General features: G+C 64.1%; 47 protein-coding genes and 3 pseudogenes (1 of these 50 running past the window's edge). 31 read left to right on the top strand and 19 right to left on the bottom strand.

Annotation, left to right across the window (positions count from 1 at the left end; all coding sequences use genetic code 11):
* Window positions 1-698, top strand: the 3' portion of a protein-coding gene (locus tag BLQ10_RS20645) for a carbon-nitrogen hydrolase family protein (RefSeq protein ID WP_091564868.1). It extends 187 nt beyond the left edge of the window; 698 of the gene's 885 nt are visible here — the last part of the coding sequence; its start codon lies beyond the left edge, outside the window; it ends in the stop codon at window positions 696-698.
* 116 nt (window positions 699-814) lie between these two features.
* Here the strand turns inward: BLQ10_RS20645 and BLQ10_RS20640 are convergent, their stop codons facing one another.
* On the bottom strand, window positions 815-1,639 hold the full coding sequence (locus tag BLQ10_RS20640; protein ID WP_217635846.1) for a class I SAM-dependent methyltransferase: 825 nt from the start codon (window positions 1,637-1,639) through the stop codon (window positions 815-817).
* A gap of 233 nt (window positions 1,640-1,872) precedes the next feature.
* The gene (gene ggt, locus BLQ10_RS20635) at window positions 1,873-3,702 is read right to left on the bottom strand and encodes a gamma-glutamyltransferase (protein ID WP_091564866.1); all 1,830 of its coding nucleotides are present in this window, start codon (window positions 3,700-3,702) and stop codon (window positions 1,873-1,875) included.
* Between the two features lie 241 nt (window positions 3,703-3,943).
* Here ggt and BLQ10_RS20630 point away from each other — a divergent pair, with 241 nt between their 5' ends.
* The 4 genes from BLQ10_RS20630 (at window position 3,944) to BLQ10_RS20615 (ending at window position 6,912) form a co-directional block, all read left to right on the top strand.
* Window positions 3,944-4,468, top strand: a complete 525-nt coding sequence (locus BLQ10_RS20630; protein WP_254785697.1) for a DUF2087 domain-containing protein — start codon at window positions 3,944-3,946, stop codon at window positions 4,466-4,468.
* Between the two features lie 282 nt (window positions 4,469-4,750).
* The gene (locus tag BLQ10_RS20625; RefSeq protein WP_091564864.1) at window positions 4,751-5,719 is read left to right on the top strand and encodes a GNAT family N-acetyltransferase; all 969 of its coding nucleotides are present in this window, start codon (window positions 4,751-4,753) and stop codon (window positions 5,717-5,719) included.
* 165 nt (window positions 5,720-5,884) lie between these two features.
* Window positions 5,885-6,166 carry a hypothetical protein gene (locus BLQ10_RS20620; protein ID WP_091564863.1) on the top strand — a complete coding sequence of 94 codons (282 nt, stop codon included), beginning with the start codon at window positions 5,885-5,887 and terminating at the stop codon, window positions 6,164-6,166.
* 350 nt (window positions 6,167-6,516) lie between these two features.
* A complete protein-coding gene (locus tag BLQ10_RS20615) occupies window positions 6,517-6,912 on the top strand; it encodes a nuclear transport factor 2 family protein (protein WP_254785696.1) in 396 nt (131 codons plus the stop codon).
* Window positions 6,913-7,274: 362 nt separating this feature from the next.
* On the opposite strand, the pseudogene BLQ10_RS20610 reads toward BLQ10_RS20615, so the two are convergent.
* The 5 genes and pseudogenes from BLQ10_RS20610 to BLQ10_RS20590 all read right to left on the bottom strand — a co-directional run.
* Window positions 7,275-8,126, bottom strand: a pseudogene (locus BLQ10_RS20610) (aldo/keto reductase family oxidoreductase); the annotation flags it as partial.
* Window positions 8,127-8,357: 231 nt separating this feature from the next.
* Window positions 8,358-8,630 carry a hypothetical protein gene (locus tag BLQ10_RS20605; protein ID WP_091564860.1) on the bottom strand — a complete coding sequence of 91 codons (273 nt, stop codon included), beginning with the start codon at window positions 8,628-8,630 and terminating at the stop codon, window positions 8,358-8,360.
* Window positions 8,631-8,956: 326 nt separating this feature from the next.
* Window positions 8,957-11,329 carry an alpha-amylase family glycosyl hydrolase gene (locus BLQ10_RS20600; protein ID WP_091564877.1) on the bottom strand — a complete coding sequence of 791 codons (2,373 nt, stop codon included), beginning with the start codon at window positions 11,327-11,329 and terminating at the stop codon, window positions 8,957-8,959.
* A gap of 555 nt (window positions 11,330-11,884) precedes the next feature.
* A complete protein-coding gene (locus tag BLQ10_RS20595; protein ID WP_091564876.1) occupies window positions 11,885-12,463 on the bottom strand; it encodes a GNAT family N-acetyltransferase in 579 nt (192 codons plus the stop codon).
* A 136-nt stretch (window positions 12,464-12,599) separates the two neighbouring features.
* Window positions 12,600-13,217 carry a TetR/AcrR family transcriptional regulator gene (locus tag BLQ10_RS20590; RefSeq protein WP_091564859.1) on the bottom strand — a complete coding sequence of 206 codons (618 nt, stop codon included), beginning with the start codon at window positions 13,215-13,217 and terminating at the stop codon, window positions 12,600-12,602.
* A 241-nt stretch (window positions 13,218-13,458) separates the two neighbouring features.
* Here BLQ10_RS20590 and BLQ10_RS20585 point away from each other — a divergent pair, with 241 nt between their 5' ends.
* The 3 genes from BLQ10_RS20585 (at window position 13,459) to BLQ10_RS20575 (ending at window position 18,252) form a co-directional block, all read left to right on the top strand.
* On the top strand, window positions 13,459-16,680 hold the full coding sequence (locus BLQ10_RS20585) for a bifunctional cytochrome P450/NADPH--P450 reductase (RefSeq protein ID WP_091564858.1): 3,222 nt from the start codon (window positions 13,459-13,461) through the stop codon (window positions 16,678-16,680).
* Window positions 16,681-16,736: 56 nt separating this feature from the next.
* Complete coding sequence (locus tag BLQ10_RS20580) at window positions 16,737-17,045, top strand: hypothetical protein (RefSeq protein WP_091564857.1); 309 nt, start codon at window positions 16,737-16,739, stop codon at window positions 17,043-17,045.
* A 160-nt stretch (window positions 17,046-17,205) separates the two neighbouring features.
* Window positions 17,206-18,252, top strand: a complete 1,047-nt coding sequence (locus BLQ10_RS20575) for a zinc-binding dehydrogenase (protein WP_091564856.1) — start codon at window positions 17,206-17,208, stop codon at window positions 18,250-18,252.
* Between the two features lie 100 nt (window positions 18,253-18,352).
* Here the strand turns inward: BLQ10_RS20575 and BLQ10_RS20570 are convergent, their stop codons facing one another.
* A complete protein-coding gene (locus BLQ10_RS20570; RefSeq protein ID WP_091564855.1) occupies window positions 18,353-19,051 on the bottom strand; it encodes a TetR/AcrR family transcriptional regulator in 699 nt (232 codons plus the stop codon).
* 129 nt (window positions 19,052-19,180) lie between these two features.
* Here BLQ10_RS20570 and BLQ10_RS20565 point away from each other — a divergent pair, with 129 nt between their 5' ends.
* The 5 genes from BLQ10_RS20565 to BLQ10_RS20545 all read left to right on the top strand — a co-directional run bounded on the left by BLQ10_RS20565 (window position 19,181) and on the right by BLQ10_RS20545 (window position 25,431).
* On the top strand, window positions 19,181-20,323 hold the full coding sequence (locus BLQ10_RS20565; protein ID WP_091564854.1) for a VOC family protein: 1,143 nt from the start codon (window positions 19,181-19,183) through the stop codon (window positions 20,321-20,323).
* Complete coding sequence (locus tag BLQ10_RS20560) at window positions 20,320-21,258, top strand: fumarylacetoacetate hydrolase family protein (protein ID WP_091564853.1); 939 nt, start codon at window positions 20,320-20,322, stop codon at window positions 21,256-21,258. Before BLQ10_RS20565 ends, BLQ10_RS20560 begins: the two co-directional genes overlap by 4 nt.
* Window positions 21,259-21,263: 5 nt before the next feature.
* Window positions 21,264-23,153, top strand: coding sequence for an acyl-CoA synthetase (locus BLQ10_RS20555; RefSeq protein WP_091564875.1), 1,890 nt, complete (start codon window positions 21,264-21,266; stop codon window positions 23,151-23,153).
* Window positions 23,154-23,214: 61 nt separating this feature from the next.
* Window positions 23,215-24,741 carry a bifunctional 3-(3-hydroxy-phenyl)propionate/3-hydroxycinnamic acid hydroxylase MhpA gene (locus BLQ10_RS20550; protein ID WP_091564852.1) on the top strand — a complete coding sequence of 509 codons (1,527 nt, stop codon included), beginning with the start codon at window positions 23,215-23,217 and terminating at the stop codon, window positions 24,739-24,741.
* Between the two features lie 63 nt (window positions 24,742-24,804).
* Window positions 24,805-25,431 (top strand): malonic semialdehyde reductase, encoded by a 627-nt coding sequence (locus BLQ10_RS20545; RefSeq protein ID WP_254785695.1) that lies wholly within the window; start codon window positions 24,805-24,807, stop codon window positions 25,429-25,431.
* Window positions 25,432-25,748: 317 nt separating this feature from the next.
* On the opposite strand, the gene BLQ10_RS20540 is transcribed toward BLQ10_RS20545, so the two are convergent.
* Window positions 25,749-26,378: a TetR/AcrR family transcriptional regulator gene (locus BLQ10_RS20540; protein ID WP_217635844.1), complete on the bottom strand. Its 630-nt coding sequence runs from the start codon at window positions 26,376-26,378 to the stop codon at window positions 25,749-25,751.
* 245 nt (window positions 26,379-26,623) lie between these two features.
* Between BLQ10_RS20540 and BLQ10_RS20535 the strand changes: the two genes are divergently transcribed.
* Window positions 26,624-28,585, top strand: coding sequence for an ABC transporter ATP-binding protein (locus tag BLQ10_RS20535; protein ID WP_091564849.1), 1,962 nt, complete (start codon window positions 26,624-26,626; stop codon window positions 28,583-28,585).
* Window positions 28,585-29,604 carry a CHAD domain-containing protein gene (locus tag BLQ10_RS20530; protein WP_091564848.1) on the top strand — a complete coding sequence of 340 codons (1,020 nt, stop codon included), beginning with the start codon at window positions 28,585-28,587 and terminating at the stop codon, window positions 29,602-29,604. Before BLQ10_RS20535 ends, BLQ10_RS20530 begins: the two co-directional genes overlap by 1 nt.
* A 191-nt stretch (window positions 29,605-29,795) precedes the next feature.
* Here BLQ10_RS20530 and BLQ10_RS20525 read toward each other — a convergent pair whose 3' ends face one another.
* A complete protein-coding gene (locus BLQ10_RS20525) occupies window positions 29,796-30,080 on the bottom strand; it encodes a hypothetical protein (protein WP_091564847.1) in 285 nt (94 codons plus the stop codon).
* Window positions 30,081-30,376: 296 nt separating this feature from the next.
* Here BLQ10_RS20525 and BLQ10_RS20520 point away from each other — a divergent pair, with 296 nt between their 5' ends.
* Complete coding sequence (locus BLQ10_RS20520) at window positions 30,377-30,991, top strand: hypothetical protein (RefSeq protein WP_091564846.1); 615 nt, start codon at window positions 30,377-30,379, stop codon at window positions 30,989-30,991.
* 410 nt (window positions 30,992-31,401) lie between these two features.
* On the opposite strand, the gene BLQ10_RS20515 is transcribed toward BLQ10_RS20520, so the two are convergent.
* From BLQ10_RS20515 to BLQ10_RS23165, 4 genes are all read right to left on the bottom strand, one after another.
* Window positions 31,402-31,722: a DUF6804 family protein gene (locus tag BLQ10_RS20515; protein WP_091564845.1), complete on the bottom strand. Its 321-nt coding sequence runs from the start codon at window positions 31,720-31,722 to the stop codon at window positions 31,402-31,404.
* Between the two features lie 30 nt (window positions 31,723-31,752).
* A complete protein-coding gene (locus BLQ10_RS20510; protein ID WP_091564844.1) occupies window positions 31,753-32,007 on the bottom strand; it encodes a hypothetical protein in 255 nt (84 codons plus the stop codon).
* Between the two features lie 272 nt (window positions 32,008-32,279).
* Entirely contained in the window at window positions 32,280-32,480 is a 201-nt protein-coding gene (locus BLQ10_RS22210) for a hypothetical protein (protein ID WP_139164307.1), read from the bottom strand.
* A 464-nt stretch (window positions 32,481-32,944) separates the two neighbouring features.
* Window positions 32,945-33,130, bottom strand: coding sequence for a DUF4236 domain-containing protein (locus BLQ10_RS23165; protein WP_091564843.1), 186 nt, complete (start codon window positions 33,128-33,130; stop codon window positions 32,945-32,947).
* Between the two features lie 264 nt (window positions 33,131-33,394).
* Here BLQ10_RS23165 and BLQ10_RS20500 point away from each other — a divergent pair, with 264 nt between their 5' ends.
* The 3 genes and pseudogenes from BLQ10_RS20500 to BLQ10_RS22880 all read left to right on the top strand — a co-directional run.
* Window positions 33,395-33,964 carry a hypothetical protein gene (locus tag BLQ10_RS20500; RefSeq protein WP_139164306.1) on the top strand — a complete coding sequence of 190 codons (570 nt, stop codon included), beginning with the start codon at window positions 33,395-33,397 and terminating at the stop codon, window positions 33,962-33,964.
* 422 nt (window positions 33,965-34,386) lie between these two features.
* Window positions 34,387-35,319 (top strand): DUF4429 domain-containing protein, encoded by a 933-nt coding sequence (locus tag BLQ10_RS20495; protein ID WP_091564841.1) that lies wholly within the window; start codon window positions 34,387-34,389, stop codon window positions 35,317-35,319.
* A 367-nt stretch (window positions 35,320-35,686) separates the two neighbouring features.
* Window positions 35,687-35,880, top strand: a pseudogene (locus tag BLQ10_RS22880) (IS3 family transposase); the annotation flags it as partial.
* Between the two features lie 162 nt (window positions 35,881-36,042).
* Here BLQ10_RS22880 and BLQ10_RS20490 read toward each other — a convergent pair.
* Complete coding sequence (locus BLQ10_RS20490; protein WP_091564840.1) at window positions 36,043-37,470, bottom strand: hypothetical protein; 1,428 nt, start codon at window positions 37,468-37,470, stop codon at window positions 36,043-36,045.
* Between the two features lie 372 nt (window positions 37,471-37,842).
* Window positions 37,843-39,012: an MBL fold metallo-hydrolase gene (locus BLQ10_RS20485; protein ID WP_091564839.1), complete on the bottom strand. Its 1,170-nt coding sequence runs from the start codon at window positions 39,010-39,012 to the stop codon at window positions 37,843-37,845.
* A gap of 601 nt (window positions 39,013-39,613) precedes the next feature.
* Between BLQ10_RS20485 and BLQ10_RS20480 the strand changes: the two genes are divergently transcribed.
* Together BLQ10_RS20480 and BLQ10_RS20475 are read left to right on the top strand one after the other, a co-directional pair.
* The gene (locus BLQ10_RS20480; RefSeq protein ID WP_175558713.1) at window positions 39,614-40,102 is read left to right on the top strand and encodes a helix-turn-helix domain-containing protein; all 489 of its coding nucleotides are present in this window, start codon (window positions 39,614-39,616) and stop codon (window positions 40,100-40,102) included.
* A 38-nt stretch (window positions 40,103-40,140) separates the two neighbouring features.
* Window positions 40,141-40,953, top strand: coding sequence for an IS3 family transposase (locus tag BLQ10_RS20475; protein ID WP_175558712.1), 813 nt, complete (start codon window positions 40,141-40,143; stop codon window positions 40,951-40,953).
* A gap of 31 nt (window positions 40,954-40,984) precedes the next feature.
* On the opposite strand, the gene BLQ10_RS20470 is transcribed toward BLQ10_RS20475, so the two are convergent.
* Entirely contained in the window at window positions 40,985-41,482 is a 498-nt protein-coding gene (locus BLQ10_RS20470) for a hypothetical protein (protein ID WP_139164305.1), read from the bottom strand.
* Between the two features lie 698 nt (window positions 41,483-42,180).
* Between BLQ10_RS20470 and BLQ10_RS20465 the strand changes: the two genes are divergently transcribed.
* The 10 genes from BLQ10_RS20465 (at window position 42,181) to BLQ10_RS20420 (ending at window position 55,373) form a co-directional block, all read left to right on the top strand.
* Window positions 42,181-44,232, top strand: a complete 2,052-nt coding sequence (locus BLQ10_RS20465; RefSeq protein ID WP_091564835.1) for a hydantoinase/oxoprolinase family protein — start codon at window positions 42,181-42,183, stop codon at window positions 44,230-44,232.
* A 10-nt stretch (window positions 44,233-44,242) separates the two neighbouring features.
* Window positions 44,243-45,916: a hydantoinase B/oxoprolinase family protein gene (locus tag BLQ10_RS20460; protein WP_091564834.1), complete on the top strand. Its 1,674-nt coding sequence runs from the start codon at window positions 44,243-44,245 to the stop codon at window positions 45,914-45,916.
* Between the two features lie 37 nt (window positions 45,917-45,953).
* Complete coding sequence (locus BLQ10_RS20455) at window positions 45,954-46,976, top strand: sugar ABC transporter substrate-binding protein (RefSeq protein ID WP_091564833.1); 1,023 nt, start codon at window positions 45,954-45,956, stop codon at window positions 46,974-46,976.
* A 98-nt stretch (window positions 46,977-47,074) separates the two neighbouring features.
* A complete protein-coding gene (locus BLQ10_RS20450; RefSeq protein WP_091564832.1) occupies window positions 47,075-48,598 on the top strand; it encodes a sugar ABC transporter ATP-binding protein in 1,524 nt (507 codons plus the stop codon).
* A gap of 8 nt (window positions 48,599-48,606) precedes the next feature.
* A complete protein-coding gene (locus BLQ10_RS20445) occupies window positions 48,607-49,590 on the top strand; it encodes an ABC transporter permease (protein ID WP_091564831.1) in 984 nt (327 codons plus the stop codon).
* A 74-nt stretch (window positions 49,591-49,664) separates the two neighbouring features.
* A complete protein-coding gene (locus BLQ10_RS20440; protein ID WP_091564830.1) occupies window positions 49,665-50,984 on the top strand; it encodes a hydantoinase/oxoprolinase family protein in 1,320 nt (439 codons plus the stop codon).
* Entirely contained in the window at window positions 50,981-52,063 is a 1,083-nt protein-coding gene (locus BLQ10_RS20435) for a DUF917 domain-containing protein (RefSeq protein WP_091564829.1), read from the top strand. The genes BLQ10_RS20440 and BLQ10_RS20435 overlap by 4 nt, the downstream gene beginning before the upstream one ends.
* Window positions 52,056-53,570: a PucR family transcriptional regulator gene (locus BLQ10_RS20430; protein WP_091564828.1), complete on the top strand. Its 1,515-nt coding sequence runs from the start codon at window positions 52,056-52,058 to the stop codon at window positions 53,568-53,570. Before BLQ10_RS20435 ends, BLQ10_RS20430 begins: the two co-directional genes overlap by 8 nt.
* Window positions 53,571-53,589: 19 nt before the next feature.
* Window positions 53,590-54,045: a hypothetical protein gene (locus BLQ10_RS20425; RefSeq protein ID WP_091564827.1), complete on the top strand. Its 456-nt coding sequence runs from the start codon at window positions 53,590-53,592 to the stop codon at window positions 54,043-54,045.
* Between the two features lie 65 nt (window positions 54,046-54,110).
* Window positions 54,111-55,373, top strand: coding sequence for a metal-dependent hydrolase family protein (locus tag BLQ10_RS20420; protein WP_254785694.1), 1,263 nt, complete (start codon window positions 54,111-54,113; stop codon window positions 55,371-55,373).
* Window positions 55,374-55,549: 176 nt separating this feature from the next.
* Here BLQ10_RS20420 and BLQ10_RS20415 read toward each other — a convergent pair.
* Together BLQ10_RS20415 and BLQ10_RS20410 are read right to left on the bottom strand one after the other, a co-directional pair.
* Window positions 55,550-55,932: pseudogene (locus BLQ10_RS20415) on the bottom strand (Glu/Leu/Phe/Val dehydrogenase dimerization domain-containing protein); the annotation flags it as partial.
* A 302-nt stretch (window positions 55,933-56,234) separates the two neighbouring features.
* Window positions 56,235-57,671, bottom strand: a 1,437-nt coding sequence (locus tag BLQ10_RS20410) for an NAD-dependent succinate-semialdehyde dehydrogenase (protein ID WP_139164304.1), incomplete at its 5' end; no start/stop codon positions are given.

The raw sequence follows: 57,671 nt of genomic DNA, 5'->3' as shown, positions 1-57,671 counted from the left end.
AAGCCGCGCAGCCTCTCGACGGGCCGCTCGTAAAGGAGTTGAGGCAACTCGCCGGGGACCTCAGGCTCTGGCTGGTCCCCGGGAGTATCTGCGAACGCGGCCCACAGGGCCAGCTGTTCAACTCCTCCCTGGTCCTCTCCCCCGACGGCGCGCTGGCGGCCAGCTACCGGAAGATCTTCCCTTGGCGCCCGTTCGAACCCTACGACCCCGGGGACAAATTTGTAACGGTCGATCTAGCCGGATTCGGCAGGGCCGGCCTGACAATCTGCTACGACGCATGGTTCCCCGAGGTCACCCGGCAACTTGCCTGGATGGGGGCCGACGTCATCATCAATGTCGTCAAGACCACAACCCCGGACCGCGCCCAGGAACTTGTCCTGGCCCGCGCAAATGCCATCGTCAACCAGGTATTCATGATCAGCGTCAACTGCGCCGGACCTACCGGACAGGGCCGGAGCATCGTCGTCGACCCCGAGGGCGCCGTTCTCTCCGAAGCCCCGGACGACTCCCCCTCCGTGCTGTCCATCGAGCTTGACATGGACCATCCGGGCCGGGTCCGTTCCGGCGGTACCGCCGGACTGAACCGGATGTGGTCCCAGTTCAGGGCCGACGAGCCCCCCATTGAACTCCCCATTTACGGCGGCCGGATCACCCCGGCCAACTGGACACCCGAAGCCCACACAACAAGCCGCCCGTAGCCCGGTCAAGTATATGCTCGGTGAACTTTTGGACTGTCGAGTCCGGCCATCGACGGGGCAAAGGGGTGCGAGTAAGTGCCCGTCCCGTCGATCGGGTGAGCACACAGGAGGCGGGGCTAGAAGCTGTAGCGCAGGATTCGCGCCTTGCGGGCCATGCTCGGGATGCGCCCGGCGAGGTGAGTCGCCATGCGCAGCCAAGTCGGGAAAAGCTCCACCTCCGGGGCGTGGGCCAGGCTGGTCTCCTCGATCAGCTGCAACCGAGGGTTCCATACCTCTGGCCGGTGCGCGTCCTTGAATCCGGGGTAACCGCTCCATTGGCCGGAGACGGCCTTGAACATCCGCTGCGGGGCCAGCTTCACCGCGAACCTACTCACCCAGCCGATGCGGCCGTAATCGTTGAAGGCCAGTTCACCCGACCGAAAGTGGCCGGTCACTCGCCTCAACAGCGAGACAATTTCCTGCTCGTTAAGGAAGGCCAGCAACCCATTGGCGATCAGCATCGTCGGGCGCTCTGCCGGGATCGCCTCCAGCCAACGTTCGTCGGTCAGCGAACGAGGCACGGAGTGGGCCCGCGGATTCCCGTGAAGAACGCTGTCGCGCAGCGCGATCACCGCCGGGAGGTCAACGCTGTACCAGTCGACGGTCGGCGGCCCGTCCAGGCGGGACATGCCGTCGTCCAAACCAGCTCCGAGATCCACCACGACGGCGTTCGGATGGGCCGCAGTGAACATGCGCACCCTGTCATCGAGCATCTTCGTGCGCAGCGCTGCCTGGCATACGACGCTGGTCACCAGACCCAGGCCAGTGAAATCGTAGTCAATGCTGGCGGCGATCCGGTCTGCGTCACTGTCGCCCAGGATCGGTCGGGGCAAACGGCTGTCCAGCGCTCGGGCGTACAGTGTCAACAACGCGGTCTCCTCCAGCGGAGTAAACCTGCTCACGTCAATCCCCACGTTCCGGCCTTCCCGAGCTCACGGTCTGAGACCGGGTGGAGTTGCCGAACGTGCGTTTCCAAGGCCCGGAACCCAGTAGTTTCTAAATCGGTTCAGTGCTTGTGTCCTGTCCACGTCGGGCTCGATGAGCTCATCGTCCTGCGTCTTCATGCTCCTCGCAAGAGCCCTAGCTGCCTAGCTACGTGACAGGCAAGCGTCCGCCCACTTTTTCCCCCGGGGCCCTACCTAGGCGACGGCTTGAGTGCCATCGCGGATCCGCCGCCGCGTCTCACGGGCTCGGCGGCCGCGACCATGCCGCCGTCGGGCAGGAATTCGATGGCGGTCGCGGCGCCGATCTCCGCTGCCGAGGTGAACGCATCCCCCGACGGCGTGAACTGATGGCCAAAGGGTGTCAATTGGCTGCCGTAGGCGGCGATGAACTCCGGCTCGGCCGTGACCTTGGCCGTGTTGCGTTGCGAGGCACGCGGTGCAGCGATCGCCTCGGAGATGGTCATGCCCAGGTCCACCCGGTTCAGGATCGTCTGCAGGACGGTTGTGATGATGGTCGATCCGCCGGGCGAGCCGAGAGCGAGGAACGGCTTGCCCTCCTTGAGGATGATGGTCGGCGCCATAGACGAGCGCGGGCGCTTCCCCGGCTCGATCCGGTTCGGGTCGGTCTGGTTGTACACGGTCGAGAAGTCGGTCAGCTCGTTGTTGAGCAGGAAGCCGCGGCCGGGGACCACCATGCCGGACCCGCCGGTCTGCTCGATCGTGAGCGTGTAGTCGACCACGTTCCCCCACCTGTCCGCGACCGTCAGGTTGGTCGTCGAGATGTTCTCCGTGTCCTTCTCGTCGTCGGACGCCACGGCGGCAGCCGGGCACGCGCCGTTGTACGAGGTCACGTCCCCCGGCGCAACGGGCTTCGCCGCCGCGTGCAGCGGGTCGATCTGGCAGGCGCGCTCCTTGCCGAATATCGGGTCAGTAAGCGCGGCGGTCGGGACGCCGACAAACACCGGGTCGCCCACGTACTTGCCGCGGTCCGCGAAGGCAAGCGCGCTCGCCTCGAGGTAGTGATGCAGGGCGTCGGGCCTGGACATCCCGGACAGGTTGGACGGCTCCAGGATATTCAGCGCCTCGCCAACCGTGGTGCCGCCGCTGCTGGACGGCGCCATGCCGTAGACGTCCAGGTCGCGGTAGTCCACGTGTGTGGGCGCCTGATCCAGGGCGCGGTATGCGGCGAGATCCGCCGTCGTCAGGTGGCCGACCGGAACGGGCAGCGTTGTGCCGGCCCTCTTGGGCGGAGCCTGCACCGTGGCCGCGATCTCGGCCGCGAGCGGGCCGCCGTAGAAGCCGCTCGTGCCCTTTTTGGCGAGGAGCCGGTAGGTCGCGGCGAGGTCGTGGTTCTGGAAGACACTTCCGACGGCGGGGGCGTCGCCGCCCGGGAGGAAGAGGCTGCTGGTCGAGGGGAACGCCTCGAACCGGAGCTTGTTGTCGAGGGTCTGCTGGCGGAACGTCTTGTCGACCACGAACCCACGGGTCGCCACGTTGATGGCAGGCTTGAGGGCATCCCCGAGGCTCAACGTGCCCCAACGGTCAAGGGCACGCTCCCAGGTGGCCGGAGTGCCGGGGACGCCAACGGAGACGCCGCTTGTGACGAGTTCGGGCGTGAAATTGTAGGGCTTGCCGGTCGCCGGGTCGATGAACGCGTCGCGCGGCATTCCTGCCGGTGCGGTCTCTCGCCCGTCGATCGTGCCCACCTTGCCGGTCTTCGCGTTGTAGAACACGAAGTAGCCTCCGCCGCCGATTCCGGCGCTGTACGGCTCGGTGACGCCAAGGGTCGCGGCTGCGGCGACGGCGGCGTCCGCCGCGTTGCCGCCCTTGCGGAGGACGTCGATCGCCGCTGCGGAGGCCTCCGGATCCACGGTGCTCACCGCGCCGCCGTAGCCGGTGGCGGTCGACGTCTTTGCAGTTTCCCGCGGATCGGCCACCGCAGGGGCGGCGACGACGCCGCCCGTCACGCCCAATGCCAGAGCCGCCGTGACGGCCACCAGCCCACGTGTCATATATGCCATGATCGCTCCCGAGTCCGTGTGATGCGTGTTGACAGTGTTTGTCACGCTACTACGCCGGTCTGCGACACTCAACACTTGCGCCAACGGCATTGGATGTCATTTCGGGAGCCCTAGCGGTGCACCGGGTGAGGTGCCCACGAGCGGCCCCTGTCCGTCACACTCGCGCAGGACTACGATTTGGCCTGTTGACCAAGCACACCGTGACCAGCTCAGGGGGCAGATGCAGAGTGAGGAAAACACTGTGACCGCAGGGGCGAGGCTGAGCGGACCGCACTGGCGGCGAGTGGTTGCCGCCCTCGCCAACAACGACGCCCGGACCGCCTACGCCCAAATAGTGCTCGGCGCCAAGTTCCCCGAAGTGGTTGCTGAACTGAATGACCGACGGCGGAACCGGGCCATCGCCGCTCTGCTTGAGTCCGGGCTCGTCGAACGGAATGCCGACAACGAGCTGGAGGTGTCTGAGGCGATCTTCCGCGACCTGCTCACGCAGCAACCCCGGCGACAGGCGCAGAGAGGATTGGCTCGTTTCATGCGCCTAGGCAGGATCGAGAGGTACCCAGCCAACATGGCGGAACGGCGGGAGCTCCTGGCCTGGATTGTCAGCGAAGCCATCGAGCCGGACGAACACCTAACGGAAAAGCAGGTAAATGAACGGCTCCTCAGCTATAGCGATGATGTCGTTATGCTGCGCCGCTACATGATCGACTTCGGACTGTTGGAACGGACGCCCTCCGGATCCTCCTACTCGCGGCACGACGAAACATAGGCTTGGAACTCGGCGTTCTCCTCGAGCGCGGGAACCTCACCGGCGTCTCGGACAGCGTCCTCGATGCGATCGCGCGCGCACTGGAATTCGAACGCGCCGAACATAACTAGGGTGTCTGGACGGAACACTCCAACCCACGGCATAATGCACACCACCGCAAAGCAACGTGCACGACGATTTACACCATTCCACGGGACTCTATCGCCGCGCTGTCGGATTCGCCTCGCGATGGCTTTGCGTCGGGTGGTCGGATGCAAGAAGACGTCGTGGAGGGAGAGGCTCATGACCGCACAGGAAACCGGGCGAAAGGGTGCCGGCGGCCCGGTATCGGTCCGTCCGCTGCAGGAGGCGGACCTCGATCGTGCTGACGAGATTTGCAGGGTGGCGTTCGGGACGTTCCTCGGGGTCCCTGATGTGTTCGGGACCGCCGACTATGTCCGTACCCGCTTTGCCGCCGATCCGCACGCCGCCTTCGCCGCGACGGTCGACGGCGAACTCGCCGGATCGAACTTCGCCGCCAACTGGGGCAGCGTCGGGTTCTTCGGACCGTTGACCGTCCGTCCGGACCTGTGGGACAACGGCGTCGGCAAAAGCCTGATGGAGCCGATCATGGGCTGCCTCGAGACCTGGGGAAATAGCCACCTCGGCCTGTTTACCTTCTCGCACAGTCCTAAACACCTCGAGCTCTACCGCCGCTACGGCTTCTGGCCCCGATTCCTCACCGCCGTCATGCGTAAGCAGGTCGCGGCCCGTGGCGCGGTGCCCGGCCGGGTGACTTTTGCCGAGCTATCCGCCGCCGAGCGGCCCGACTACCTCAATGCCTGCCGCGCACTGACCGACGCTGTGTACGGGGGTCTGGATCTGGAACGCGAGATCACGGCCGCGCACGCACAGGGACTCGGCGACACCGTGCTGCTGCCGGGCGAGTCAGGGCTCGACGGGCTGGCCGTGTGTCACTGCGGACCGGGATCGGAGGCCGGGACGGATGTGTGCCTCATCAAGTTCGGCGCCGTGCGCCCCGGCCGGCAGGCCGGTGACAGATTCGAACGACTACTCGACGCCTGCGAGCAACTGGCAGCCGAGCGCGGACTGGGTCAGCTCGACGCCGGGATGAACTTGGGCCGCCCGGATGCCTATCAGCGCATGGTCGCCCGCGGTTTCCGTACCGGGTTGCAGGGCGTGACCATGCACCGGCCCAACGAGCCCGGCTACAGCCACGCCGACGCCTACGTGATCGACGACTGGCGCTGAAGCGTATTCCACGGACCCGCCTCAACCCCATCACCCCTTCAATAGGCCCCCACGGCTTCAGGAGAAGAGCACGCAAAGCCGCTGGCTGTCTGCAGCCAGATCGGCAGCGCAAACATGCCGGAAGACAGGGCCACACTACTGACCCGTGAAGCTAAGGTGGGTCCTATGACTAAGCAGTTCGATGTTGAGCCGGTAACCGAACACCAGTATTTGGTGCGTGCCCATACTGACAGCGGAATTATCGAGTCCTGGTTCCGCGCCGACCCCGAGACACTTGAACAGCTGGGACTGACGAACGCCGACGAGCTCCAGGTAGTTGAACAGACCGCGGTTTACCTTGCCGGACGCCAGCCCGTCGAGGACTTCCCACCAATGCTTGACCTTCTCGATGTGATGGCCAGCTACGAGGACTACCCCGAACACATTCGACGCCAGCTCGGTGCCTAGCGGCGCCACCGCTCCCCCGCCTTCTGCCTCACGAGCGCACGATGCACCGCCGACGTCTCCTCCAACGGGCTGCGGTGCGCCGGCCGTGCCCGACGGTCAGGACCCAGCGGCACCACACCAGTGCAGCAGAGCATTCCCATACGAAAGGGCCGCGTAGGCCTTTTTGATGCCCTGGCGGATCCGTCCCTCTGGACACAATGGGTCCGGGGGACGGGGGACTTTGGGCACTGGCCGCCGTCAGCTGCTCCTCCGACCATTAAGACGACAAGATTCTTACAGGGGCCTCATCCGCCCCTCCAGACTCGAGCCCGATGCAGAATCAGATACTCCCCAGAAATCAGGTCAGGACTGTGGATGAAAAGACTGTGGATGAAACCACTGCAAACGAGAAGGTAGTCAACCGGCTGATCGCTTGTATCAATGACCGTCAGGTTGCCATCATGGACGAGTTGTTTCATGACGACGCGATCATGCACTGGCCACAATCCGGAGAGCTCGTGCGCGGCGCCGAGAACCGGAGGGGAATCTACAACGCCTTCCCACAACTGCCAACCATCACCCCGCGCCGGCTGACCAGCGGCGGGGAGCTGGTCGTCGCCGAGGCGTTGTTGGATTACGGCGGCCCAAAGTACGAAACGGTGTTCATCTTTGAATTTCGCGAGGGCAAAATCGCCAGGGAGACGGCCTACTGGAGCGAAGCATTCGACGCACCACAGTGGCGTGCCCAATGGGTTGAAAAAATCTAGTCAGACGATCCGTGGCCGGTGTCGAGAATCTGTCCGCCGCGGCACCGCGGAACCTCGCGGCTACCGGAAGCTGGCTCCATCGGTTGGAGGCCATGGAGCCAGCCTTGCGAGGTTAAGCGTCCACAATGGACGCGGTGCGGCCACCCCCAATATCGTTGCCCACGGCCACTTCCTAGACAGCACGTTAGCCGCGCTTCGTTGTCCCGGCAATGGGTTTGACTCGCAATTCCTCCGGTCCTAGGTTTGCTGAGTCCGGCCGCATCCCCCAAAATCCGGCACCGAACCCGTCAGACCGACCGGGGACTGTTGAAGGGGATGCCGTCGTCCTGATTCGCGGGGGTGATTGGTCAGTTCAGACGTCGCTATTCGGCAATTGCGTTCAGTGCCTGGATCGCGTCGGCCGGCAGCTCGAGGGCGGCAGCCGAAACGTTGTCTCGGAGATGCGCGAGTGAGGACGTACCGGGGATGAGCAGGATGTTCGGTGAGCGCTGCAACAGCCAGGCCAGGGCGACACTCATCGGGGTTGCCTGCAGGCGTTCGGCGACATCCCTGAGGGTGTCGGACTGAAGCGGCGTGAATCCGCCTAAGGGGAAGTACGGCACGTAGGCGATGCCCTGCTCCGCGAGTGAGTCCACGAGTTGATCGTCCTGCCGTTTGGCGATGTTGTAGAAGTTCTGCACTGAGACGATAGGGGCGATCTGCTGTGCCTCGGCGATTTGCCCGGCGTTGACGGTGCTGAGGCCGAGATGTTTGATCAGCCCCTCCTGCTGGAGTTCGGCCAGGGCGGTGAAGGGTTCGGCGAGTGAACCGGGGGTGGGACTTTCGAACCCGCCGACTCGCAGATGCACCAAGTCGAGGACGTCAAGCCCGAGGTTCGTGAGGTTGTGGTGAATGGCCTGCTGGAGCTCGTCGCGTGAGAGGGCCTGCGGCCAGTTCCCGTCCGCATCGCGACGCGCACCGACCTTCGTCACGATATGAAGGTCCTCCGCATAGGGGTGAAGAGCTTCCTTGATGATTTCGTTGGTGATGTGGGGCCCGTAGTAGTCGGCCGTATCAATATGATTGATGCCCAGACTCACGGCCTCGTTCAGAACGGCAAGGGCGCCGTCGCGGTCAGCGGGCGGCCCGAACACGTGCGGGCCAGCGAGCTGCATCGCCCCGTATCCCATACGGGTCAGCGTGAGATCCTCCGAGAGTGAGAAGGTGCCCCCGGGAAACCGGTCCGGATGCCATGTCGGTCCTTTCGACGGGGTACAGCTCGGGCCTTGTTCCCCTGCTGTTCAACTCTGCTTCGGCGGGCCGGCCGGAGCCGCGGCGTTCGTGCGCCGGCCAAGCGCCCGCCCGCACGACCGGCGGGGCTAGCCATACGCACCGCCCACCGGCGGCAGACTGCAGGTATGAGCGGCTAAACGCCTCAGAAGACCCGCCAGCACTACGTCCCGGGGTCAGGTGCTGGGCTCGGGTTCGACCAGCGTCAGGATCGTGTCCCGGCGTACGCCGTCGAATTCCATGGCGTCGGCCGCGGCCTCGGACTCCATCATTCGCTGGAACGTGTCCATGTCCGGGACATCGACGATCAGGCCGACGCGGTTGGTTTTCTCCGGGTCGACAAAGGTTCGAACAGTCATGCCCATGGGTCCGAAGAGTTCCTGGCGTCGCGGCGAGCTGAGCCAGTGGTTAACGTCGTCGACCTCATGGAAGATCAATAGAGTTGCCATCGTTGCCTCTGCTTTCGAAAGCGGTATCAGGAGCTGGATTGGAAGGCAATCGCATGAGGAACTCCTAATCCAAGCAGAAATTACCACGGCCGCCGTATCTTCGATAGGCAGCCAGAAAAAGCGACCAGGATCGCTCTCGGCCACGGAGGACCGTGCCGGGATCGGGCAGCCAAGTATGCCAACGGTTCTTCCCGCCTCCGCGGCAATTCTGCCCGCGCAGATGTCACCCGAGTTGGCTTCGTCGGTGGCTACATCACCATCAGAGGCTGTCCAAAAGCGCCGTACGGTACTGCGCCCCGGACCGCCGAACGAGAAGTTACCCGGCGTCACAGCATGCTCAGCACGACCAATGCGTTGGCCGGCAAGCGCACCTCAATCTGGCCGTCCTGGCTGGGCAGGGCGGCACCGAAGTTCCCCAGGTCCGATCCACCATAGAACCGCGAGTCGCTGTTGAAGACCTCCTGCCACTGACCAGGGCTCAGCCGGTCCACCGAACTCTGGATGATGTAGCCTCCATCGAACGGCCGGTTGTTCAGGGACGCGATAACGAGTTCACGGGTGGGTCCTTCGTTCCGTGTGAAGGCGATGACCCGGTTGCCATCGGAGGCATGAATGATGTCGATGTTTCGTGACCGGAAGCCCCGGCGGGTACGGCGGAGCCTGATCAGGTCCTGATAGTAGCGGAACAGGTTCGCTCCCAGGCCGTGGCTTTCTCTCAGGATGTCTTCCCGGCCTTCCAGGATTTGGTTGTGCTTGAAAGGTGCCCGGGCGCCGATCTCCTCGCCCATGAGAAACATCGGCGTGCCGGCCGACAGGATGCCGATCCCGGCGACCAGCCTTGCCCGGGCCTCCGCAGCGTCCCGAGTCGGCCCGAACAGTGCGGCGTCATTGACGGCCACGCGGATTGTGCGCAAAGTGCCGTCGGAGTTTCCGGCCTCATCGTGGGACTCGTGGTAAGCGATCCGCGCATCCCCGGTCCGGGCAAGTGATCCGGAGAGCTGGCTCAACGGCACCGGGTCGTCCGTCCCGAACCCGGCGCGGTGGAGCACCCTGGCCTTGTCCAGTTGATTGTCCGCATCACCGATCAGGTCGTGATAGAACGCGGCGTACCAGGTCGCGTTGAATCCCATCCCCGCCATGTCGGTGGGCTGTGTCACCGCGAACCAATCTGAATGGTCTTCGGCTATGCGCATGACGGCAGGCCGGATGAGATTCAGAGTCCGGCTCCACTCCCGCAGCAGCTTCTGGCCGAAGATCCTGGCGGAGTCCACTGGCGATCCGTCGATTTCGTGCCAATGGTCGCGGTGGATGGCCTGGGTGAGGTCCACGCGGAAGCCGTCAACGTGGAATTCCTCGGCAAACTCCGCGGCGCTGCTCGTGAACAGCTTTCGCACATTCTCCTCCCACAGGCGAGGAGTAAACCCCGACGACCCGTTCCGCAGGTACCCGTTTTTCGGGTTGGCATAATCGGTGGAGCGCCCCTCGTACCAGTAGTAAATGTTTTCCTCAGGCAGGTCCGAGTCGTACTGCCATTCCGCCCTGTCGGCGTCGTTGTCGAAGTGGTTGTAGACGACGTCCTGAATGACGGCGATCCCGTTGCGGTGGCACTCCCGCACGAAGTGCTTGTACTTGTCGCGTCCGCCGGCGCTGGACTCAATGACGAAATGGTGCGTGTCCCCGTAGCCCCAGCCGACGTTTCCGTGGAATTCGGACACAGGTAGCAGCTCGACTGCGTTGACGCCGAGGGACACCAGATGAGGGATGAAGTCCATGGCGTCCTGCAGGTTGCCCGGGCCAATTTTGCCGAATCCCAGCGACCCGATGTGGAGTTCATAGATCACCAGCTCAGGGAGTCGCGACGGCACCGGCAATCCGGCGGTGAACTCCCTGGACCAGAACTCCTCGTCGGTGATCTGCTTCGGTGGGTTGGTGATCGGTTCGAACTCTTCGCGCACCACGTCCTGGTCGACGACGACGCTGCAGCTGACGCCGCCGTCGAGAGTAGCCGGGCTCTTGTCCCACGCGTCATACAGTGGGTTTTTGTCGCCGCGCCCGATCTGCCAGCGGGAGTGGACATCGGTGTGCATCCTCGTGACGCCTTGGGCGTTTTGGATGCGGTACATGTAAGGCAATCCCACGTAGGACTGGAAGTCCGACAGCGGGTCGCTGGCCCAGATACCGCCACCGATTTTCTTGAGCAGCACAACGGGACGGTTCGGGTCGATGCCGGTGCCATCGTCGAAGATGTAGCCGTTGTCCGTTGTTCCGAAGACAACCTCAACCCTTTGGGCGTGCGGTGCCCAGACCGCGAACTTGAGGAGCTCCGCGCCGCCCTGGTAGAACTTCTGGGCGCCAAGGAACCGGCTGAGTGTCAGATAGTAGCGGGCCGTCGCCAGCCCTCCGGCCGCCGGAAGGATGGTCCGGCATTCCGGCCTGATCACACCCAGGTCCGGGTCCTCGGTCGGAATCCCCCACTGGTTCGCTCCTGCCCGTCCGTCCAGTCGGACACCCCACCGGATCTCCTGGCCGGCCAGAGCGTCATCGAAGTCCACGGCCACTTCGAAAGCCGGGCAGCCGTCATCAGCTACGGTCTCCCGCATCGGTATGTCGCCCCAGCTGTTCCAGGTGCCGGACAGGCGGGCGCTGTGGAAAAGGCCCCGCTTAATGCCTGTCATGTAAATGAACCGGACAGTAATCATGGGGTCCCCCATCGTCGATGATTCTGCAGCGCCTCAGCCCAACAGGCCCTAGGGTGCTCCGTCACCATCCGGACTGTCAATGCGCTGAAGGCATTGAGCGCCCAATCAAGCCGGAGGCCGACCAGGTGATAAAGGACCTCCGCGGGCCCGCTCGTCGTCGTCGTGGTCCTGGCGGTGATGCTCTGGCAGACCCGCACCCTTGGTGCCGGCCAAGGTGATTTCCCGGATCCCGGCCGCCGACGCGCTGCCCGGGACTGTTTCTATTGAGCTGCCGTCGAGTGCAACCTTTCGTTGATGGTCCGGCGCCTATCGAAGGCCAGATAGCGCCCGACCCCACTAGCGCATCCCGGCGTTCTGGGATGCACCGTTCCCGCCTCGGGAGCATACTTGGCGTGTCAGTATCCGGTTTCGGACTCGGAACCGAACACTGCCCCCCGGTTCGCATTCGGAAGGAATGACCGAGGCGGTGCCTGCCCCTGGTGTCACCCATCTCCACTGCGAGGTGGTCCGATGATCCTGGCCACCGTCGCTGCCCGCGAGGTGAAAGATGCTGGATCACGGACCAGTGACGGCGGTCCGGTTTAGCTCCCATTCACGCCTGGAGATCGCGTACTCGACGCCGCCGTGTTCATCGCCCGGGATCGACACTGGCCAGTCAGCGACGAAGGCCCGTACGAGACGCATCCCAGATCTCTCCATCACCCTTCGCGAGGCTGTGTTGACTGCCACGGCCGAAGCAACGACCCGTTGCACTCCGAACTCGGTAAACCCCTTGGCGATCAGCGCACGAGAACCCTCGGTCGCGTACCCCTTTCCCCAAGCCTCGCAGCGCAACCGGTAGCCCAGTTCCGGCTGATCGAGTGGATCGCCGGGGGCGGGTCGGTAGTGGAACCAGCCGAGGAAATCTCCGCTTGACTTCTCGATCGCGGCCCAGAAACCGTAGCCGGGGAATTCCCGGTAGTAGCCAAGGAATGCCGGAAGTATCTCGCCTTCAACCTCGTCCCGAGACGTCGGGGCGCCGCCCGTGATGTACCGCATCACACGCGGATCGCCGTCCAACTCCACGAGCAGTTCTGAGTCGCGGAGATTGAACTGCCGCAGCAACAGCCGCTCCGTCTCCAAGAATATAAGCATGCGGGCATTCTCGCATCGGGACGGAATGTCCGCCATCTCGGGAACGGTCATTGAACTGACCGGTTGCTCATGCGTTGCTGCCTGGGCCCCGCCGACCACGGGCGCTCTCAGGCCGGAACGCTACAGGACCACACCATCAATGGTCGGCGCCCTGGCCTTCACCAAAGACGGCGAGTTGGCCCTCCAGGCCCATGATGATCGTGTCCAGCGCCAGGTGGAAGACGCGGTTCTCGTCAAGGCCTGGAGGGGTGAGCCCGTCTTCGCCATCAGTGGGGGGTTTGAGGCTCGACCACCGGTGGAGCGTGCCGGTGAGTTCGGCGGTGAGGACACCGTTGATGGCGAAGCCCACGAGAGCGGTGAAATGAGAGAGCTCCGAGTGCGGCACTCCTGCGGCGTCCAGGATCGCGGTGAGCTCAATCCAGAACGGGTCGTCGGGCTGGATGAAGTCCGACTGGAGGCTGAACGAGTAGCCCATGAACCTGGGGTGGCGTTGCGCCAGCGTCCGGAAATCCGTGGCGAGCAGGCGGATGCGCTCCTGCCAGGGAGCGTCCTCGGACTTCACGGTGCGGAACTGGGCGCCGACCATTCTCGCCACGCCGCGCAGCACAGCGTCCTTGTTCGGCACGTGGTAGTAGAGCGACATCGGGTTCGCATCGAGCGCGGTGGCAAGTTTACGCATGGTGAGCGCCTCAACCCCGTCCTCGTCGATGAGCCGCAGGGCGGCGGCGTAGATCCCGGCCTCGGTCAGAGGCACCTCTCTCTTCCTGGTCCCCCGCGGGGAACTCTTCGTCTTTTCCATACTCGGACACTATCAAATTCGTACAGCGTATGGAAATAACCTCGCCGTGCGGCGGAATGACAGTCACCCAAGGCTCAGGGTTGCGGTCGACCTTTCATACATTGTATGGTTGCATTTCCATACGGCGTACGTTTCTGTGATGCATCCCCGCATCGCCGGCGGCCTAGCCGATCCCCCCTCTACAGAGGAGCAAGCCATGACCACACAGTCCAAGAACGACTCGCGACCCATCAGGTCTCCGCGCGGGGTCCCGCTCTTCGGCCACACGCCGCAGATCCCCAGCACTAACCCGGTGGAATACTTCGGCGAACTGTCCAAGCAGTTCCCCGAGGGGCTCTACAGCATGGAGATCGCCGGCATCGAGCAGGTCTTCGTTTGGGACCCGGACCTGGTGGCCGAGGTTTGCGACGAGACGCGGTTCTTCAAGCAGATCGACAAGACGCCGCTGGCCCACGTCCGTGACTTCACGGGCGCCGGCCTGTTCACGGCCCACCAGCACGAGGAGGAATGGGGCATGGCGCACCGAGTCCTTCTCCCGGCCTTCAGCCAGCGGGCGATGAAGGGCTACTACGGGCAGATGCTGGAGATCGCCCAGAACCTGGTGGGCAAGTGGGAGCGCAGGGAGGGCCAGTCGGTCAACATCACCGACGACTACACCCGGCTGACCCTGGACACCATCGCCCTGTCAGGGTTCGGCTACCGGTTCGACTCCTTCGCCAAGGAGGATCTGCACCCCTTCCTCAACGCGCTGTTGGAGGCGCTGGTTGAGTCACTGCGGCGCACGCAGGAGCTGCCGATGATGACCAAATTGCGCAAGGCCGATGACACGAAGTACCGCGCGAACATCCAACTGATGCGGGACCTCGTCGAGAGTGTGATCAAGGAGCGCCGTGAGGGGAAGGGCACCGCCGAGGATGACCTGCTGGGTCTGATGCTGGAGGCCACCGACCCGGAGACCGGCAAGGGGCTGGACGACGACAACGTCCGTGACCAGGTGGTGACGTTCCTGATCGCCGGTCACGAGACCACCAGTGGCCTGCTGTCGTTCGCCACGTACTCGCTGATGCGTAACCCGCACGTGCTGGCCCAGGCCTACGCCGAGGTGGACCGACTGCTGCCGGGAGACACGGTCCCGGACTACGACACGATCATGCAGATGGACGTGATCCCGCGCATTCTCGAGGAGACCCTGCGCCTGTGGGCTCCCATCCCGATGATCGGCAAGTCCCCGCTGGAGGACACCGTCATTGGCGGCTGCTACGAGCTGAGGAAGGGAGCACGGGTCAACATCCTCGAGGGCCCGCTGCACACCCACCCCAACGCGTGGGACCGGCCGGAGGAGTTCGACATCAACCGGTGGCTGCCGGAGAACCGGGTCAACCACCACCCGCACGCCTACAAGCCGTTCGGCAACGGCGTGCGTGCCTGCATCGGCCGCCAGTTCGCGCTCACCGAAGCCCGTCTGGCCCTCGCGCTGGTGCTGCAGAAGTTCAAGTTGGCCGACACCAACGACTACAAGATGGACGTCAAGGAGGCGCTGACGCGCAAGCCCGCCGGCTTCGAACTGAAAGTGCGGTCCCGTCAGGAGCACGAGCGGACCGTGTTCGGCGCAGTGGACCTGCAGACTGGCGACACGCGGGCGCAGGCCGCGGTCAGCGGTGTCGGGGTGAACCTGACAGTCGCCTACGGCTCCAGCCTCGGCTCGTGCGAGGACCTGGCGCGCACCATCGCCGACCGCAGTGAGCGCTCCGGCTTCGGCACCACGCTGGTCGGTCTGGACAAGCTGGGCGACAACCTGCCCACCGAGGGCCTGCTTGTCGTGGTGGCCTCCAGCTACAACGGTAAGGCCCCGGACAACGCCCAGCGTTTCGACGACCTTCTCGCCTCCGGACTCCCGGAGGGTTCGCTGTCGAACGTGCGGTTCGCGCTGCTGGGGGCCGGCAACACCCAGTGGGTGGCCACTTACCAGGGCTTCCCAAAGCGGATCGAGGGAGGCCTGCTGGCCGCCGGCGCCACCCCCGTCATCGAGCGCGGCGCCGCGGATGCCGCCGGTGATTTCGACGGCATGGCCACCCGCTGGATGGAATCCCTGTGGGCCACGCTGGCCGAGGAGTACGCCGCAGACACCTCCGAGGCGAGCAGCCCGCGCTTCCAGGTGCAGCTGCTCACCGAGGCGGACGTGCGCCCCGCGATCGTCTCCGAGCAGGCCTACCCCCTCACGGTGGTGGCCAACGAGGAACTAGTGGCCGACGCGACCGGCCTATGGGACTTCAGCCTCGAACCGCCGCGCCCGTCGGCGAAGTCCATCACGATCGGGCTGCCGGAGGGTGTCACCTACGAGACTGGCAACCATCTGGCCGTCTTCGCAAAGAACGAGCCGGCCCTTGTGAACCGCGCCCTCGCACGGCTCGGCGTCGACCGCGATCAGGCCCTGCGCCTGGAGCAGCCCGCCGGCGGCCGCACCCACCTCCCGGTGGGCACCCCTGTGACTGCAGGACTGCTGCTCACCGAGTTCCTGGAGCTGCAGGACGTGGCCACCCGCTCTCAGATGCAGACGCTGGCCGAGCACACCGAGTGCCCGTGGACCCGACCGCAGCTGCAGGCCTACACGGCCGACACCGCCGAAGCCGAGGAGCGCTATCAGACTGAGATCCTGGGCAAGCGGGTCTCCGTGCTGGGCCTGCTGGAGCGCTTCCGGGCGGTCGAGCTGCCGCTGGCGGTCTTCCTCGACATGATGGGCCCGATCCGCCCGCGGTTCTATTCCATTTCCTCCGCCCCGCTGGCCAACCCCCGCCACGTGCGCCTGACCGTGGGCCTGCTGGAAGGCCCGGCCCTGTCCGGTGACGGCCAGTACCGGGGCACCTGCTCGTCCTACATCGGTGGCCTTGAGCCCGGGGACGTCTTCTACGGCTACGTGCGCGTGCCCTCCCCGACCTTCGCCCCGCCGGCCGACCCCGCCACGCCGCTGATCCTCATCGGCCCCGGCACCGGCATAGCGCCACTGCGCGGCTTCCTGGAGGAGCGCGCCTCGCAGCACGAGAAGGGCACCGAGGTGGGTCTGTCGCAGGTCTTCGTCGGCTGCCGTCACCCGGAGCACGACTACTTCTACCGGCAGGAGATGCAGGACTGGGAGCAGGCCGGGATTGCCCAGGTGCACACCGCCTATTCCGCGGTGACCGGCCACCCGGCCCGGTTCGTCCAGAACGCCATCGCCAACGTCGCCGATACGGTGTGGCAGGCCATTGAAGACGGCGCGTACATCTACGTCTGCGGCGACGGCCGCCGCATGGCGCCCGCCGTGCGCGAGGCCCTCGCGGCGATCTACCGCGAGCGGACCGGCAGCGACAACGAGGCCGCCCAGCAGTGGTTCGCGCAGCTCGAGGCCGATGAGCGCTACCAGCAGGACGTCTTCGCCTGATCCCCCGACGGCGGCGCGAACCGCCGTGAAACGCCGCTCACAGAAAGCAGATCACCATGCACACCATGCTCGCCCGACGCTTCCACCAGGACATCCTGGCCGGCATCAGCCCCAGGCCCCTCACCATCACCGAGGGCCGGACCTTCAACCACCGAGACAAGCAAGTCAACGAAGGAATCACCATGGCGACGGAAACCCAGGCCGCGGCCGCCCCTCAAGGAGGCATGCTGACAGCCACCGGCAACACCGACGCAACGACATGTCCACCATCGCACCTTTCCTCTGCTCACCCTGAGCACCGACAGGCTGGGGTGCTGACCCATGCGCCATGGGCCGGCTGGTACTGCGAGACCGCAGCTGACTGAAAACCACGGCGGTGCTCACCCAATCTCCTGATTCCCCAGACGCCGGGAGGGTGCGGCGGACCCGACACCGCACCCTCCCGGCCACCACCCACTTGCGAAAGACCACAACCACGGCAGGCCCGAACCTCCGGGAAATGCCGCTCACAGAAAGCAGATCACTATGCATACCATGCTCGCCGGACGCTTCCACCTGGACAGCAAGAAGTTCGCCGTGGAGGAGGTCCCCGTCCCCGTTCCGGGCCCGGGTGAAATTCTGATCGAAGTGAAGGCCGCAGGTGTTTGCCTGTCGGACGTCCACCTGCTCGACGGTTCCCTCGTCCCGCTGTTCGCCACCTCCGACGCGGTCACAGTCGGACACGAGGTCGCCGGTGTGATCCACACCCTCGGCCCCGACCTCAAGCGCGGCCTGACCGTCGGCACCCGCGTCACGCTTGAGGCCGGCAAGACCTGCGGCCAGTGCGCCGGCTGCGTGCGCCGCCGCCCCTGTACCCAGATGCTCACCGCCGGCATCGACTACGACGGCGGCTGGGCCCAGTACACCGTGGCCCGCGAGGACACGCTCATCCCCATCCCCGACAACCTCCCCTTCGATCAGGCAGCGATCATCCCCGACGCGGTTTCCACCCCCTACGCCGCCGTCGTTGCCACCGCCGGGGTGCGTCCCGCACAGTCCGTCGGCATCTGGGGCGTCGGCGGAGTCGGCGCCCACAACGTCCGCGTCGCCCGCATGGCCGGCGCCGCGCCGGTCATCGCCGTCGACCCGCTGCCCAGCGCCCGCGAGCGTGCCCTGGCCTTCGGTGCGGACTTCGCCCTGGACCCCGCCGCCGACGACTTCGCCGACCACATCCGCACGGCTACGGGCGGACGAGGCTTGGACTTCGCCTTCGACTGCGCCGGCGTGCCCGCCGTCCGAGAGCAGGCCGCCTCTGTACTCGGCCTCAACGGCGCCCTCATCCTGGTCGGCATCAGCCCCAGGCCCCTCACCATCACCGAGGGCCTGACCTTCAACTACCTCGGCAAGCAGGTGCGCGGCCACTACGGCGGCACCCCCGAGTCCGTCAGCGAGCTGGTCCGGCTGGCCGAGGTCGGCCGTCTAGACCTCGCCCCCTCGATCACCGACCACTTCCCGCTCGCCGAGGCCGCCGCCGCGGTGAACCGGCTGGCGAACAAGATCGGCGACCCGATCCGCCTCATCCTGGTGCCCTGACACCTGAACAGAAGTTCGTCAAGACCACCTCGGCAGGAGCGAGTGGGCGCCGGTGCTTGAGGGAGCACCGGCGCCGGCTCTCATCCCGAGGTCAGGCAATTCAGCGGGCAGCGTCTCCGTTCGCTGTCACCTCGTCGACGGCACCGCGCAGCCCGGCAGTACGGAGTTCGGGGAGTGGACTGCGACATATTGCATGCGCTTCGTTGGCAGACACACCCAGCATTCGCAGCAGCGCCTCGGTCGCCCGGTCCGTCGTCTCGGCGTCGTCGCGGTCCGGTTCGGCATGGATGAGCTGTCCGAGGAAGGTTGCCGCGCCGACGGCGCACACCACGGCGACGTCGACGTCTTTCATTGTGAACCGGCCGGATTCGACGCCGGCCTCGATGTCACGCCGAACACGCGGTGTCAGTCCTTTCTGCGCACCCAGGAGGTCGAGGGCGTTGTGCAGGATCACCTTGCTGAGCTGAGGTTCACGGCGGTGGAAGCGACCGGTCAACCGGAAGCTGGTCGCAAACGCGACGGCGGGGTCGTCGACGCCTGTGGTGAGCTCGTCGAGGACCGCGCCGAGGAGGTCCATGACGTGCTCGACCGCTGCCTCGAACAGCTGGTCTTTCGACTCAAAGTGGTTGTAGAAGGAGCCGATCCCAACGTCCGCGGCCTGAGTGATCTCCAGCACCGGCGTGTTGGTCTGTCCTTGAGCCAGGAAGGACTGTGCTGCCCGGACCAACGCGGCGCGAGTCTGCGCCTTCCGTCGATGGGACCGGGTTGGTTCCGGGGACGAGGCTGGGGCTTGGGTCATCGCTGGCTCCTTGAAGTCATCCGGTCATAGGAATCCTACCAGCGCGCCATAAATAGTGAAGAAATCTTCAACTACCTTGACTGACGATATCTTCATAACCGAATATATATTCAGAAAGTGAGGCCATCCATGAACGACCACCATGACCACCTTGGGACCCACAGCGACCTGCACAGTGAGCAAGGGGCGCTGCGAGGCGAGCACCGCGGACGGGCGGCGAACCCGATCATCAAGGTGCATGACATCGCCTGGCTCGAGTTCCAGAAGCCGGACCTGCTCGCTGCAGAGACCTTCGCGCACGCCTTCGGCTTCGCCACGAGCCTGCGCACCCCTGACGAGCTGCACCTCCGAGGCACCGACACCGGAGCGCCGTGCGTGATCGTACGGCGCGGACCGAGATCGCAGTACCTTGGTGCCGCGTTCACTGCGGCCGAGGCCTCGGACGTCCTTCGCCTGGCTGACGCGACAGGCACGACCTCGAAAAAACTACCGGAGACGATCGGTGGCATAGGGGTCGACCTCTTGGATCCGAGCGGCGCTGCGATTCGCGTCGTCGCAGACACGCACAAACTCCCTTCGCTGCCGGCCCAGACGCCCCTCACGTTCAACGTCGGCCACGAGCTGACGCGGGCCAACCAGACCCAGCGGCCACTGCGTCAACCAGCGACGGTTCAGCGCCTCGGCCACGTCGTGCTGCAGAGCACAAAGTACCGTGAAACGCTCGACTGGTACCTGCAGCATCTCGGGCTGATCGTCAGTGACTTCCTCTACTACCCGGGCCAGCGCGAGCGCGGTCCGACAATGAGCTTCATCCGCTGCGACCGGGGTTCGACACCAACCGACCATCACACCATCGCGATGACGCTGGGCCCGACGAATCGCTACGTGCACTCGGCATACCAGGTCGCTGACCTCGACGCCCTCGCCGCCGGCGGTGAGCTTCTGCGCGACCTTGGGTACCACCGTTCGTGGGGGATCGGCCGCCACATCCAAGGCAGCCAAATCTTCGACTACTGGCGCGACCCCAACGGCTTCCTGGTGGAGCACTTCACCGATGGGGACATGTTCGACTGCACCCTCGAGCCCGGTTGGGCACAAATGTCCGCCTCCGGTCTCGCCCAGTGGGGCCCTGCGGCCAGCAAGGACTTCCTCGGTATCGCCCCTGGCCGGGAGTCGCTGCGCGAGCTGGCCTCGATGGTCTCCGCGCTCCGCGACGACAACGAGTTCGATTTCACGCGCCTACGCGGCCTGATGAAAGTAGCCACCTCATGACCGTCTCCATCCTGCGTACCGCCGAAGATTGGTGGGTCCACACGCCCACCGGTGCAGCCCGTATCGCCACCCCTGCGACCACCACGGGCGAGCTGCTCGCCGATCGGGCGGCCATCCAGGCCGCGATCGGCGGCAGCGAAACTGTCCCGGTGGAAAACCTCGACCTCATCTCGCCGATCACAGTGCCGTGCCGCGTGGTGGCCCAGATGACGAACTTCGCCTCACACGTGAGGGACGCCGGCATGGATCCTAAAAAAATCCCACTGACCTTCTTCCGCAAGTCCTCGGGCTCGATCAGCGGGCCCCATGACGACGTCGTCCGGCCCGGGCACGTGCGGTTCCTCGACTACGAGGCTGAGATCGGCCTCGTCATGGGCCAAGAGACCCCGGTCGGCTCTGTGATCACTGAGGACACGATCGCCGACTACGTCGCTGGGCTCGTGATCACCAACGACATCTCGGCCCGCGACCTGCAACTTCCGAAGACCCAGTTCTACGAGTCCAAGTCCTACCCGAGCTTTACGCCCACCGGGCCGACGCTCGTGCTCTTCGACGCGGAGGACTGGAACCGCTTTGGCGAGCTGCGGTTGCGGCTGTGGGTAAACGGCGAGATCCGTCAGGACATGACGGTGGCCGACATGATCTACCTCCCCGTCCAGGCGTTGCGGGCCCTCACCCGCTTCCAGCACCTCTCCCCGGGCGACCTGGTCCTGACCGGCACCCCTGTTGGCACCGCACTGAGCGCACCACCGAAGCCAGTCGAGATCATCAGCAATCTGCTACCCCCGGCCACTAAGTGGCGCCTGTTCTTCAAGGCCCAGGGCCGCAATCCGAAGTACCTCAAGAGCGGTGACGTCATCGAGATCGCCATCAGCACCGACGACGGGAAGATCGACCTGGGGCGCCAGCGCACGACGGTGAGGGACGCCCGGTGAACGGCATGCCCCTCTGGCCGCGGTACTCGAGCCCAGATGACATTGTCGAGATCGAGAGGACCCCCCTCTCCGAACGCGGACTTCCGGCATCGACGTACGAGCTGCTGTGTCGAGCCGCCCGGCTCTGGCCGGATCGGACGGCGGCGGCAGTACTTCGGAACACTGAACGCTGGCAGGAACCCGTCAAGCTGACGTTCGCTGGGCTTCTCGCCAATGTGAACCGGATAGCGAACCTGCTGGCAGAAATCGGGGTCGGCCGCCAGGACACCGTGGCCTTGCTCTCGCCCAACTGCCAGGAGCTCATCTCCGCGACCCTGGCCGCCCAGGCTGCCGGAATCGCCGTCCCGATCAACCCCGGCTTGTCCGAGGACCACATTGCCGAGCTGCTCCAGCGCTCGGGCGCGCGTGTGCTGGTGGCCGCCGGGCCCGATCTCGATCCCGTCGTCACCGAGGCCGCTTTCAGCCTCGCGAAGAAGGGCCTGGTGGACTGCGTGCTCCTCATGTCACCGACCGGGCAGGCACCAGCCGGCCCGGCCTCGACCGTCGGAGACGCAAGCGTGGACTACCTGACACGCCGGGCAGCAGACGCGTCGTCCGAGCAGTTCCACGGTGATCAGCCCGGACCAGGCGATCTCGCGGCGCTCTTCCACACTGGCGGCACGACCGGCACCCCGAAGCTGGCGGCACACACCCAAGCCAACGAGGTCGCCGACGCCTGGATGCTCGCAGCCAACGACCTCCTCGACGAGGACGCCGTGTACTTCGCCGCCCTGCCGTTGTTCCACGTCAATGCCCTCGTGGTAACCGTCCTCGCTCCCCTTTTCAAGGGCCAGTCGGTCGTGTGGTCCGGACCGCTGGGCTACCGCGACCCTGCCCTCTACGGCGTCTTCTGGAAGCTGGTCGAGCACCACCGGCTTACCGCGATGAGCGCCGTCCCTACCGTCTACGCCACGCTCGCCGCGTCTGTCGTGAATGCCGACATCAGCAGCCTGCGCCACGCCATGGTCGGAGCCAGTCCCTTGCCCGCCGCCGTGCGTGCCGGCTTCGAGACAGCCACCGGCGTCGCCCTCATCGAAGGGTACGGCCTGACGGAAGGGACGTGCGTTAGTGTACGGAGCTTCCCAGGCGCCACCGGGAGTTCGCTCGGCTGTCGGCTGCCCTACCAAGAGATCAAGTCGGTGCGCGTCGACGACGATGGACACTGGCATGATGTCGGACTAGGCATAAGCGGCCAGCTGGTGATCAAGGGCCCGACGGTCTTTCCCGGCTACGTCATCAGCAACGGCCCCGACGGCCTCTTGCTCGACGGCCTTGGCAAACTGCGGGACGGCTGGCTCGACACCGGCGACCTCGGACAGGTCGATGAACACGGATTCGTCCAGCTCACCGGTCGTGCCAAAGATCTGATCATCCGAGGCGGCCACAACATCGACCCCGCAATCGTCGAGGACGCCCTCCTCACCCACCCTGACGTGACGGGCGCAGCGGCGGTCGGCAGACCCGACCGGTATGCGGGAGAGGTACCCGTCGCCTACGTAACATTAGCTGCGGGTGCGACCACCAGGACAGAGGACCTGATCCGATGGGCGGATGACCGGGTCGGGGAACGGGCGTCCTCGCCGAAGTCGGTCACAATCGTCGACCAGCTTCCGGTCACTGGCGTCGGCAAACTATACAAGCTCGCGCTCCGGGCGGACGCCACCAGGGTAGTGCTGAGCGAGGCCTTGCGGGAGATGGCCGCCGTGCACGCCGTGGAGACCGAAATCGAGGACGGCACGATAGTCGTCACCGTGAGTGCTGACGAGGCATCGCATGCGACCGTCAAGTGCGCCCTCGACGAGTACGGCGTCCGATGGCGGATTACGCATCAGCCAGCACGAAAGGCGGATCGATGATCATCGTCCTCACGGTAGCGGGACTCGTCAGCTATCTTGTTCTCGTTACGGCGGCAATAGTATGAGCGCCCACAACGATGGCGCGGCGCCGGTGGTCGTGGTCGGCGCTGGCCCTTCCGGGCTGGCTGTCGCCACCCTACTCGGCCAATACGGCGTCGAGTGCCTCGTCCTGGACCGCTGGGAGGGCGTTTATCCGCTGCCACGGGCGGTACATCTCGACGACGAGGTCTATCGCATCCTCAACCGTCTAGGCGTGGGGACGCAATTCGCTGGGCTCAGCCGCCCTGCACACGGACTACGTTTGCTCGCACCCGACCACCGAGTGCTCGCGGAGTTCCAGCGACCGGCCGATGGCGGCGCCCACGGCTATCCCCAAGCGAACATGTTTGACCAGCCGGACCTCGAGCAGCTCATGCGCAACAACCTCCGGATCATGCCTACGGTGACCCTGCGTGGAAATGTCGAGGTTCTGCGTGTGACCCAAAGCAACGCGGAAGCCCAGGTGGACTTCACGGATCGTGCCACGGGGGCACGCGAGTCGGTCCGTGCCAGCCACGTCCTCGGCTGCGACGGCGCCAGCAGCGTGGTGAGGGGGGCCATCGGCGCGGAGATGGAGGACCTGGGCTTCGAACAGCGCTGGCTGGTTGTCGATATCGACACCTCGGCGCAACTGAACCAGTGGGAAGGCATCCACCAGCTGTGCGACTCCCAGCGCGCCGGTACCTACATGCGCGTCGGTGAGCTCCGCTACCGCTGGGAGTTCCGGCTGCTGCCCGACGAGAATGCCGCCGACTTTGCGACGATGGATACCCTCCATCCGCTGATCCGGCCGTGGACCGGCGACGTCCCGGTGGACGATCTGCGCGTGATCCGGGTCGCCGACTACACCTTCCGCGCCCAGGTCGCCAATAAGTGGCGCGACCGCCGGGTCTTCCTCCTCGGCGACGCCGCTCACCTGAGTCCTCCTTTCATAGGTCAGGGCATGGGGGCGGGACTCCGAGATGCGATGAACCTGGCCTGGAAGCTCGCCGGTGTTCTTGCCGGCGACCTCCCCGCAACCGCGCTGGCCAGCTACCAGACCGAGCGCAAGCGGCACGCGAGAAGAACCATCACCGTCGCAAAGCTGTTCGGCCTCACCATGACCGCGGGTGGTCGGGTCGGTACTGGCCTGCGGAGGTTCCTCGCACCCGGCCTGCACCTCGTGGCAGGCCGTCCCGCACAGTCATGGACAGCTATACCCCTCGGCCCTCGGCTCTCGGCACTCGCCCGCACCTCCGCCGTCGGACGTCTCTGCCCGAACGCCCGCACCTCGGTCACCCCGGACGCCAACCGATTCGATGACGTCGCCGGAGACGGATTCGCGCTGCTGGCTCTCGCGATCACTCCCGAGGAGCGCGAACGGATCCTTCACAAGGGCGCGGCGCCCGTCGTCCCCGACCCCGGATCTGAGCTCCATCAGTGGCTCGTCCGACACCGGATCGCTGCTGCGGTTGTCCGCCCGGATCGCGCCGTGATGTTCACCTCCGACTCCGTCTCCGAGAGCCTCACCCTCCTGCCGTCGTTCCACTCGGCGGGCCCGAACCCCTAGCGGAGAGCGATGCTCGGACATCGGATCAAGCACGCCCATACCCGAACACACAAAAGGAACACCGTGAACCCCACCACAACCGAAGCCACGATCGACGACACTCTCGCCATCGACTCCGAGAGCACCCAACGGCTGTTCCTCGAAGCGCGGACCGCCAACAGATTCTCCTCCGAACCGGTGTCAGCCGACACGTTGGCCGCGATCTACGAGCTGACGAAGATGAGCCCCACGATGATGAACAACCAGCCGCTGCGCATCACCTGGGTCCAGTCACCCGAAGCACGCCAACGCCTTGCCTCGCTCCTGGCCGAAGACAATCAGGGAAAGACCCGCACCGCCCCGGCAGTCGCGGTGCTGTCCTATGACAGCGACTGGCACGAACATTTCCCAACGTTCTTCCCACCCGCACCCGAACGCAAAGCAATGTTCGACGGCGACAGCACCATGCGCGCCGAAATCGGCAGGAACAACGCCTGGCTCCAAGCCGGGTTCTTCATCATGGCGGTACGCGCAGTCGGACTCTATGCAGGCCCCATGGGCGGATTCGACGCCGCCGGCGTCGATGCGGACTTCAACGCCGGCACCACACACCGGGCGTTCCTGGTGGTCAACATCGGGAAACCAGGCGAGAACGCCTGGTTCCCACGTCTCCCCCGCCTCTCCGCCGATATCGCCGTACGAACTGTCTAACTGACCACATTCCGCAACAGGCAGATTTCCTCCTTCGCGCAGCGGAGAAGGAAACCCTGCCGGTTGTGGTGCGCAGGACACCCCACACCGGCGCCGCACGCCACGAGTGGACTCACCTAGTGGAAAACTGCAGAGCGCCATCTCCAGCACGACGTCGGGGGTGGTGCTCCGCTGTTTAACCTGACAGCAGAGCACTACCTTCCCGCTCGCAGCACGCGGCCACACTGTCGGTGCGGGCCTTCGCGACATTGTTGCGTGATCCTCGTGCGTTACGGCCTGAGCCCGCCCGACCACGGGCGCTCTGAGGCCGCAACGCTTCAGGACTGCGCAATCCAATGGCCGGCGCCCTGGCCGGCACCATCGGCGCCCAGTTGGCTCTCCAGGCCTATGATCATCGTGTCCAGCGTCAGGCGGAAGATTCGGACGTCACGGCCTCGAGGGGTGAGCCCGTCTTCGCCGTCAGTGGGGGGCTTGAGGCTCGACCACCGGTGGAGCGCGCCGTTGAGTTCGGCGGTGAGGACACCGGTGATGACAACGCCCCCGAGAGCGGTGAAATTCGGGAGCTCCGAGTGAGGCACTCCTGCGGCGTCCAGGATCGCGGTGAGCGCAACCAAGAACGGGTCTTCGGGCTGGATGAAGTCCACGTGGTGGCTGAACGAGTAGCCCATGAACATGGGGTGGCGGTGCGCCAGCGTCCGGAAATCCATGGCGAGAAGGCGAAGGCGCTCCTGCCAGGGAGCGTCCTCCAGCGTCACAGTGCGAAACTGGGTGCCGACCATTCTGGCCACCCCATGCAACACGGCGTCCTTGTTCGGCACGTGGTGGTACAGCGACATCGGGTTCGCATCGAGCGCGGTCGCGAGTTTGCGCATGGTGAGCGCCTCGACCCCGTCCGCGTCGATGAGCCGCAGGGCGGCGGCATAGATCCCGGCCTCGCTCAGAGGCACCTCTCTCTTCCTGGTTCCCCGCGGGGGACTCTTCGCCTTTTCCATACGGGGACGGTACCAGATTCATACATCGTATGAAAAATGCCCCGGCCGCACGGCGGCGGATGACGGTCGCCCGCACGGCTACGGTTGCGCTTCATCTTCCATACATTGTATGGTTGCAGTTCCATACAATGTATGTTTCCGTGGTGCACCCCGCACCGTCGGCGCCCTAGCCCGTCCCGCACTGCACAGAGGACCAACCCATGACCGCACAGTCCAAGAACGACCTGCGACCCAGGACAACGCCTGAAAAGAACCCCCCCGAATCGCTGTTCAGCGTTTCCTGCGGCCAACGGCCCCATCCCTCGAAAACCCGTCTCACCCTGGCCAACGCAGTCAAACCCCAAAGACAGGGCGCCGGTCGGCGTTCGCGCTGGGATCTCAGCACTCTGCGCGAGCTGTGGCGGTTCAAGGACTACGGCCGGCCCGAGCGGAAGTCGCTGGTCCTGGGCGTGCTGATGAACGGCGGGCAAATGGCCGCCAATCTTGCCGCCCCCTGGCCGCTGGCGCTGGTCATCAACGACCTGCTCCAGGACAAGGGCCAGGGCAAGAGCGCGATCCTGCACACCGTCGCCGGGTGGTTCGGCGGTTCGTCGATGGCGATGCTGCTGGTCGCGGCGAGCGCCGTGGTGCTGATCACCGCTGCCGCGGGGATGTTCTCCTACCTGGGCGACATGTACATGAATGGGTCCGGCCAGCGGATCACCTCGCGCATCCGCGCGGATGTGTTCGCCTACACCCAGCGGCTGCCGATGGCCTTCCACGACCGGCAGGCCGTCGGCGAGCTGACCAGCCGGGTCGTTTCCGACACGTCAACGGTGGAATCGACCCTGCGGGATGTGGGCACCGACCTCGTCCCGTCCGTGCTCACCCTGGTCGGTACCGCCGCCGTGATGGTCGCGGTGGACTGGCGCCTCGGGCTGATCGGGCTCGTCGTCGCCCCGCTGGTGTTCCTGACCGCCAACCACTTCGCCGGCCTGACCCGGCAGTACGCCCGTCGCAAGCGCGCCGCCACCGGCGGCCTGACCGGGCTCGTCACCGAGTCCCTGATGGGCATCCGCACAGTGCACGCGTTCGGCAACCAGCAGGTGCAGGACCAGCGGTTCGCCACGCAGAACGACAACGTGCTCAGCCTGTCGCTGCGCTCGGTCAAGGTCAGCGCCAAGTTCTCCCCCACCCTGCAGCTGGTGGCCGCCGTGGGCACGGCGCTGGTGTTGTTCGTCGGCGGTTGCGGAGCGCTGAACGGCTGGTGGCAGGTCGGGGTGCTGGTGGTCGTCACCAGCTACCTCAAGAGCATGCTCGCGCCGATGAAGTCCCTGGCCAAGCTGGCACCCAGCTTCACCCAGGGCGCCGCCTCCGCCCAACGGATCGCCGACATCCTCGACCAGCCCACCGACCACCAGGGCACCGACGAGCCGCTGCCGGCCCGCGTCGACGGCCGCATCGAGCTGCGCAAGGTCGGGCTGGACTACGGCACCGGCCGCGGACCGGTCTTCACCGACGTCGACCTGACCGTCACCCCTGGCGAGCGTATCGCCCTGCTCGGTGACAACGGCGCCGGCAAGTCCACCCTCCTGTCCGTGATCGGCGGCCTCTACCGTCCCACCACCGGCCAGGTCCTGCTCGACGGGCACTCCGTCCCCGACGTCCCGGAGCACTGGCTGCACCAGCAGGTGGCTATGGTCCTGCAGGACACCTTCCTGTTCTCCGGCACACTGGTCGACAACATCCGTTACGGCCGCCCCGCCGCCACGGACGCCGAGGTGGCTGCCGCCGCCGAGGCGGCCCTGGTCAGTGAGTTCGCCGAGGACCTCCCCGACGGGCTCGACACCACCGTCGGTACCGGCGGGACCGGGCTGTCCGGCGGGCAGCGCCAGCGCGTCGGCATCGCCCGCGCACTGCTCGTCGACGCCCCCGTCGTGCTCCTCGACGAACCCACTGCCGGCCTGGACGTTCACGCCGAGGAACTCGTTGTCCAGGCGCTGGGCCGGCTCGTCGAAGGTCGCACGATCATCGCAACGACGCATCGGCCCGCGGTCACTGCGCTGGCCACCCGCACCGTCTACCTGCGCCAAGGTGGCGTCCTGGACGCCGAGCTGCCCGAGACCGCCCCGGCAGACCCTTCCGCCGACCGCACCCGCCTCGCAATCATCGGAGCCCTCTAATGACCACCACCGCGACGAACACCCAAGAGCCGTCCACCCGCCGCACCAGCTCGTCGAAGAGCCTGACGGCGACCGCGTCCCTGCCCACGGCCGGCGAGGTGGTGCTGCAGGCCCTCCTCGCCCAGACCAAGGCGCTTCGGGAGGCCGAGCGCAAGGTGCGCGACGGCGACCCGAAGGCGGTCACCAAGATGCGGGTTGCCATCCGCCAGCTACGTTCCACCCTTCGCGGCTTCTCCCGCATCCTCGATCGGCAGGTCACCCGGCCGGTGCGCGCCGAGCTGGCCTGGCTGGGCCGCCAGCTCGGCGAGGAGAACGACACCCAGGAGACACTCAAAGAGCTGAAACGACAGCACGACGCCCTGCCGTCGGAGTTGATCGTTGGCCCGGTGGTCGACGACGCCCGGACCGTGCTGGACCAGCTCGTCGTCCGTAGCGGCCAGACCACCCATGCCGCGCTCGACAGCGATCGCTACGCCGCGCTCCGTCAAGTGCTCGACTGGCCGCCGGCCGACCCGCCCTTCACCGAGCGCGCGGCGCGGCCCGCGGCGGAGGAGCTGCCGAAGAGCATCGCCAAGGCGCTGTGCACGCTCGACCGTCACCTCGTGGCCGGCCAGGCGCTGCCCGCGGGGACGGAGCGGGATGAGGCGCTGCACGAGGCCCGCAAGGCCGACAAGCAACTCCGCTACGTAATCGACGTCGCCACCCCTGTCGTCGGCAAACCCGCCCGGCGGCTGGGCCGGCAGGCCAAGAAGCTACAGGACCTGCTCGGCGACTACCAGGACGCGGTCGTGACCCGCCCACTGCTGCAGGAGCTCGGTTCCGCCGCGTCGGCCAACGGTCATCCGACCAGCACGTACTACCTGGTGGACGCTCTGGAGCAGATCCGCACCGACCGTGTTCTGGAAAAGCTTCCGCGCCGGCTAAGCCGCCTCTACGAGGAGGCGGCCTGGCTGCCCAACGCCGCCTCCCTCCAGTACGACCCGGGGACGTCAGCCGCGCGGACCGGGAGCGGGAACTGAAACGCACCAGAGCTGCCAACTCGAGCGTTGCCTGCGGTCGACGGGCCCGCCGCAGGCGTGCGTCCACTCGGTCTCAACTGACCACCAAGGCCAGACAGCTCCGGCCGCATCGCGGGCCTGACCCCGCGACGCGGCCGGAACCGGGGCGCACTTTCGCCGGATGAACGGTGGGCCAAAACGAGGCAGCGTCTTTACCCAGGAACGGTGAAGAAGCTTATCGGGTCATCGGCGCCGAGCAGGTCGTGATGGAACATGATCGCGTCCACGGGGCGGGTGTCCAGGAAGAGCACTGCCACTGCCCCGGAGTGGACCACCGTGTACCGGATGAGGCCGTCCACCCAGGAATGGATCCCGGTGTACTCCTCGACGTCCAGCCCGTCACCGAGCAGGCCCCGCTCCGAGAGCAGGTCATAGACAACATTCCAGCCGCGATCCATCAGGTCGTTGATCGCTGCCTCCACCGTTGGAGCCGTCATGCGGCAATCATCCCACCGGCCTGCGACAGCGTTCCGGACCAAGATCGCGTGTCGCCAAAACTCCCCGGACACGCCTTCAGCACCGGGGCTGCGACTGGGTTGCTGGCACGTAACGGTGTTTCTGGCGATGCTGGTGATGGTTGCCATCGTCGCCTTGGCCGTAACACTTATCGTCCTCTGGTCGGTGCGCTGGACCGGGCGGAAGAACAACGGTGACGGTTCGGCGCCACCCTCTTCTTAGGTGGCGGCATAGACTTCCAGTAACCACCTCGCCATCCCGGCCCGAAGGACACCTCATGGTTGCTCTCGATCCCCAGTACATGACGTTCGACTACCGCTGCGAATACCGGGGCATCCCGGGCCCGGATCACGACGTCGAGGACTATCCGATGAACTGGTCAGTCGCCGTCGACGGGACAGTCTGGGAGCAGGATGAAGCGGGGATCCCCATCGGGGACGGCGAGGAGGTCCATGTCGGCGACGCGCGGTTCACGGTCGTACCGGACGCGGGCCTAATCGACCTCTTCGACACCTTGGACGCGGTCGACCAGGAACTGGCCAATGTCGCTGAGATGCTCACCATCGAGCGGCCCGACCTGATGACCAGCGCCGGGATGGAACTGGGCGGTGACCTGTTGGTCTTGTCCTCGCTGTGGATCGACTCTAAGTACCGGGGCCACCGGATCGGGCACTCGGTCCTTGAAGCGATCCTCGGCACCGTGGGCCGGGCCACCACCTTGGTCATCCTGCAGGCCTCCCCCGCGCCCACCGACGGAGGGCCCGAGGAGGGCAGCCCGGAGCATGCAGCGGCGAAGGACGCGCTTCGCCGGTACTGGTCGGACTTTGGCTTCCAGGAAGCCGCCGGCGACTATCTCGTGCTTGGCGACATGGCTGACGCTTCCGACGCCTGAGTCGCGGCGTGCTGTCGCTTCCCTAGCCCACCGCCGGCTGGCGCTCAGGGAACCGCTACAGCCAATGTGAGATTCCAGCCTATCTGAACCATTCCGCACAGTTGATCCCACTGTTTCCGCCTGTTTTCTATCGGCTCGAAATCTTGGTGTTCCAACTTAGTTGACACTTTTGCAGCGGCACTTAGTTCGACCCCCGTTCGTGATGTCGTCGGCGGACGTCCTTCGGGTTTTGCAGTCGTCGCCCTCCAATCCGGTCCACTTACGGCATATCGCTCTTTGTTCAGGGACGGCCCTCAATAGGTAATGGACGCTGTCTGTGGCATCGTGTCGCCCACAGTGCAGGGCCAGCCCTGATGGCCGGGACAGACACGAACGATCGGCCTCTGCGTCAGCGAGTTTTCCAACAACGCTCAGGCGCGCGTTTTCGCTGGCGCCTTGTCCGCCTGAGTTCCAGCTACGGCCAGAATCACAGCTGCGGCCATATCCCAAGGTACCCAGGCCGCTCTCGTCATCAGGTACACGGGGGCGATCGGATTGAACAGGATGGCCACCGGCACCAAGAGGAACAGCCAGCCCGCTTTGCCGTTCTGCGAGGCCAAGACAGCAATCCAGGCGGCGGCGATGCAGACACCCCATCTGAGCTGTGTGTAGTAGCCGATGGGCAGCGGCCCGAGTCCGATAAGAATGAGGGCGGCTGCGGCCGCGCCGATGATGGTGGCCGTCTTTGCCATGGTGGGATGCTTTCGGCTGGAAGTTCAGGGTCAGAGTGAGTCCGGACGAGGCTGCGCTGCCTTATCCCTGTCTGATCGCCCTTTGTTGTAGAAGTACACGGCCGCGATGACTCCGGCGATGATGAGCAGCGTTATCAGCCCGCTCTGGTTACTGTTGCGCTCGAGTTCGCGCATACACGCATCAAAGCCCTGGATCCCCGATTGCTCTTGGCCCAGGCAATAGTCCGCCTGTTCCTCGGACGACGCCAAAAGTGTCAATGCCTTGAATGTCAGTCCAGTCCCCATTTCGCGATCATAGACGGCTTGCGGCAACTGAAGAAACGTTACGGAGACGCCGGCGCTGTCCGCCCGCACACAGTTGAGAGCATAGCCCGACGTCGATAGCCAAGCCGACTACTACGACGTCACCTTGTCGGGGAGAACTTCAATGAAGACGGACTGCTCGAGCGAGTGCCGCAAATTACGCCCCCACGCTGCACTTCCCAGCTTCGGTACAGGCCAGCATCGCACTTGAAGCTCTGCGGCGGTGTCACATGGAATGGACCTGAGGTTGCGCTTTATTCTTCTCCAAGCTTCCGCCGTGACTCCTCGTGGGCTTTAACCACGCCAAAGGCTGTCCTTCTTGCTTGGTCGAGCTTGAGATCATCCGCGGGTGCAACAGGCGTAGTCATAGCTGCGGCATGCTGTGCATTCGGTTCTTCGCGTTGGCGAATCATGGCTGCAGTATGCTCTTCAATCGGCTGGTTCTGGCGTTGCATCAAGGCAATTTGTAGCTCGTTCTCGCGTTCGATGGAGGCAGTTTGCCTCCGCGCCTCGATGGCTGCCTGCCGCGTAGCTTTGGCTGTAAGGCGGATATTCCTGGCTACCTTTTCAGGTTCCGACCTGTATCCAATAAGCCCGCCGGTCAGACCTATGCTAAAAGTCTTTCGAATAAGCCCAATTGCGCTCCCGGTCTTTCATTCCAAGTGGACAAAGCGTACATGCAAAGTTGCCCAGCCTCCACGCGGTGCTCGAGAGACGAAACGGACCTAAAGGACTGGGCTTGAGGTCTGGAATAGGCCAAGGCAACGAGGGGAAGCGCGCCGGTGACTGGATCCTGACAGCTCACGCCCCTGAACCCGAGTCAACCCGCTCAGGACCGGAGCGACCTTCGTGCTGAGTGGGCAGACTAGGAAACCCCTGCCGGTCATTGCAACTGGCGACGGTTTCGCTGCCTCGTGCGCTAGCGCCGCTTGCCAAACCTGAAGGAAAGGCCCGGCAGGAGACGTAGGCTACCGCCACTTCTGCTGTTGAGAGTCATGCGACCGAGACGCTTTGAAATACTCACACCAGACTTTGAAATGTTGAACGCGGAGCCCTTGCCGAGCCTGACGCGCTTTCTGAAAACAAACCCACGTCCTCCCCCCATTTGTTGTCGTACCCAGACCCTATTGCCTCTCAGGTGGCAAAGAAAGACATTGAAGCAGTGCGGCGGCTGCTGACTCGGCGGGAACGAAGTCTGCAAAATGACGGGCCTGAACGCGCCGGTTGGAGAAGGAAGAAGACGGCCGCGGGGTCCAAAACCAGGTTCAGAAGCAGCCCATGTGCGCGTCGCCACGGTGCTGCGCGTCATGCCGGGTTCCCCGGCGCTAGGATTCATGCGGCACCACCCACCGACTACGAAAGCAGGACCATGTCAGCTTTGCCTGGCACGTGGCGTGAACCGCACCGCGACGTTAAGATCCCCTTCCCGCAAGCGCTCCAGGAGTGGGCCGAGGCGTCAGTGCCGATGCTGGAAGGCGTGGCCCGGAACTACGGCGGCTACATCACCTATTCGGAGCTCGCCTCACGGCTTGTTGACGCAACGGGGATCCACACCGGCCAGCTCCTCTCGAACTGGAGCGGGAAACTGCTGAACCAGGTGATTCACCTTTGCCTGGAGCGAGGCCTGCCGGCGCTTTCGTCCCTGGTCGTCCACGCGACAGACGGGATGGTCGGTTCCGGTTTTGACCATGTGCCGCGCGCCTCGGGCCGGGATGTCCCGGGCACCGAGCTCGAGCGCGAACGGGCCGCAGCGGCCGAGCGCCTGGAATGCTACCGGGCGTACTGCAAGGACGTGCCGGCGGATGCCGAGCCCCAGCTGACGCTCAAATATGAAGCGCGTGTGAACCCGGTGAAAAAGGAAGCGCCCAGGTCGAAACCGGTCTGCGTCGTGCACGGGATCCAGCTACCGGTATCCGGTGTCTGCGACGACTGCGCGTAGGCGCGTCCGGTAACATCCCGTCGGCACTCAACCAGGGCGGGTTCAGTGGGATCAGCAAAGCGCTGTCGATCCAGATGGCGAATATTGGCGCAAACTCCTGAAGCCCCAATCCGACCAACGGCATTACTGCGGCGGTTAGACTTTCTCCAGTCTCCGCGCACATCGGTACTGGGGGCGAGCAGTAATGGATCACCATGGTCCTCCGAAAATGTGGGCCCCGATCCAGACTTCACGGTTGATGCCGCGCACTACGATCTTCCGCTCGTTGGCCGTCAAGCCTGACTGCAGCGGAGTCCCCGTGATGCGTCGAAGAGCCGTCCGCTGCGTCCTCGCCATTTCGCCCCTTCGAGCAAGAACGGGGCAGTTTTACTGCAATTTCAGCTTCACACAACCGCGATTCGACAGCACTTAGGACTCGACCCATGGATCTCAAAAGCAGGGAAGGCAGCGCCTCCCTCCGGGACGACAGCATCGTCCTGACCTTCAGCAACAAGACGGCTGCTACGCCCGACAAGCGAGCTCTCAGCCCGCGCGTCATCCCCCTGAACCATGTATGGAAGATCGACTTTCGTCCACCCACAAAATTGATCCACGGCTATCTCCGCATCATCGTGCGCGAACACCAGAAAAAGCTGAATCCCGTCAGCGACACCTATGCGGTTGGGCTCAGCGCCTGGCGGAAGTCCGCAGAGTCGAAGGAGTTCGTTGCCCAATTGAAAGCCGCCGTAGACGCAGTCGAATACGAGACGCCATCGTCGCTGTCGGCAGAGGAAATCAAGAGGGAGACCCCGGTTTCGTTCAAGGAAGTCGTGAGCAGTTTCCAAGACCTCGCAGAGGGGTTTGACGATGTCCGCAAGAGCAACACTTCCTTCCGGGGCATTTCCCTCGCCGGACGAACTCTCACCAAAGGCCGGAAATCCTGGCCGGCCAGCGAATGCGAGATCATCATCGACAACGGGGCAAACGTCAGCTCCCGTGTGACCGCCACACGCGTCGCCGCCGGCGCGATGCTCGCAGGCTCAACCGGTGCCCTGATCGGATCCATCGCCAAGAAAGACCGAAGCTCGATCTACATGACGGTCATCACCCCTGACGACATCTTCATCGAGCACGTGTCAGGGCTCGATGAAGTGCACGCCAGGGATTTTGCCATGAAGGTGAAGCGGGCCGGAATGTTGCAGATCCGCGAGACTGCCGCAGGCGCCAAGCGGACAGTGCCGGGAGCGCCGGTTACCATCCTGAAATCCACACCCGTGCCGCCACCAGGAGTCCCTGCCGGATGGTATCCACGTGGCAACGTCCAGCAGTATTGGGACGGCAACGATTGGACGCAACACACGGCTCCGCTGGTCTAATCAGTGACCATCGGCTTGCCGCTCGAATCCGGTTACCTTGGGTTCGACGACAACGCGGTCATTTTGGGCAAGACCAACGCAGCGCTACGCCCGCCGACAGCACAACGGCAACAAGATCAAGGAATACTGCGAGTCGGTGGTCGGCAACCGGATCAAGTTCCTCTACGAATCAGCAGATAGCCGGCCGCAACTGACGTAGGACCGCGTCATCATTCGCTGACCCCGGCTCCCAGGAATCCGCATCTGACCGAAAGCCCTGTCCAGCGGACGCGATCACGCTACGTGCCGCCATTCCAAACAAGTTGGCCTGAGGCGCTCGGGTGATATCTGTGGGACATTTCCCGTTCGGCGCAGGGGCCTGAATACCTACGGTCTGCATGGATCGATGGGCAGAGTCGGCCATGCGGGAACAACGCCGCAATGGAGTCATTTTTCTCCCTGCTGCAAAAGAACGTTCTACCCGGAAACGATGGGACACCGGGACCGAAGCTCCGGCTCGCCATCGTGACGTGGATCGAGCGCAGCTACCACCGCAAACGCCACGAATGCGCCCTCGGACGCCACCTTGAACGGCCGAACGCCCGCACCATATGGAAGAGCCAGACGGCGTCTCAGACGTTACACAGCTGCCGCGTCTTCCGCCGCGCTGTGAGCGCCGCGAGAGGTTGCCGTGGGGTGGTGGTTGAGTCCCGAGTTAAGTAGCAAGTTCAAGTAGAAAGCGAGTCACGTCAGGTATCCTGTCAGCCGCCCGTAATTGACGAGCTTGCCCGCGACATAGTTGGCGATGTCTGCGCGACCGACCGCTGTCCGCCACATAAACTCCAGGCGGATACCCAAGCCGTCTCGCTCAACGTAGAGATCCGTTCGTCGGGTCGTACCGTTCGCAGCCAAAGGCTTCTCGACTGTGAACTTTTCAATCATCCCGGCGGCCAATAGGGCTTCACCGAACGCCCTATTCGGCCACGAGTCCTTAGTCCGAGCGATGTCGACGAGGTTGCTCATTGCGGCTTTGGTGTTGCTGCCTTCCTTTGGGCCTCGCTTCCGGGTTCCAAGCTGCTGCCCATCGAGGAGAAGGCCAAGTTGGCTGCCCGTGATTCTCTCTATCGCCTTCGCGTCCGGTTTTGTGTCCATGTTGCGGGACGCCATGGCGTCTTTCAATTTCTCGTCACCATACGACCGGGCCACAGCGAGCGCCGTCAGTGGATCGACATGGATTATTCGTGCGTCGAGAACCATTCCAAGAAGGCCGTATCGTTCAGGTTGCTTCTTCATATCAGCCAGCGCATTGGCTCCCGTGGATGTAAACAACCGGTCGATATCGACCTGCGAGAACCCGCCGCGAGTGAGGGCTGCAACGTCACCCTCACTATCGGATTCTCCGCCAGTGATCACGATAGTCCAGACCCGGCAACGCTCAGCGGCCGAAAGAACGCTCGCTGAATACGTATTTGCGTTCCCCTTCTTCCGAACTCGCTTGAGATAGTCGCCGAGTGTGGTGGACTCAGATGCGAGGCCTTCGGCCTCCTCGGAGGAAATGCCGTAGGCGGAAAGTGAGGCGCCAGAATTGAGGGCAGCGGTGGTTTGTTCCCCGATCGAAACCCACTCGCTCGACGGAGGCCCATCGAATAAATAAACGTTCTCTTCTGTGCCGATCAATGCACTGGCCCCGATGCTCTCGGCTGTCGAAGCCAGCTTTTCTGCTAGATCATTGGTATTGGTGGGCCATACAACGAGTGACGTGCGCCCAGTCGGAGCTCGAAGGAACGAATTTATCGCATGAAGACCCTCTTCGATTTCGCTCTCGGCGATCCTGCCCAAGGCTTCCCGCCCTTCGATGATGATGAGGCGGTATTCATCGGTAGTTGAGAGTGCTTCAAGCGCTTCTATGACGCTTTTGCCATATGGGATCCGCACTGTAACGACGTCAGGACGAAACATCGGGACTGTATCGAGGAAAGTAGTCTTTCCAGCCCCGCTATGCCCACGCAGGATTACCATGGCGCCAAAGCCGGAATTCGCGAGGTCGCTGAACTGGTCATCGATCATGTTGAGTCCCGATTGCACCGGCATGACTATCGAATCAAGTTCCTCACGGCCGCGGAGCACGTCGAAGCGATCTGGAAGAAACAGCTGAAGAGAAGGTTCATTCATATGGGAAGTCTGCCATGCACTCAGGCGGTGCTATTGCCAAATTGACCCATTCACCTCGGAGGAGCGCCGGTCAGACCTGCCGGAATGCGAGGATGGGCACCGGGAAAACCACAGCATCCGTACTGGGGGCTGTACTGGATTCACCCTGTCTGATCGGCCCTTGTTGTAAAGTACACGGTGCGGTGAATCCGGCGGTGATGAGCAGCGCTATCAGCCGGCTCTGGTTACTGTTGCGTTCGAGTTCGCTCGTGCGTGCATAAAAGCCTTGGATCCCCCGATTGCTGACCCCGATAACAGTCCGCCCTGTTCCTCAGACGACGCCTCGACTAAACCCCGGACGTTCACCCCCAAGCTGCATACGGCCAATTCGGGTCAGAGCGCTGGTCGTCGCTTTGTAAACTCAAGCTCATAGTGGGTGTTCCAACACCGATGGCTCTTATGCGGCTGAGCGGAATGGATCTTTTTCCACTGTGGCCCATGGTCAGGTCCCCCCTGCGCAATGCACCAACGGGAGCTTGGCATGCCCGGTGGGAAAGGATGAGTTCCATGGTGAGGCGCCAACATCACACCGAAATGTCTATCCTTAAGCGAGATGAGGGCCTCCCTGAGGGCTGGCCCTCCGATATCCCCAAAGCAGACTATCCCGCCAGTCTCGCTGGCAAGCACTAGCGACAGATCGTTGTTCGCACGCCTGATCCGTTTCAGGACTTTTTTGTATTCGTCGTGCCAGGCGAGCGGGAGGGATAGAAGCGCCGGCGGTGTTAGTTCGTCGTCCTGTTCAGACCAGCGTTCTCCTGCCGATTCGTAATCGTCATCGCCTCGCTCATCCTCGAAGGAGGATTCCAACTCGTTGTTTTTGGGTGCCGGTTGGCTGGAGTCGGCATCAACATCGTCGTTGATCTCCAAGTCCGCCAAGAATTCAGTTGCAAGCGATCCGAAGTCTAGGTTTCTCTGGAGCTCCGGGTAGCCGTCCTCTTTCAATCGCGCCGCGAGGTCCTCTACAGCTTCGACAGCCCCGTGGAGTCGTCTGCTGAAGCTCTTACCGATTTCTCGAGGTGGCCAAATCACCTCGAACTTTTCGCCCGCCAATTCGATTGGTTTACTCTCGGCTGTCAGAGGGCAAAGCGATAGGGTCTCACCGGTTCGCAGCAGATTCTTCAACGAATGATGAAGATCCAGGGCTGCTGATCCAGTACCACCAAGTCCTCCCAGCATGGCCAGGAGTCCAGTCGGTATGAGTTTTGGCATTCGGGGGTAGTACAGCGTTGAGGACGAGAGATCTTGCGGGACCTTGGAAAGTTTCGAAAGATACTTGAGACCGCCCCAGTGGTCCCAATCGAAGTGGCTGATAACGAAAGCCTCGACCATGGACAAGGTTCCCCCGAGCGAATCAAGAAGCATCTGGGCAGCATCTTCTGACTTGGCGCGTCGCACGCCGCAGTCGATCACTACGCTGGGGCCCGGCTCACGCTCAGGCCAGGGGCGAAGTACTGTGCAGGCGCCGTCCCCCACAGGAAGCACGTTAACCTTCGGAAAAGTCATACGTCGAGACTAGTGCCACTTCGATACAACTCAGCTCTGGACACGGCGAGCCCAGCGGGGCTCAAGGACAGAACTAGGTCTTTGAGCCGAAGCAGTAGTAACGGACGCGATGGTCGCGTATGCGGATCATCCGAACTGCTGGCCCTGCCTGTCCTACTACTCGAGGAATCCGGCGAACCTTCCTAACATGCTTCCAGGCCTCGGCCAGCGCCGCCAAAGCCGGAATAATATCGTCCGGCCCCGGGCGTCTTGGAACTTCGAGAGCAGCCCACCGGTGTCCGGCCCGTGCACTAGCGACGCCGTTGACGATGATCTTGCGGACACGAAGCCGGACCCCACCACCACGCCGGAGCCTGCGTGCTGGCGTTCAAAGGATGACTAAGTCCGGGGTGCCAGCCGCACTAGACGGCGCGGCATTCTCGCCAGGGACTAGGCAGAGCTGCCCTACGGCTAAGCTCGCGCGTCAAAGAATGTTGGGTAACCGTTGGACCCGGCCGCAAATGCCAGCATCCGAGGATGGTTCTCCGGGGACCAGTCGAAACTGAACTGCTCCCCGAAAGTTGGACTGAAAAATCCGTCCTTACTTTCGGGGAGCAGTTCTATGCAGGAAAGCAGTTCGTTATCTCAGGAACAGCGGGAGGCCGCGGTAGCGTTGTTCGAGATTGGTTGGGGCGCGAAGGCAGCGGCGACGAGATTAGGAGTCCGATCAAAAGCTGTCATCCGCATTCATGCCCTGTGGAGAGTTCGCGGAGGTACGGCGCTAGTGACCAAATCGACCCATCGGAAGTTCACGTTTGAGTTCAAACTCGATACGGTCCGTCGGTTCCTGGCCGGGGAGAGCCAGGTCGCTCTGGCGAAGGAGCTCCAACTCTCCTCGCCGGATCTGATCAAGAAGTGGGCGCGGATATACCGCAACGAAGGCGAGGACGGCTTGCGCCCGAAATCACCGGGCCGCCCGACCTCACTTCCTCAGCCGCCGGCAGAGCCCGAGTCGGAGCTGCAGCGGCTTCGCCGCGAGAACGAGCGGTTGCGGGCAGAGGTGGCCTTCCTGGGAAAAGTAAACGCCTTGAGGGACGAGGGACAGCGCTAAAAGTCCGCGCTGTCATCGCTCTCAAGGCTCAACACCGGTTGGAAGTTCTGTTGGACGTTGCCGGCCTGCCCCGGTCCACGTTCTTCTATCATCAAGCTCGGCTGCTGGCTCCTGACCCGCAAGCAGTTCTCAAAGCTGCGGTCACGGGCATCTTTGAGAAGAGCCACGCCCGGTACGGGCACCGCCGTGTCCATATCGAACTGGTCAAACAAGGCTGGACGGTCGCGAAGAAGACCGTGCTGAAGCTGATGGGTGTGCTGGGGCTGGTCTGCAAGGTCCGGCGGAAAAAGCGCTACAACTCCTACCAGGGCGAGCAGGGCGTTGTTGCCCCGAACCTTTTGAAACGCCAGTTCGAAGCGGATGCGCCGAATCAGAAATGGGTGACCGACGTGACCGAGTTCAGCGTCGGCGACAGGAAACTGTACCTCTCACCGGTCATGGACCTTTTCGACCGGCAGATCATCTCCTACGCCCTTGGCCTCTCACCCAACTTGGAACTGACCAACTCATCCCTGCGCGGTGCCCTGACCACCCTGGAGAACGGGCAGAAACCCCTCGTGCACTCCGACCAGGGATTCCAATACCAGCACACCTCCTGGCGCAAACTCCTGGAGAACGCCGGCGCCATTCAGTCGATGTCCCGCAAAGCCAACTGCTACGACAACGCCGTTATGGAGAACTTTTTCGGACATCTCAAAGAAGAGCTCTTCCACCGCGTCCGATTCCTCAACACCGATGCGCTGGCAACAGCACTGCACGAGGACATGCGCTGGTACAACACGGAAAGAATCTCCACCAAGCTCAACGGCCTAAGCCCAGTGCAATACCGTGCTCAGGCCCTCGCCGCGTAGGAACCGGGAGAGCAGGCCGTTCTTCCTCGTATTAGGAAGGTCCGACCCCGCTCACGTATCTGAAATTGCCGCCGAGTTCCTGAGCCAGTGCCCTCAAATCTTTGCCGCTTGGAGGCTCATTTAGTGCTTCGGACATGTCCACTACCATCCAGTTGCCGCCCTCAACAATGGTCAGCGGCTGCGCCGAATCGCTGTGTAGCTGGTGCTCGGCATTTTTGGCCTCTTCGGTCTTGAACCACACGACCTGGACGCGGTTTGCGCACACGAGGTATTCAGCCGTGAAACCTGCAAGGTCGGGATTGATGATGGGATCCGTCTTGGGCTTGTCATCGCAGCCGATTACCCTGGCAACAGCTTGACGGGCACTATCGAGGGAAGCGAATTCACTGTGTTGCAATGCGGCTGCGGTCTGCGTGGTTGTAGTTTGCTGCGGTGCAGCCGCAGGCTGCGAGTTGACCGCGCAACTTGAAAGCCCGACAACCACCCAAATTGCTGCTATGGGTGCCATGCCTTTGCGTGTGATCATCATTGATTCCCCATCCCCCCGGAGGTTATTTCAGTCATCCTTCCATACGACTGGCGAGGCGTACAGGTAACGAGGGCCTTAGGTAGTGCCATATGCGGGAAGGCCCCGTCCTATTGGGACGGGGCCTTCTGCAGGGCCGATCGCTGGCAGTTAAAGTTGAACGCAAACGTTAGCGAGTCCAACTTATGGGGACCAGTTCATTTGAGGTGCCGGCCCTTCGTCGTTTCTAGGTTCTCTTTCGTCGTCCGCTGCCGCGTCGTCTTCCCTGACCTTGCCCGCGGCGATGCGCTCGGCGGTGTTAGCGAACGCTGCCTCGATGTACGTCCTAGCGGCACTTTAGCCGGACTCAATGTGGCCAACCCCAGGATTCAGCGTGATCTCCGGTACTAGCGTTTGGTGGTAAGAAGTCGCCTTCAGCATGGTGTCCCCGCCAGCGCATTTCGCTGAGACGGTCCGGGCCGGCGGTGCTGCGCTAGGGCCCTTTCCATCAGGGCGAGCAATCTCTGCCAATCTTCCAGGCCCCGCGATGTTCAAATTTTTGGAACCAAAATGGCCGCCTAACGCGGGGTCATTCTGATGCCCCAGTGCACCTTGCCCGGTGGGGCCTGTCAGGATCGTGCAATTCGCACCCCGGCGCGCAGAGCCGTATGTATATCGTGATTTTCCACACAGCGGATCTAGCAGAGCCAGAGGAGATACACATGCCGAACTACAGGGTGTCGATGGACATCGGGGGAACGTTCACGGACATCGTGGCGTACGACCAGCAGTCCGGAACGTATGAGGCGACAAAAGCGTCCACCACGCCGGGTAACCTGAGCGCCGGTGTCATCGCCGGACTCGAATCGATTGTCACGGACCTGTCCGACATCGAGTTCCTGGTCCACGGCACGACCCAAGGATTGAACGCGTTCCTGGAACGCCGCGGCGTGCCGGTACTACTGCTGGCTACGGCCGGAGTTGAAGACACCTACCACATTGCCCGCGGCCCCCGTCTCGAGCTATATAACGCCCAGTACCGCAAGCCAGAGCCGCTGGTTGAGCGAAAAGATGTCATCGGCGTCGGAGGCCGGCTCGACGGCCAGTGCAACGAAATCCGCCCCCTCGATGAGGTGGCCGTCCGGCAGGCGGCCCGCCGGGCAGTGGACGAGGGATACGGCGCCGTTGCCGTCGCTTTCCTCTTCAGCTACAAGAACCCCACGCACGAACTCCGCGCCCGCGAGATCCTGCTCGAGGAACTGGGTGAGGACTTTACCGTCTCCCTGTCACACGAAGCAGCCAAGGAATGGCGCGAATACGAGCGCACCTCGTCGGCCGTCGTCGAGGCCTACACCGGCCCGGTGGTCCGCAACTACCTGCTGGATCTGGAAGAGAAACTAGCGGACCGCGGCGTAGAAGCCCCGCTTCACATCATGCAGTCCTCCGGCGGCGTCCTCACGGCCGAGTCGGCCCGCAAGCGGCCACTGCAGACCCTGCTCTCCGGCCCCGTCGGCGGGGCAATGGGTGACGTCGAACTGGCCGGCGTCTCCGGCAACCGCAACCTAATCGGCGTGGATATGGGGGGGACCTCCTTCGACGTCTCCCTGGTCGTTGACGGCAAGCCCGACGTCTCCACAGAGGCGCACCTTGAAGGCCTACCGATGCTCATGAGCGTCGTCAACATCCACACCGTGGGCGCCGGCGGCGGCTCCGTGGCCTGGCTCGAAGCCGGCGGGCTCCGTGTCGGCCCGCGCTCGGCCGGAGCCACGCCGGGGCCGGCCTGTTACGGCCGCGGCGGCACCGAGCCTACCGTTACCGATGCCAACCTCGTACTGGGCCGTGTCGACCCCGACTGGTTTGCCGGTGGCCAGGTCGCTTTGGACCGGGAGGCGGCCATCACCGCGCTGAAGACGGTGGGCGACCAGCTTGGTCTGGACCCCATCGCCATGGCCGAAGGCATCTGTGATGTCGCCAACTCTCAGATGGCGCAGGCCATCCGCACCATCACCATCTCCCGCGGTATCGAACCCCGCGACTTCGCCCTTGTGGCCTTTGGCGGCGCCGGCCCCATGCACGCTGTTTTTCTTGCCAAGGAACTGGGCATCCCGGAAACCGTCGTTCCCCGGTTCCCCGGCGCATTCTCGGCCTGGGGGATGCTGCAAACCAACATCCGCAGGGACTTTTCCGAGCCGTATTTCTACCTTGACGAGGACATCGATCCGGCGGACATGGCCCGCGTCCTGCGGTCCATGGAAGTCGAAGGACTGCGTTCGTTGGTCTCGGAAGGCGTTCCGGAGGAAAGCCGCCGCACCACCGCCTCGGTGGACGTCCGCTACCAGTCGCAGGAATTCTCGCTGAACGTGCCGCTGATCTCTGCCGACGAACCGGAATCCCCCGACTTTGTCGCCAACCTCGCGGTCCGCTTCTCGGCCATGTACCACGAACGCTACGGTCACTCCAACCTCGGCGCGCCCATCGAGATCGTCGCGCTGCGGACGCAGGCCGTCGGGGACCTGGGCCGGCTGGAAGCGCCGCTCTTCGCCCCGGCGGTGAGCTCCGAATTCAAGCACGAAGTCCGCCGTGTGGTCTTCGACCACGTCGAACACGACACCACTGTGGTCCGTCGGGACGACCTGGCCGCCGGCCACAAGTTCGAAGGTCCGGCCATCATCGTGGAGCAGACCGCCACGACCGTGGTGCCGCCAGGGTTCGACGTCACCGTCGACGAATTCGGCTCACTGGTCATTCGCACCCAAGACGTCGAAGGAAACTGAGGTACCGATCATGACAATCGAAGCAGTCAAAACCCTTGATCCCGTGACCGTGGAAATCATCCGCAACGCGCTGACCAGCGCCGCGGATGATATGAACGCCACCCTGATCCGCTCGGCCTATTCCCCCATCCTCTACGAAGGCGGGGACTGTGTGGTGGCCCTCCTGGACACCGAACACCGGGTGCTCGGACAGTCCGCCGGCCTGCCCCTGTTCCTGGGCAACCTGGAAACCTGCTCCATTGCGGTGGAGGAGCTCTACGGCCGGGAGGTCTGGAAGGAGGGCGACGTCTGGATCCTCAATGATTCCTACCTGGGCGGAACCCACCTGAACGACGTCACCATTTTCGCTCCGATTTTCGACGCCGGCGCGGTAGTCGGCTTCGCCGCTACCCGTGCGCACTGGATGGACATGGGATCCAAGGACGTAGGCGGCTCCATGGATGCCACCGACATCTTCCAGGAAGGCTTCCGCATGGGCCCGGTCAAGCTGATTGAGGCGGGTGTCGAAACGTCCGTCGTGGACCTGATCCGCACCAATGTGCGCTTTCCCTACCAGACCATCGGAGACATGCACGCGATGATCGCCGCCCTTCGGATGGGGACCACCCGGATGAAGGAGCTCGTGGGCCGATACGGCATGGACCAGTTGGACGCAGCCCGTGACGAAATCTTCCGCCAGACCGAAGAAATCGAGCGCGAAACGGTCCGCGCCATCCCCGACGGCGTCTACGAAGCGGAGGGAGTGCTGGACAACGACGGGATCAATCTGGAATCCCCCATTCCCATCAAGCTGAGGATCACCGTGGACGGCGACACCGTCGACTTCGACGTCACCGAATCGGCGGACCAGACTATGGGACCCGTCAACTGCGGCGCGGCGCAGGCCGTCTCGGCCCTGCGGGTGGGCTACAAGCTGCTGATCAGCCCGGACTCCAACTCCAACGGTGGGTCCTTCCGGCCCATGACCACGCAGGTGCGCTCCGGCTCCGTTCTTGGCGCCGTCGCACCGGCCCCCTGCCAGTGGTACTTTTCCCACCTTGGCCTGCTGATCGACCTCGTTTCCAAGGCCATGGCCCCCGCCATGCCCGAACGCGTTGCAAGCGCCAGCCACGGTGACTCGATGATCATCACGGCGGCCGGCTTCGACCCCCGCTTCGGTCGGAACTTCGTCAGCATGGAGGCCACCCTCGGCGGCTGGGGCGCATGGCAGGGCACCGACGGCGAGTCCGCCATGATCAACAACGTCAACGGCTCCCTAAAGGACCTGCCCATCGAGATGATGGAAACCCGCTACCCGCTCCGCATCAACGAGTACTCCATCCGCCCCAACTCGGGCGGCCCCGGCCAGTGGCGTGGCGGCAACGGCGTGGTGCGTGAATACGAGTTCCTGGCCGACTGCGTCGTCGGGCTGTGGTTCGAAAGGTCAAAGACCCCGGCTTGGGGCCTCTTCGGCGGATCGGATGCGCAGGGCCCCGAAGTTGTCATCAACCCCGGCCGTAGCGATGAAGTCCGCACCTTGAAGGCCAATGCCCGGAAGATCAAGGCTGGCGACATAGTTCGCCTCGCCGTCGGAGGCGGTGGCGGCTTCGGAGATGTCTCCGAGCGCTCCCGCGAGGACATCGCGTACGACATCGTCAACGGTTTCATCACCGAGGACTTTGCCAGGACGCACTACGGATACTAAGCACCCGCCACCAGATTCCCAACAAAAAGGACTGCCCGTGAAATACCTCAAGCGATCAGCCACAGCTATCACTCTCGTGAGCCTCGCCCTGCTCACTTCAGGCTGCACCCCGCCCACGCAGGCCGCCTCAGGACCAACCTCCGCCGCCGATGCCAGCGAGCAACTCAAGGTCGGGTTCTTCGGTTTCGCCAAATCCAATGGCTTCGCCCAGGGGACCTTCCTCGGCGTCGAGCAGGCGGCGAAGGCCAACAATGCCACCGCCACCTTTGTTGACCCCAACTTCAACGCACAGACCCAGGTCCAACAGATCCAGGACGCCGTCACCTCCAAGCAGTTCGAGGTGATCGTCGTCCAGGCCAACGACAACCAGGCGCTCATTGCGCCCCTGCAGCAGGCCGTACAGGCCGGCATCACGGTCGTTGTGGAGTTCTCGGTCATCGGACCGAAGTTCGACACAGTCGAGCCGCAGATTCCTGGTGCCATCAGCATCGTCGACCTCCCGACCAGCAACGGAAAAGTCCTGGGCGAGATGGGCAAGGAGGCCTGCGCCACCGTTCCCGGAGACACCTGCAAGGTTGCCTACCTGGAGGGATTCAAATCCCTCCCGCTGGACAACGCCCGAACCGACGCCGTGAAGGCGGAGCTGGCCACGGACCCCAGGATCAAGCTCGTTGCCAGTGTGGAAGGCGGCTACACGCAAGACAGCGGTCGGCAAGCGTTCCAGAACGTTTCCCAAGCCAACCCCGATGTCGACGTCGTCATCGGCGCATCCCAGGCGATCACCGGGGCGGCGGCCGCGGCGGGCAATAGCGACATTAAGTTCATCGGCAATGGCGCGTCCAAATCGAACGTCGAGGCCGTCCGGTCCGGCAAATGGTTTTCCATCTACGTGAGCGACGTCGTGGCCAATGGTGCGAAGGCCACCGAACTCGGCCTCGCCAAGGCCCGGGGAGAGCAGGCCGAGACGGCAGTGGACGAGGCGGCCCTGGCACCGAACCGGGCCAAGGGAACCAAGCAGGCGCTGGACGCCGCGAACTACGTCTCGAAGTACTCCGACTAGGCCCTGCCTGGCACCACCATGGGACCCCGGGCCGGATCGCTCCCCATCCGGCCCGGGAAACCCCGCACGAAAGTCCCCTTCCATCCCCGGAGGTCACGATGGCTACACAGCAGTTGGAAACACCAGAGCACGTCCGTGCGGACAGGGCCCCGGAGATCACAGTCTCCGGAATCGGCAAGCGGTACGGTTCCAGCACCGTCTTGCACGACGTCACACTGTCCGTTGCCCCCGGGGAAATCCACGGGATCATGGGAGAAAACGGCGCCGGGAAGAGCACGCTGCTGAAAATCCTTGGGGGGGCCATCGTGGCCGATGCCGGCACCGTGTCACTGAATGGGCGCCCGGTCAGGATCACCGCACCGCGGGACTCGATCTCCCACGGCATTTCCTTGATCTCCCAGGAACTGGCGCTCATTCCGGGGCTCTCAGTGCTGGAAAATGTCTTTCTGGGCCGGTGGTCCAACACGGCCAGCCTCCTTCGTTCCCGGAAGGACGCCGCCCACTTTGCCCGGCTGCTGGACGAGACAGGTTTTGACCTGGACCCGCGGGCAATCGTCGGGACCCTGCCCATCGGCCAGGCGCAGCAGGTGGAAATCCTTAAAGCCCTGGCCCGCGGAGCCAAGGTGCTGTGCATGGACGAGCCCACGGCCGTCCTGAACGAAGCAGATAAAGCGCAACTGCTGCAGGTAATCAGGAACCTGGCCCGCACCGGCACCACGGTCATCCTGGTTTCCCACTACCTGGAAGAGGTTCTGGGACTCGTTGACCGGGTGACGGTCCTGCGCGACGGGCGGCACATCGTCACCGAAGACGCGACGGGACACACGCCTGAATCGCTTGTCGGCTTGATGGTGGGCCGGGAAATCGACTTCCTCATCCCCGAAATCCCCCCGGTCCCGGCCGGCGCCAAGACAGTATTCGAGGCAGTCGGCCTGACCAGTACGAAGGTCAAGGACATCTCGTTCACGGTACGAGCCGGCGAAATCCTCGGCCTTGCCGGTCTGGTGGGCAGCGGCCGCAGTGAGACCCTGTTGGCCGCCTTCGGTGCCGACCGGGTTACCGCCGGCTACGTGGAGATCAACGGACGCCGTACCCGGCCCAATTCCATCCGGGACGCGATCGCCGCCGGTATCGCGCTCGTCCCGGAGTCGCGGAAAGAGCAGGGCCTCGTCATGTCCCGGCCGGCCCCCGAGAACATCGCCCTTGCTACGCTCTCAGACCGGTCGCTGTTCGGCTTCGTCCGAATCGGTCGGGAAAAGGCCGTAGTTTCCAGTATCAGCCAGTCCGTTGATATCCGTGGCGTACGTCAAGGGCCCATTGCGGACCTCTCCGGAGGCAACCAACAGAAGGCGCTCTTTGCCAAATGGCTGCTCAGCCCTCCGGCGGTGCTGATGGTGGATGAGCCGACCCGCGGCGTCGATATTGCCGCCAAGGCGCTCATTCACGGCCTGATTGTCGAACTCGCAGCAAAGGGGACGGCCGTGATCGTCGTGAGCTCCGAGCTGGAGGAAGTCATCGGCCTCTCCCACCGTATCCATGTCATGAGGCAAGGCCGCATCGTCGCCGAATTCGACCGGAATGCCTCCCGCGATGAAGTCATGACTTCCGCTTTTCTGAAATAGGTGAATCAATGACCACAGCTTCCGTTGCCGTGTCCAAACCGGCAGAGAAAAAATTCAAGATTAACATCAAGGACTTCGGGATCCTTTTCGGCCTCATCGCCATCATGCTGTTCCTGACCCTGAACACCGGGACGTTCCTCACCGGCCGAAATTTCATCAATCTCTTCGACCAGGCGGCCATCGTGGGCCTGCTCGCCGCGGCCGCCACTTTGTGCATCATCAGCGGTGTATTCGACCTGTCCTCGACGGCCACCCTGGCCGTTTCGGCCATTGCGGGCGTCATGATCACGCAGCACTTTGGTGTGGCGGCCGGATTCATCGGGGCCCTGCTGATCGGTGCAGCGTTGGGAACCGTCACCGGCCTGACCGTGGTGGGCACGAAGGTCAACTCGTTCATAGGCACACTCGCGGTCAGCATTATTTACCGAGGGCTGGCCATCGTGATCACGGGCGGCGCAATCGTCGCACCGTTCCCCGAGCAGCTTTTTGCCTTCCAGACTTGGACCTGGCCCAGCCTCTTCGGCCTCACTGCGGGCTCAGTCCTGATGCTTGCCATGACGGCTGTGCTGGGCATCGTTTTGTGGCGAACCACTTTCGGACGCCGGATCTATGCGGTGGGCGGCAACCTGGAGGCGGCACGGCTGAGCGGTATCCGTACCGGCACCATCCACGTTGCCGTCTATGCCATCAGTGGCCTTTGCTCCGCGATGGCCGGCATGATCCTGGCTTCCCGTGCCGGTTCCGCCCAGCCCGCCATGGCGATCGGCGTGGAACTCACTGCCATTGCCGCAGTGGTGATCGGTGGCACCAGCATCCTCGGCGGACAGGGCGCAATGTGGCGTGCGTTCGCAGGGGTCATGATCCTGACGGTCATCAGCAACGGCTTCAACCTGCTGCACTGGGACACCACATACCAGCAGGTGGTCACCGGGGTCCTCATCCTGGTGGCGGTCGCCGCCGACGGATTGTTCTTCCGCAAAGCGCCCAGATGACGGCCCATAGTGGACGCTATATACATGAAACCGATTCAGCGGCCGGTAGGCGGCGTTCAGCAGGAAGTTGAAGGATGCGGATAGGACTGCGGCTGCAGGAAACCAGTTGCCGGAGCCTGGTGCTGGACGGCCGGAACATCGTCTCGGCGGCCCGCGAGATCCACGCCGACAGCTTGGCAGAGGCGCTGGACTCGGCGCTGTCCGGGATCCGTCGTGAGTTCGGGTCCGGCATCACGGACATCACCGCCGACGTCGGACGTGTCCTGGCGTCCCGGAAGCTGGCCAACGTCGTCGCTGTCCGCATTTCGCCCCGCCCGCCGGCGGATGCGTTCCACGTAGCTGGGCTGCCAGCACTTGTCGAACCGGCGGTCAGCCGGACCGTGCATGTCTGCGGCGGCCACGATATGCGCGGCCGGCCTTTGGCTCCCCTGGACCTCGAGGCCTTCCTGACGGCGCTTCCCGGCATACTGTCCGGGGACGTGCGGAACGTTGCCATTACCTCCGTCGGATCAACAGCGTCGATGGATCACGAGACCCGCATTGCTGACGCCATCCTTTCCAATGACAGCGAGATGCGGATCAGCATCTCCAGCGATTTCTTTTCCAGCATATTTCGGGACCGCGACTACACGGCGATCCTGAACAGCGCGCTCATGGAGACGGGTGAAGAGCTGGCGGCAAACCTGGAGGCGGCTGGCCGGCGCCATTTTCCGGCAGCTACCCTGTCCTTCGCCAGGAACGACGGCGGCCGGGCGCCCCTTGCGCGGCTGGCGATGATGCCCGTTCACGGGCTCCGGCCCGAACCGGCCATGGCAATCCTCGGTGCGGCCACTCTTGCCGGTGTCCCCGACGGCGAAGTTATTCTCTGCGCCGACTCCGGTGTCAGCGTGGGCTACACCCGGCGGGGCCTTCCTGCTGCAAACAGCCTTATCCGTCAAGGGTATGAGGCGAGCCTGGCCAGCAACGCTGCAGTTGTCGGCTCCTACACTGCCAACCACCTGACCCGCCCGGACGTCCCCTCAGTCGTAGCTGATCTTCGTACAGATCAGAAGACCCCGCCTCCGTTCGGGCTTATTGCTACCCTGCCCTCTACCCACGACGTCGCGCTTGTAGGTTCTGCCGCAGCGCCCCTTACTTCGTGGATCGACAGACTCGAGACGGTCAGCGGACGCGCCGACCTGAAAGCCGTGCAGCATCGGGCCGAGGAGGACGCCCAGTCGGCGGCCGTGCAGCTGGGTGCCAACCCGGGGCAAACCCGCATCATTGAATCGAACGTCTTTGCCATGCCTTACGGGAATCCGGGAATCGTCAGAATCCGCGTGCAGGCCGCTGGGGAGACTTCCAGTAACAACGAGCGGTTTCTGGCAACAGAACCACGAGGTGCCACACCATGAGCACTCAACTCACGAGGGACGATGTCCGACACCTCCGGACAGGAGCGCACTTTCTGGCCTGCGCCATCGACCCGACGGCCATCCACGTCTACACGGACATGATTCTGCAGGCCATGGAGCACCAGTCCTTGGAGCTCACAACCGTCGACGAGCTCGCCTCTGACGACCTGGTCGTAGCGGTCGGAATGGTGACACAGGGCCTGTTCATAGCCGACATGCCTCCGGTCGGGGATGAGTTCCTCGGCTGCATCAATGCCATGGAAGCCAGCCTCGGCCGGAGGGTCCGGGCAATCTATCCACTCGCTGCTGCCAACATCAACGGAATGATTCCGCTCATGGTCGGGCTGCAGTCCTCGCTGCCCGTGATCGATTCGGACCCGATGGGCCGGGTCTTTCCCCTTATCAGCCAAACGACCCTGAGCATCGGCCAGGTCCCCATCAGCCCAATCGCCATGATGGGAGTCACGGGAGAACACGCGCTCGTGGAGGCAAATAGTCCGCAACGTGCCGAGACGCTAGTACGCGCGCTCGTTACCGAACTAGGCGGCTGGGCCGCTACCGCCATGTATCCATGCAGCGCCGCACAGCTAAAGGAACACGGCGTCCACGGCTCCGTCAGCCGGATGATCCGGATAGGCCAGATCCAGGACTCGGAAACGTCGGTGGAGAGAAAGTTCCTGATGCTTGCGGAACTGTTGGACGCCACGCGCGTCGCCCGCGCCCGCGTGAGCCATATCGAAGGCCTTTCCCGTCCCACCGACCTCGGGCTGCCTGCACAACCGTCAAGCGTGACACTTGAAGACGAAAGCACCGGCCAGATCATTCGGCTGGAGATCCAGAACGAGATTCTGCTGGTCTTGGTTGACGGGGCGATCGCGGCAGCGGTCCCCGACATGGTGACGCTGCTGAACTCCGAGCACGGCACGGTGGTTACCCTCGACGACGTGCGTGTGGGCAACGTCGTGGACGTCCTGACGTACCCCGCCGCAGCCCAATGGTACTCGCATGCAGGACTTGACCTCACAGAACCAAAGGCTTTTGGCATTCCCCTCCGGCACCCAAGGCGGAGCCATGCATAGGGCGAAAAGCATCACCCGACTGGACGTTGCCGGGCTCCTGGCCCATGGATCCCTCCGAGGCACGACGCCGTTATATCTCACGCCCTCCAGCGCGACAATAGAAAATGTGGTTCTGGTCTCACAGCTTGAGGCTATCCAGCGCGTGCGGCCCAACACGGTCGTCGTCCTCTCCCCCGAAATGGGGGCCGGCGGCTGGCTGGTATCAGCGGCGCTACGGCACGCATGGGAGCGACGGGCCAGCGCAGTCGTCGTTGCCGAAAGCACCTACTCCACTGCCGTGATCGGCCTGGCCGAGCGGCTTGGCATCACGCTGCTGGCCGCCGACGAGGACCCGGCCGGCGTCGCTTTGGCAATGGCGGCTGAAATCGGTGCCGCCTTGTCCGTTGTTGACGCAGAGCTGGCCCGCTTCGCGCGCGCGGTCGCAAAGGACACCTCCCTTGGGGACGTGCTTAGAACCATTTCCAACGAACTGGACGGGGTGGGCATTTCGGTGGAGTACGACGGCGTTGTCTTGGCCTCCGCCGGGATGGCCCTCCGGGAGGCGGCCGAAGTCATCACAGTGGACATACGCCGCGGCAACAGCGCCATTCGCTCCACTCTGACAGCCCGCGTTCCCGCGTCCGGTGTCCACAACCTGCAGCTTGTTCGTTCTATCCTCGAGGTCGCTAGCCCTTCGGTGAAAGCTGCGTGGCTGTTAGGCGACTTCCTCGAGGCCTCGCGCGCCGTCCCTACAGCGGCACTCACCGGACTGGACCTACACCCCGGTTCCCCCGGAAGCGCCTTCGTAGACGAACACCGGCACCTGCTGACCCAGCTGGGTTGGCGGCCGGAGGATAAGTACGTGGCCCTGTGGATCAGGAGCCGAGCTCCGCACGACCCTCGCTCAGAGCTTACGGCCGTGCTGCGCCTGCTCTGGCGGAAGGCGGGAACACGCAGCCCGCTGGCCGAGGTCAACGGTGGCTGGCTTGCACTCGTTCCAGTCCAACACGGAGACGCCGCGGCTCAGCTGGAAGGCCGGATCAGGACACGGCTCGCGGAGGCTCTTGCCGAGCTTGGGCTGGTTGCCGGGCTGTCGGCCTGGCATGAAGATCCACCCGTAGTTGCAGCCATCGTGCGAGAGGCTCACCTGGCTGCTGAATCCGCGTGGCCAGCAGGGCCAGGCACCGTCCTGTCCTTCGCCAACCTCGGCGTCGCGGCGGCAACCACTTTCGTCGCCCCGGACGCCGTCACCCTCGTGGCCGAGCTTGCACTCCCTCGGCTGATGGCCTGCGCCGACCGGGACGTGATTCTTGCGGCGGTGGCCGCCTTCCTGGACCATCACGGATCTGTCAGTCTCGCAGCGAGAGCACTCGACGTGCACCGGAACACCCTCCAGATCAGGCTCAACCGGGCCCGTGAGTTAGGTGTACCGCTCGACAGCCCAGCCGAGCTGCTGTCTGTCCATCTGATCGTCAACGTCCTGCGAGGGGCGGTACAGGGCACACCAAATTCCAAAGACACACCCTAGAAACCAGAAAGGACTCCCCATGAGTTCACAGTTTGATTCCTTTGACGAGGTCTACGCCTCAGCACGGGACACCGTCGGTGTTCGACTCTTCACCGCCTCCGTCATCGCCGACGCAGGCACCAGCATGGCACGCATCTACACCACCCACCCCGAGGTCTACCCCGTGGGGGGCAAGAAAACGCTCGCCGGGGACACCAACCCGGTGTGGCTGGAGCAGGTCCTCAAGGGACAGCAGGCATTCCTCGGTGCTGACACTGACGCTGTCCGGGCCTTCTTCTTCGACTCGGCAACCATTGAATCCCTCGGCTGCGGGGCAATCGTCAACGTTCCGGTGGTGAGCCACGGCGAGACCATCGGATCAATGAACTTCCTCGCACCCGAGGGCAGCTATGACCAGAAGTCGGTGGACGCTGCCACGAGGATCGCGGAGCGCTCCGTTCAGCTGCTCGAAAAAGCACTCGCTGCTACCAACTAGTGCCGTCGCGGTCGGGCGCCGGTTCGGGGCCCGACCGCGAAGGTCAACAGGAAGGAAACCCCCACGTGACAATCCACGCCGCAGGGACCCTCACTATTCAAAACGCCCTGATTTTCGACGGCGAGTCCCCGGACCTGTTCGAGGGCTCCATCACCGTCCGGGAAGGCCGGATCACCACCGTGGGCCAAGACGCCGAACCGGCCGGCACCGTCGTGGACGCCGGCGGCCGGACAGTGATTCCCGGGCTTATCGACGCCCACTTCCACGCCTACGCTCTCAGCCTGACTTCGGTCAAGAACGAGACAGGGCCACTGAGCTATTCCGCCCTGGCCGGCGCGCGTCGCCTCGAGGCAGCCCTTGTCCGCGGTTTCACTTCTGTTCGCGACGTGGCCGGCGGTGACATCGGCCTTGCCAATGCCATCGAGGAGGGCCTGTACCCCGGTCCGCGCTACTTCTTCACCGGTCCGGCACTGAGCCAAACCGGAGGCCACGGCGATATCCGCGCCGCGAACGACGCGAGCTGCTTCCACGGCGGCCACATGTGCGAAGTGGTGGACGGCGCCGATGACCTGCTGCGGGCGGTACGCCACCGGTTCCGCACCGGCGCAACCGCAATCAAGCTCATGACGTCCGGAGGAGTCATTTCACCCGTCGACCCGATACGGGTCCCCCAGTACAGCGCGGCGGAAATCCGCGTTGTGACCGATGAGGCTTCCCGTCGGGGCAGCTACGCTACCGCGCACGCCTATTCGCCGGAGGCCATCCGCCATTCGGTGCTCAACGGAGTCCGCTGCATCGAACACGGCAACCTGCTCGATACCGCCACCGCCCAGCTGATGGCAGACAATGACGTCTACCTCGTCCCCACACTGGTGACCTACGATGCGATGGACCGGCGCGGTGTAGAAATCGGCCTCACTCAGGCGGGGGCGGCCAAGAACTTGGAAGTCCTCCGAGCTGGCAGGAACGCAGTCGGGCTGGCGCGGGACGCCGGGGTCCGGATCGGATTCGGGACAGACCTCATGGGCGAACTGGAGGACGAGCAGCTGGCCGGGCTCCGCCTGCAATGCGAAGTGCTCGGAGCGTACGAATCCCTCCGATCGGCGACGTCTACGAACGCTGCCCTGCTGCGACGTGATGACTTGGGACGGATAGGAGAAGGTGCTTGTGCCGACCTCATAGTGCTCGACGGAAATCCGTTCGAGGAACCCTCAATCCTCTGGAACGAGAGCCGACCCCGCACCGTCATCAAGGACGGTCACATCGTTGCCGCAGGGGATATGACCTTCACTTCGCCTCAGGATATGCATCCTGCTCCCGGCAGATGAAGAATATGGCGAATACCCGGAAGTCAACTAGAAGGCGACGAATGGGGGTGCGACGACCGGCGTGGCCCTCGCCTGTTCCGATTCCTGAGACGCCGAATCGTCGAGCAGTCCGTTGCGGACCAGCCGTGCGGCCGCGTCTCCGTCGAGCTCGTTCTGCGTGGCGCACGGGAGAGGCAGCGGGTCTTGAGCATTTCCTCGGCAAAGATCACGGCGCCGTAGCGCGTGGCTTCGGGCGCACTAGGGAACCGCCCCAGGAGATGCCCTTGCCGGTGAGGACGCCGGATTCGTAGCGGTTGGTGATCCGCTTGTACTGGCCGAAGAGGTAGCCGGTTTCGCGGCCGCCGACGCCAAACTCCCGGGCCCGGACGTCCGTGGACTGGCCGATGTGGCGGTACAGCTCGGTCATGAAGGAATGGCAGAAGCGCATGATCTCGGCGTCGGAGCGCCCGTGGGGGTCGAAATCGGAGCCGCCCTCGCAGCCCCCGAACGGCATTCCGGTCAGGGCATTTTTGAAAATCTGCTCGAAGCCGAGGGATTTCACGATGCCGAGGTTCACCGAGGACGAGTTCTCTGTGGACCTGGTGCAGCTGTGAAAACAGCAAATGCCCATTGTCTGCCGCAACCTGACTAAGGGACCTAGACCGCGGCCTGTCAGGGACTGAGGTGTGCACCAAGGCGGGGAAGTCCGTCACTACCCGAGTCCGTGAGTGCTGTACGGCCGATAGCGGATATTACGGCAAGCTAGGTGCCGAAGGGTCCATTGTCCGCGCTCCGGGACCAGACAGTGCACGCAACAAAGGGCCTCCCATGTTGCGAGGACGGGAGGCCCCTTGCGGTGTTGGTGTATGTCGGCCGCCGCGGTTAGCCGGCGTAGGGGTCGGCGATGCCGATGTACTGGGTGTAGAGGTATTCCTCGATGCCCTCGAGGCCGCCTTCGCGGCCCAGGCCGGACTGCTTGACGCCGCCGAACGGGGCGGCGGCGTTGGAGACGACGCCTGCGTTCAGGCCCAGCATGCCGGTCTCCAGGCGTTCGCCCATCCGGATGCCGCGGTTCAGGTCCCGGGTGAAGACGTAGGCCACCAGCCCGTATTCGGTGTTGTTCGCGAGCCGGATGGCCTCGTCCTCGGTGCCGAAGGTGATGATCGGGGCGACGGGTCCGAAGATTTCCTCGGACAGGATCCGGGTGCCCTCGGTGACGCCGGTGAGGATGGTGGGCTGGTAGAAGTAGCCCGGGCCCTCCACCGCGGAGCCGCCGGTCACCGCGACCGCGCCGGCGGCGACGGCGTCAGTGACGAGCTCGTGGACCTTGTCCCGGCTCTTGGCATCGATCAGCGGGCCCACCTTGGACCCGGCCTCGGTCCCGCGGGCGGTCGTCATGCCCTTCATCTTCGCGGCGAACTTCTCCGCGAACTCCCCGGCGACGGACTCGTGCACGATGAACCGGTTCGCCGCGGTGCAGGCCTCGCCCATGTTCCGCAGCTTCGCCAGCATCGCCCCGGCCACGGCGGCATCGACGTCGGCGTCCTCGAACACCACGAACGGGGCGTTCCCGCCGAGCTCCATCGAGGTCCGCAGCACGGTCTCGGAGGCGTCCGCGAGCAGCCGGCGGCCGACCTCGGTGGAACCGGTGAAGGACAGCTTCCGCAGCCGCTGATCCTTGATCAGCGGACCGGTCGTGGCGCCGGCGGTGGAGGTCGGGATGACGTTCAGGACACCGGCGGGCAGCCCGGCCTCGACCATCACGGCCGCGAACAGCTGGGAGGTCAGCGGGGTCAGGTTCGCGGACTTCAGCACCATGGTGCAGCCGGCCGCGACCGCGGGGGCGATCTTGCGGGTCGCCATCGCGAGCGGGAAGTTCCACGGCGTGATCAACAGGCACGGGCCCACCGGCTTCTTGGTCACCAGCAGCCGGGACTTCCCGTCCGGGGACACCGAGTACCGGCCGAAGGCGCGCACGGCCTCCTCGGAGAACCAGCGCAGGAACTCCGCACCATAGGTGACCTCGCCGCGGGCCTCGGCCAACGGCTTGCCCATCTCCAAAGTCATCAGCAGCGCGAAGTCCTCCGCGCGGGCCGTGACCATCTCGAAGGCCCGGCGCAGGATCTCGCCGCGCTCCCGGGGCGGGACCTTCGCCCAGGACTCCTGCGCGGCCGCGGCCGCGTCCAGGGCGGCGGCGCCGTCTTCGGGACCGGCGTCGGCGATGCTGAGCAGGACCTTTCCGGTGGCCGGGTCCTCGACGTCGAAGGTCTTGCCGGAAGCGGCCGGACGCCACTCACCGTTGATCAGCAGGCCCGTCGG

This window comes from Arthrobacter sp. ok362, assembly GCF_900102785.1.
Taxonomy (GTDB): domain Bacteria; phylum Actinomycetota; class Actinomycetes; order Actinomycetales; family Micrococcaceae; genus Arthrobacter.
This window is presented reverse-complemented; position numbering and strand designations above follow the sequence as displayed.

Bases quoted from the DNA above. Each gene is read 5' to 3' on its own strand.
- ggt (WP_091564866.1), bottom strand. From the start codon at position 3,702: ATGGCATATATGACACGTGGGCTGGTGGCCGTCACGGCGGCTCTGGCA.
- BLQ10_RS20625 (WP_091564864.1), top strand. From the start codon at position 4,751: ATGACCGCACAGGAAACCGGGCGAAAGGGTGCCGGCGGCCCGGTATCG.
- BLQ10_RS20620 (WP_091564863.1), top strand. From the start codon at position 5,885: ATGACTAAGCAGTTCGATGTTGAGCCGGTAACCGAACACCAGTATTTG.
- BLQ10_RS20605 (WP_091564860.1), bottom strand. From the start codon at position 8,630: ATGGCAACTCTATTGATCTTCCATGAGGTCGACGACGTTAACCACTGG.
- BLQ10_RS20600 (WP_091564877.1), bottom strand. From the start codon at position 11,329: ATGATTACTGTCCGGTTCATTTACATGACAGGCATTAAGCGGGGCCTT.
- BLQ10_RS20595 (WP_091564876.1), bottom strand. From the start codon at position 12,463: ATGCTTATATTCTTGGAGACGGAGCGGCTGTTGCTGCGGCAGTTCAAT.
- BLQ10_RS20585 (WP_091564858.1), top strand. From the start codon at position 13,459: ATGACCACACAGTCCAAGAACGACTCGCGACCCATCAGGTCTCCGCGC.
- BLQ10_RS20580 (WP_091564857.1), top strand. From the start codon at position 16,737: ATGCACACCATGCTCGCCCGACGCTTCCACCAGGACATCCTGGCCGGC.
- BLQ10_RS20575 (WP_091564856.1), top strand. From the start codon at position 17,206: ATGCATACCATGCTCGCCGGACGCTTCCACCTGGACAGCAAGAAGTTC.
- BLQ10_RS20570 (WP_091564855.1), bottom strand. From the start codon at position 19,051: ATGACCCAAGCCCCAGCCTCGTCCCCGGAACCAACCCGGTCCCATCGA.
- BLQ10_RS20565 (WP_091564854.1), top strand. From the start codon at position 19,181: ATGAACGACCACCATGACCACCTTGGGACCCACAGCGACCTGCACAGT.
- BLQ10_RS20560 (WP_091564853.1), top strand. From the start codon at position 20,320: ATGACCGTCTCCATCCTGCGTACCGCCGAAGATTGGTGGGTCCACACG.
- BLQ10_RS20555 (WP_091564875.1), top strand. From the start codon at position 21,264: ATGCCCCTCTGGCCGCGGTACTCGAGCCCAGATGACATTGTCGAGATC.
- BLQ10_RS20550 (WP_091564852.1), top strand. From the start codon at position 23,215: ATGAGCGCCCACAACGATGGCGCGGCGCCGGTGGTCGTGGTCGGCGCT.
- BLQ10_RS20535 (WP_091564849.1), top strand. From the start codon at position 26,624: ATGACCGCACAGTCCAAGAACGACCTGCGACCCAGGACAACGCCTGAA.
- BLQ10_RS20530 (WP_091564848.1), top strand. From the start codon at position 28,585: ATGACCACCACCGCGACGAACACCCAAGAGCCGTCCACCCGCCGCACC.
- BLQ10_RS20525 (WP_091564847.1), bottom strand. From the start codon at position 30,080: ATGACGGCTCCAACGGTGGAGGCAGCGATCAACGACCTGATGGATCGC.
- BLQ10_RS20520 (WP_091564846.1), top strand. From the start codon at position 30,377: ATGGTTGCTCTCGATCCCCAGTACATGACGTTCGACTACCGCTGCGAA.
- BLQ10_RS20515 (WP_091564845.1), bottom strand. From the start codon at position 31,722: ATGGCAAAGACGGCCACCATCATCGGCGCGGCCGCAGCCGCCCTCATT.
- BLQ10_RS20510 (WP_091564844.1), bottom strand. From the start codon at position 32,007: ATGGGGACTGGACTGACATTCAAGGCATTGACACTTTTGGCGTCGTCC.
- BLQ10_RS22210 (WP_139164307.1), bottom strand. From the start codon at position 32,480: ATGCAACGCCAGAACCAGCCGATTGAAGAGCATACTGCAGCCATGATT.
- BLQ10_RS23165 (WP_091564843.1), bottom strand. From the start codon at position 33,130: ATGGGGGGAGGACGTGGGTTTGTTTTCAGAAAGCGCGTCAGGCTCGGC.
- BLQ10_RS20500 (WP_139164306.1), top strand. From the start codon at position 33,395: ATGTCAGCTTTGCCTGGCACGTGGCGTGAACCGCACCGCGACGTTAAG.
- BLQ10_RS20495 (WP_091564841.1), top strand. From the start codon at position 34,387: ATGGATCTCAAAAGCAGGGAAGGCAGCGCCTCCCTCCGGGACGACAGC.
- BLQ10_RS20490 (WP_091564840.1), bottom strand. From the start codon at position 37,470: ATGAATGAACCTTCTCTTCAGCTGTTTCTTCCAGATCGCTTCGACGTG.
- BLQ10_RS20485 (WP_091564839.1), bottom strand. From the start codon at position 39,012: ATGACTTTTCCGAAGGTTAACGTGCTTCCTGTGGGGGACGGCGCCTGC.
- BLQ10_RS20480 (WP_175558713.1), top strand. From the start codon at position 39,614: ATGCAGGAAAGCAGTTCGTTATCTCAGGAACAGCGGGAGGCCGCGGTA.
- BLQ10_RS20470 (WP_139164305.1), bottom strand. From the start codon at position 41,482: ATGATGATCACACGCAAAGGCATGGCACCCATAGCAGCAATTTGGGTG.
- BLQ10_RS20465 (WP_091564835.1), top strand. From the start codon at position 42,181: ATGCCGAACTACAGGGTGTCGATGGACATCGGGGGAACGTTCACGGAC.
- BLQ10_RS20460 (WP_091564834.1), top strand. From the start codon at position 44,243: ATGACAATCGAAGCAGTCAAAACCCTTGATCCCGTGACCGTGGAAATC.
- BLQ10_RS20450 (WP_091564832.1), top strand. From the start codon at position 47,075: ATGGCTACACAGCAGTTGGAAACACCAGAGCACGTCCGTGCGGACAGG.
- BLQ10_RS20445 (WP_091564831.1), top strand. From the start codon at position 48,607: ATGACCACAGCTTCCGTTGCCGTGTCCAAACCGGCAGAGAAAAAATTC.
- BLQ10_RS20440 (WP_091564830.1), top strand. From the start codon at position 49,665: ATGCGGATAGGACTGCGGCTGCAGGAAACCAGTTGCCGGAGCCTGGTG.
- BLQ10_RS20435 (WP_091564829.1), top strand. From the start codon at position 50,981: ATGAGCACTCAACTCACGAGGGACGATGTCCGACACCTCCGGACAGGA.
- BLQ10_RS20430 (WP_091564828.1), top strand. From the start codon at position 52,056: ATGCATAGGGCGAAAAGCATCACCCGACTGGACGTTGCCGGGCTCCTG.
- BLQ10_RS20425 (WP_091564827.1), top strand. From the start codon at position 53,590: ATGAGTTCACAGTTTGATTCCTTTGACGAGGTCTACGCCTCAGCACGG.